This is a genomic window from Niallia sp. 01092, assembly GCF_052318935.1.
Lineage (GTDB): Bacteria > Bacillota > Bacilli > Bacillales > Cytobacillaceae > Niallia.
The window spans coordinates 230,687-288,357 of record NZ_JBQRKO010000003.1; the positions used below are offsets into that span (position 1 = coordinate 230,687).

48 protein-coding genes and 4 pseudogenes (2 of these 52 running past the window's edge) are annotated in these 57,671 nt (G+C 34.7%); 17 read left to right on the forward strand and 35 right to left on the reverse strand.

What is annotated here, in order from left to right:
* Both ACTXGU_RS04885 and ACTXGU_RS04890 read right to left on the reverse strand, forming a co-directional pair.
* Nucleotides 1-44: the beginning of an MGDG synthase family glycosyltransferase gene (locus tag ACTXGU_RS04885; RefSeq protein WP_443480379.1), read on the reverse strand. Its footprint begins 1,114 nt before the window's first position; 44 of the gene's 1,158 nt are visible here — the first part of the coding sequence; the start codon lies at nt 42-44; its stop codon lies beyond the left edge, outside the window.
* A gap of 708 nt (nt 45-752) precedes the next feature.
* Nucleotides 753-1,493: an IclR family transcriptional regulator gene (locus tag ACTXGU_RS04890; protein WP_443480380.1), complete on the reverse strand. Its 741-nt coding sequence runs from the start codon at nt 1,491-1,493 to the stop codon at nt 753-755.
* A 320-nt stretch (nt 1,494-1,813) separates the two neighbouring features.
* Between ACTXGU_RS04890 and ACTXGU_RS04895 the strand changes: the two genes are divergently transcribed.
* The 3 genes from ACTXGU_RS04895 to ACTXGU_RS04905 all read left to right on the forward strand — a co-directional run bounded on the left by ACTXGU_RS04895 (nt 1,814) and on the right by ACTXGU_RS04905 (nt 5,558).
* The gene (locus tag ACTXGU_RS04895) at nt 1,814-3,022 is read left to right on the forward strand and encodes an ornithine--oxo-acid transaminase (protein WP_443480381.1); all 1,209 of its coding nucleotides are present in this window, start codon (nt 1,814-1,816) and stop codon (nt 3,020-3,022) included.
* A gap of 192 nt (nt 3,023-3,214) precedes the next feature.
* Entirely contained in the window at nt 3,215-4,636 is a 1,422-nt protein-coding gene (locus ACTXGU_RS04900) for an amino acid permease (RefSeq protein WP_443480382.1), read from the forward strand.
* A 70-nt stretch (nt 4,637-4,706) separates the two neighbouring features.
* Complete coding sequence (locus ACTXGU_RS04905; protein WP_443480383.1) at nt 4,707-5,558, forward strand: dimethylarginine dimethylaminohydrolase family protein; 852 nt, start codon at nt 4,707-4,709, stop codon at nt 5,556-5,558.
* A gap of 199 nt (nt 5,559-5,757) precedes the next feature.
* Here the strand turns inward: ACTXGU_RS04905 and ACTXGU_RS04910 are convergent, their stop codons facing one another.
* On the reverse strand, nt 5,758-6,291 hold the full coding sequence (locus ACTXGU_RS04910) for a methylated-DNA--[protein]-cysteine S-methyltransferase (protein WP_443480438.1): 534 nt from the start codon (nt 6,289-6,291) through the stop codon (nt 5,758-5,760).
* Nucleotides 6,292-6,312: 21 nt separating this feature from the next.
* Nucleotides 6,313-6,918 (reverse strand): annotated as a pseudogene (locus ACTXGU_RS04915) (bifunctional transcriptional activator/DNA repair enzyme AdaA); the annotation flags it as partial.
* Between the two features lie 352 nt (nt 6,919-7,270).
* On the opposite strand from ACTXGU_RS04915, the gene ACTXGU_RS04920 reads away from it, so the two are divergent.
* Complete coding sequence (locus tag ACTXGU_RS04920) at nt 7,271-8,128, forward strand: dimethylarginine dimethylaminohydrolase family protein (RefSeq protein WP_443480384.1); 858 nt, start codon at nt 7,271-7,273, stop codon at nt 8,126-8,128.
* Between the two features lie 189 nt (nt 8,129-8,317).
* Here ACTXGU_RS04920 and ACTXGU_RS04925 read toward each other — a convergent pair whose 3' ends face one another.
* Complete coding sequence (locus ACTXGU_RS04925) at nt 8,318-9,742, reverse strand: alanine/glycine:cation symporter family protein (protein ID WP_443480385.1); 1,425 nt, start codon at nt 9,740-9,742, stop codon at nt 8,318-8,320.
* Nucleotides 9,743-10,020: 278 nt separating this feature from the next.
* Here ACTXGU_RS04925 and ACTXGU_RS04930 point away from each other — a divergent pair, with 278 nt between their 5' ends.
* A complete protein-coding gene (locus ACTXGU_RS04930; protein ID WP_443480386.1) occupies nt 10,021-10,329 on the forward strand; it encodes an AbrB/MazE/SpoVT family DNA-binding domain-containing protein in 309 nt (102 codons plus the stop codon).
* Nucleotides 10,330-10,507: 178 nt separating this feature from the next.
* Here the strand turns inward: ACTXGU_RS04930 and ACTXGU_RS04935 are convergent, their stop codons facing one another.
* Nucleotides 10,508-11,725: a murein hydrolase activator EnvC family protein gene (locus ACTXGU_RS04935; RefSeq protein ID WP_443480387.1), complete on the reverse strand. Its 1,218-nt coding sequence runs from the start codon at nt 11,723-11,725 to the stop codon at nt 10,508-10,510.
* Between the two features lie 311 nt (nt 11,726-12,036).
* Between ACTXGU_RS04935 and ACTXGU_RS04940 the strand changes: the two genes are divergently transcribed.
* From ACTXGU_RS04940 to ACTXGU_RS04960, 5 genes are all read left to right on the forward strand, one after another.
* Nucleotides 12,037-12,606 (forward strand): DUF1541 domain-containing protein, encoded by a 570-nt coding sequence (locus ACTXGU_RS04940; RefSeq protein ID WP_443480388.1) that lies wholly within the window; start codon nt 12,037-12,039, stop codon nt 12,604-12,606.
* Nucleotides 12,607-13,440: 834 nt separating this feature from the next.
* Nucleotides 13,441-14,820, forward strand: a complete 1,380-nt coding sequence (locus ACTXGU_RS04945) for a HAMP domain-containing sensor histidine kinase (protein ID WP_443480389.1) — start codon at nt 13,441-13,443, stop codon at nt 14,818-14,820.
* Complete coding sequence (locus tag ACTXGU_RS04950; RefSeq protein WP_443480390.1) at nt 14,820-15,503, forward strand: response regulator transcription factor; 684 nt, start codon at nt 14,820-14,822, stop codon at nt 15,501-15,503. The genes ACTXGU_RS04945 and ACTXGU_RS04950 overlap by 1 nt, the downstream gene beginning before the upstream one ends.
* A complete protein-coding gene (locus ACTXGU_RS04955; protein ID WP_443480391.1) occupies nt 15,500-16,057 on the forward strand; it encodes a TVP38/TMEM64 family protein in 558 nt (185 codons plus the stop codon). Before ACTXGU_RS04950 ends, ACTXGU_RS04955 begins: the two co-directional genes overlap by 4 nt.
* A 190-nt stretch (nt 16,058-16,247) precedes the next feature.
* Nucleotides 16,248-16,535 carry a hypothetical protein gene (locus ACTXGU_RS04960; protein ID WP_443480392.1) on the forward strand — a complete coding sequence of 96 codons (288 nt, stop codon included), beginning with the start codon at nt 16,248-16,250 and terminating at the stop codon, nt 16,533-16,535.
* 271 nt (nt 16,536-16,806) lie between these two features.
* Here the strand turns inward: ACTXGU_RS04960 and mdh are convergent, their stop codons facing one another.
* The 9 genes and pseudogenes from mdh to ACTXGU_RS05005 form a co-directional block, all read right to left on the reverse strand.
* Nucleotides 16,807-17,754: a malate dehydrogenase gene (gene mdh / locus ACTXGU_RS04965; RefSeq protein ID WP_443480393.1), complete on the reverse strand. Its 948-nt coding sequence runs from the start codon at nt 17,752-17,754 to the stop codon at nt 16,807-16,809.
* A 4-nt stretch (nt 17,755-17,758) separates the two neighbouring features.
* On the reverse strand, nt 17,759-18,748 hold the full coding sequence (locus ACTXGU_RS04970) for a F510_1955 family glycosylhydrolase (protein WP_443480394.1): 990 nt from the start codon (nt 18,746-18,748) through the stop codon (nt 17,759-17,761).
* Between the two features lie 17 nt (nt 18,749-18,765).
* Nucleotides 18,766-19,464, reverse strand: coding sequence for a 4Fe-4S binding protein (locus tag ACTXGU_RS04975; RefSeq protein ID WP_443480395.1), 699 nt, complete (start codon nt 19,462-19,464; stop codon nt 18,766-18,768).
* A gap of 3 nt (nt 19,465-19,467) precedes the next feature.
* Nucleotides 19,468-20,130, reverse strand: coding sequence for a 4Fe-4S binding protein (locus ACTXGU_RS04980; RefSeq protein ID WP_443480396.1), 663 nt, complete (start codon nt 20,128-20,130; stop codon nt 19,468-19,470).
* Entirely contained in the window at nt 20,105-20,464 is a 360-nt protein-coding gene (locus ACTXGU_RS04985; RefSeq protein ID WP_443480397.1) for a hypothetical protein, read from the reverse strand. Before ACTXGU_RS04985 ends, ACTXGU_RS04980 begins: the two co-directional genes overlap by 26 nt.
* Nucleotides 20,465-20,569: 105 nt before the next feature.
* Nucleotides 20,570-21,448 carry a CoB--CoM heterodisulfide reductase iron-sulfur subunit B family protein gene (locus ACTXGU_RS04990; RefSeq protein WP_443480398.1) on the reverse strand — a complete coding sequence of 293 codons (879 nt, stop codon included), beginning with the start codon at nt 21,446-21,448 and terminating at the stop codon, nt 20,570-20,572.
* A complete protein-coding gene (locus ACTXGU_RS04995) occupies nt 21,445-22,404 on the reverse strand; it encodes a succinate dehydrogenase/fumarate reductase iron-sulfur subunit (protein WP_443480399.1) in 960 nt (319 codons plus the stop codon). Before ACTXGU_RS04995 ends, ACTXGU_RS04990 begins: the two co-directional genes overlap by 4 nt.
* Complete coding sequence (locus ACTXGU_RS05000) at nt 22,404-24,113, reverse strand: FAD-binding protein (protein WP_443480400.1); 1,710 nt, start codon at nt 24,111-24,113, stop codon at nt 22,404-22,406. The genes ACTXGU_RS04995 and ACTXGU_RS05000 overlap by 1 nt, the downstream gene beginning before the upstream one ends.
* Before the next feature lie 196 nt (nt 24,114-24,309).
* Nucleotides 24,310-24,675: pseudogene (locus tag ACTXGU_RS05005) on the reverse strand (anion permease); the annotation flags it as partial.
* A 389-nt stretch (nt 24,676-25,064) separates the two neighbouring features.
* Here ACTXGU_RS05005 and ACTXGU_RS05010 point away from each other — a divergent pair.
* The 3 genes from ACTXGU_RS05010 to ACTXGU_RS05020 all read left to right on the forward strand — a co-directional run bounded on the left by ACTXGU_RS05010 (nt 25,065) and on the right by ACTXGU_RS05020 (nt 27,710).
* Complete coding sequence (locus ACTXGU_RS05010; protein WP_443480401.1) at nt 25,065-25,649, forward strand: NAD(P)H-dependent oxidoreductase; 585 nt, start codon at nt 25,065-25,067, stop codon at nt 25,647-25,649.
* A gap of 376 nt (nt 25,650-26,025) precedes the next feature.
* Entirely contained in the window at nt 26,026-26,700 is a 675-nt protein-coding gene (locus ACTXGU_RS05015) for a response regulator transcription factor (protein WP_443480402.1), read from the forward strand.
* Nucleotides 26,697-27,710 carry a sensor histidine kinase gene (locus ACTXGU_RS05020; protein ID WP_443480403.1) on the forward strand — a complete coding sequence of 338 codons (1,014 nt, stop codon included), beginning with the start codon at nt 26,697-26,699 and terminating at the stop codon, nt 27,708-27,710. The genes ACTXGU_RS05015 and ACTXGU_RS05020 overlap by 4 nt, the downstream gene beginning before the upstream one ends.
* Nucleotides 27,711-27,744: 34 nt before the next feature.
* On the opposite strand, the gene ACTXGU_RS05025 is transcribed toward ACTXGU_RS05020, so the two are convergent.
* Both ACTXGU_RS05025 and ACTXGU_RS05030 read right to left on the reverse strand, forming a co-directional pair.
* Nucleotides 27,745-29,670, reverse strand: coding sequence for an ABC transporter permease (locus tag ACTXGU_RS05025; RefSeq protein ID WP_443480404.1), 1,926 nt, complete (start codon nt 29,668-29,670; stop codon nt 27,745-27,747).
* Nucleotides 29,657-30,431: pseudogene (locus ACTXGU_RS05030) on the reverse strand (ABC transporter ATP-binding protein). The gene ACTXGU_RS05025 and the pseudogene ACTXGU_RS05030 overlap by 14 nt, the downstream one beginning before the upstream one ends.
* Before the next feature lie 253 nt (nt 30,432-30,684).
* On the opposite strand from ACTXGU_RS05030, the gene ACTXGU_RS05035 reads away from it, so the two are divergent.
* Nucleotides 30,685-31,845 carry a phytase gene (locus tag ACTXGU_RS05035; RefSeq protein ID WP_443480405.1) on the forward strand — a complete coding sequence of 387 codons (1,161 nt, stop codon included), beginning with the start codon at nt 30,685-30,687 and terminating at the stop codon, nt 31,843-31,845.
* Between the two features lie 329 nt (nt 31,846-32,174).
* Here the strand turns inward: ACTXGU_RS05035 and ACTXGU_RS05040 are convergent, their stop codons facing one another.
* The 6 genes and pseudogenes from ACTXGU_RS05040 to ACTXGU_RS05065 all read right to left on the reverse strand — a co-directional run bounded on the left by ACTXGU_RS05040 (nt 32,175) and on the right by ACTXGU_RS05065 (nt 41,834).
* A complete protein-coding gene (locus ACTXGU_RS05040) occupies nt 32,175-33,137 on the reverse strand; it encodes a LacI family DNA-binding transcriptional regulator (RefSeq protein WP_443480406.1) in 963 nt (320 codons plus the stop codon).
* 146 nt (nt 33,138-33,283) lie between these two features.
* A pseudogene (gene ptsG / locus ACTXGU_RS05045) lies at nt 33,284-35,339 on the reverse strand (glucose-specific PTS transporter subunit IIBC).
* Nucleotides 35,340-36,646: 1,307 nt separating this feature from the next.
* Nucleotides 36,647-37,927, reverse strand: a complete 1,281-nt coding sequence (locus ACTXGU_RS05050) for a Glu/Leu/Phe/Val family dehydrogenase (protein WP_443480407.1) — start codon at nt 37,925-37,927, stop codon at nt 36,647-36,649.
* A 162-nt stretch (nt 37,928-38,089) separates the two neighbouring features.
* Nucleotides 38,090-39,340, reverse strand: coding sequence for a dicarboxylate/amino acid:cation symporter (locus ACTXGU_RS05055; RefSeq protein ID WP_443480408.1), 1,251 nt, complete (start codon nt 39,338-39,340; stop codon nt 38,090-38,092).
* A 208-nt stretch (nt 39,341-39,548) separates the two neighbouring features.
* Nucleotides 39,549-40,730, reverse strand: a complete 1,182-nt coding sequence (locus ACTXGU_RS05060) for a pyridoxal phosphate-dependent aminotransferase (protein WP_443480409.1) — start codon at nt 40,728-40,730, stop codon at nt 39,549-39,551.
* A 123-nt stretch (nt 40,731-40,853) separates the two neighbouring features.
* The gene (locus tag ACTXGU_RS05065; RefSeq protein WP_443480410.1) at nt 40,854-41,834 is read right to left on the reverse strand and encodes a bile acid:sodium symporter family protein; all 981 of its coding nucleotides are present in this window, start codon (nt 41,832-41,834) and stop codon (nt 40,854-40,856) included.
* 807 nt (nt 41,835-42,641) lie between these two features.
* On the opposite strand from ACTXGU_RS05065, the gene ACTXGU_RS05070 reads away from it, so the two are divergent.
* Nucleotides 42,642-43,358: a GntR family transcriptional regulator gene (locus tag ACTXGU_RS05070; protein WP_443480411.1), complete on the forward strand. Its 717-nt coding sequence runs from the start codon at nt 42,642-42,644 to the stop codon at nt 43,356-43,358.
* A 235-nt stretch (nt 43,359-43,593) separates the two neighbouring features.
* Here the strand turns inward: ACTXGU_RS05070 and ACTXGU_RS05075 are convergent, their stop codons facing one another.
* The 4 genes from ACTXGU_RS05075 to ACTXGU_RS05090 form a co-directional block, all read right to left on the reverse strand.
* Entirely contained in the window at nt 43,594-43,785 is a 192-nt protein-coding gene (locus ACTXGU_RS05075; RefSeq protein ID WP_443480412.1) for a hypothetical protein, read from the reverse strand.
* 52 nt (nt 43,786-43,837) lie between these two features.
* Nucleotides 43,838-44,494, reverse strand: coding sequence for an RraA family protein (locus tag ACTXGU_RS05080; protein ID WP_443480413.1), 657 nt, complete (start codon nt 44,492-44,494; stop codon nt 43,838-43,840).
* Nucleotides 44,495-44,869: 375 nt separating this feature from the next.
* The gene (locus ACTXGU_RS05085; RefSeq protein WP_443480414.1) at nt 44,870-46,027 is read right to left on the reverse strand and encodes an MFS transporter; all 1,158 of its coding nucleotides are present in this window, start codon (nt 46,025-46,027) and stop codon (nt 44,870-44,872) included.
* Between the two features lie 331 nt (nt 46,028-46,358).
* The gene (locus tag ACTXGU_RS05090; RefSeq protein WP_443480415.1) at nt 46,359-47,705 is read right to left on the reverse strand and encodes an MFS transporter; all 1,347 of its coding nucleotides are present in this window, start codon (nt 47,703-47,705) and stop codon (nt 46,359-46,361) included.
* Nucleotides 47,706-47,936: 231 nt separating this feature from the next.
* Here ACTXGU_RS05090 and ACTXGU_RS05095 point away from each other — a divergent pair, with 231 nt between their 5' ends.
* Nucleotides 47,937-48,800: a LysR family transcriptional regulator gene (locus tag ACTXGU_RS05095; RefSeq protein ID WP_443480416.1), complete on the forward strand. Its 864-nt coding sequence runs from the start codon at nt 47,937-47,939 to the stop codon at nt 48,798-48,800.
* Nucleotides 48,801-48,913: 113 nt separating this feature from the next.
* Here ACTXGU_RS05095 and ACTXGU_RS05100 read toward each other — a convergent pair whose 3' ends face one another.
* Nucleotides 48,914-50,185, reverse strand: a complete 1,272-nt coding sequence (locus ACTXGU_RS05100) for a cation:dicarboxylate symporter family transporter (RefSeq protein WP_443480417.1) — start codon at nt 50,183-50,185, stop codon at nt 48,914-48,916.
* A 911-nt stretch (nt 50,186-51,096) separates the two neighbouring features.
* Nucleotides 51,097-51,738 carry an NAD(P)-dependent oxidoreductase gene (locus ACTXGU_RS05105; RefSeq protein WP_443480418.1) on the reverse strand — a complete coding sequence of 214 codons (642 nt, stop codon included), beginning with the start codon at nt 51,736-51,738 and terminating at the stop codon, nt 51,097-51,099.
* A gap of 205 nt (nt 51,739-51,943) precedes the next feature.
* Between ACTXGU_RS05105 and ACTXGU_RS05110 the strand changes: the two genes are divergently transcribed.
* Complete coding sequence (locus tag ACTXGU_RS05110) at nt 51,944-52,372, forward strand: Rrf2 family transcriptional regulator (RefSeq protein WP_443480419.1); 429 nt, start codon at nt 51,944-51,946, stop codon at nt 52,370-52,372.
* 222 nt (nt 52,373-52,594) lie between these two features.
* On the opposite strand, the gene ACTXGU_RS05115 is transcribed toward ACTXGU_RS05110, so the two are convergent.
* From ACTXGU_RS05115 to ACTXGU_RS05140, 6 genes are all read right to left on the reverse strand, one after another.
* Nucleotides 52,595-54,283, reverse strand: coding sequence for a glycoside hydrolase family 13 protein (locus tag ACTXGU_RS05115; RefSeq protein ID WP_443480420.1), 1,689 nt, complete (start codon nt 54,281-54,283; stop codon nt 52,595-52,597).
* A gap of 508 nt (nt 54,284-54,791) precedes the next feature.
* On the reverse strand, nt 54,792-54,920 hold the full coding sequence (locus ACTXGU_RS05120) for a hypothetical protein (RefSeq protein ID WP_443480421.1): 129 nt from the start codon (nt 54,918-54,920) through the stop codon (nt 54,792-54,794).
* Between the two features lie 129 nt (nt 54,921-55,049).
* Entirely contained in the window at nt 55,050-56,252 is a 1,203-nt protein-coding gene (locus ACTXGU_RS05125; protein ID WP_443480422.1) for an MFS transporter, read from the reverse strand.
* Nucleotides 56,253-56,395: 143 nt separating this feature from the next.
* A complete protein-coding gene (locus ACTXGU_RS05130) occupies nt 56,396-57,121 on the reverse strand; it encodes a dihydrofolate reductase family protein (RefSeq protein WP_443480423.1) in 726 nt (241 codons plus the stop codon).
* A 94-nt stretch (nt 57,122-57,215) separates the two neighbouring features.
* Complete coding sequence (locus ACTXGU_RS05135; RefSeq protein ID WP_443480424.1) at nt 57,216-57,626, reverse strand: cupin domain-containing protein; 411 nt, start codon at nt 57,624-57,626, stop codon at nt 57,216-57,218.
* A 34-nt stretch (nt 57,627-57,660) separates the two neighbouring features.
* Nucleotides 57,661-57,671, reverse strand: partial view of an SDR family oxidoreductase gene (locus ACTXGU_RS05140; RefSeq protein ID WP_443480425.1) — the final stretch only. Its footprint extends 736 nt past the window's final position; 11 of the gene's 747 nt are visible here — the last part of the coding sequence; its start codon lies off the right edge, out of view; the stop codon is at nt 57,661-57,663.

Below are 57,671 nucleotides of genomic sequence, written 5' to 3' on the forward strand. Positions count from 1 at the left end.
GTTGCTGATAGTATAAGAATTTTATCCTTGCTTTTATCATACATACTTTATTGGCTCCTCATATGTGAATTTAATCTTTACAATTAATTTTTAAGTAATGTAGAGGAATCACGTACTGATTACAGGACCACAAAAAACCTAATTAATATCGATAACTTTTCAAAAAAAAGAAGATATAAATTTAAAACATATTTATGAAACAAATTTTTTTATATTACTTCATTTTTGAGGATTTTGATGAACATACTATTATTTTCATCTTGAATTATAAACACACAAGTTGAATCTCATCTTAATATTTCGTTAAAAAAAAATTAAGATTATCTTCTATTAATCAGCATTCCATTTACAAAATAAAAAACACCCTTCTTTTTTTGAGAAGGATGTGAAAATTTCTTTATTCAGGTACAGTTACCTACTTCTAACCCTATATTTCTAGGAATTTAAACGAGGGTTTTGTTCATTGTTCTTTCGTTTTCTACTACACCATATTGCGATCTCTTTTTTCTGTATGATAAAACATTTTCTATTTTTAACAAAAGGCTCTGTTAAACTTGCCTGTTGATTTCCGTTTCAGGCGTTCGCTTTCCGCGGGCGGTCCGGGAGCCTCCTCGGCGCTGTGCGCCTGTGGGGTCTCCCTCTGACTCGCTTTTCCCGCAGGAGTCTCACACCTTCCACTCCAATCAACATAGTGCCAAAATCAACAATGAGCTTTAACATAGCCTAACAAAAAAATAGCAGAATACCGCTTTTCAGGATGTTCTGCCAATAGCAATAGAGATTTCATTAGCTGCTTCTTTAACACGATCTATTAGAAAGGATAATCGTTCTTCTTTTACACGGTAATTTAGAACACCTATACTTAGTGCTCCTACAACTTTATGATTAAAGTCCAAGATTGGTGCGGCAACAGATAAGGTTCCCTCTGTTCTCTCACTATAGCTTACAGCATACCCTTGTCTTTTTATTTGGGATAATTGCTCTAATAAGATGTTATAATTCTCCGAGGTTGGAATAAGTTTTTTTGCAATAAATCCCATCTCTTCCGAATTCATATTAGCTAATATCGTTTTGTTAGCTGCACCAATATGAAGTGGAATTCGTAAACCTAATTTATCAATAATACGTACATTGAGTGGACTGTCCACTCTTTCGATAATAATAGCATCTGTTCCATCTGGAATATTTAAATAAATACTCTCCTCTACTTGAAGTGATAAACGTTTCATCACTTCCCGAGCTACAGACCTAAAATCTAACTTTTCAAGTTGACGCAACCCAATCTCGATCCACAAATATCCTAGTTTATATAGTTTTGTTTCAGGATTTTGAAAGATAAGACCATGGCGAATAAGAGAATTTAGTAGTCTATGTGCTGTACTTGCAGGAAGATGTAATCTTTCTGATATTTCTGAAATAGACCACCATTCTCTATCATTCTTAGAAGCTAATAGTTCAATAATACTTACTGCTCGATCAATCGATTGTACCATAATTATCTTCAACTCATCTTATTATTTAGAATATTTTGTACACAACAAATTTAGCAGAACATGTAATATAAAGCAACATGAAATTAAAAAAGTGCAATACATTTAAATTTCATGTGAGAAAAAATAACAAAAACTATTGACATATATTGATAATTATTTAAAAATAAGACTTGTGATTCCATATTATAGATTAGTTTTCCGCATTACGGAAACGCACAAAATAATGTTCTAATTTTTACATACGAGTATTACTTATATTTAGGTTAATCCTTTCTATGCAAGCGAAAACCATTTTTAAAACATTTTAAGGAGGAATCACAATGACAACTGAAGTCAAAAAAACGGAAAAAATTATGAAACAAACGGAGAAATTTGGCGCCAATAACTATCATCCTCTTCCAATTGTCATTGAAAAAGCGCAAGGTGTATGGGTAGAAGATCCGGAGAATAATAAATATATGGATATGCTAAGTGCATATTCAGCAGTAAATCAAGGTCATCGCCACCCTAAAATTATTGCAGCTTTGAAACGTCAAGCGGATAAAGTAACATTAACGTCTCGAGCTTTCCATAATGATCAGCTTGGTCCATGGTATGAGAAAATTTGTTCCTTAACAAATAAAACAATGGCACTACCTATGAATACGGGAGCTGAAGCGGTAGAAACAGCCTTTAAAGCAGCACGCCGCTGGGCTTATGATGTAAAAGGAATTGCCGAAAATCAAGCAGAGATCATCGCTTGTACAGGGAACTTTCATGGTCGAACGATGACAGCTGTTTCTTTATCATCAGAGGCTGAATATCAACGCGGATTCGGTCCTATGCTGCCTGGAATAAAACTAGTTCCTTACGGAGATTTGGAAAGCTTAAAAGCAGCAATCACACCTAACACAGCCGCTTTTCTAATCGAGCCAATTCAAGGAGAAGCAGGCATTATACTGCCACCAGAAGGGTTCATAAAAGCAGCATTCGAACTTTGTAAAAAACATAACGTCCTATTCATTGCAGATGAAATCCAAGTTGGGTTGGCAAGGACAGGAAAAATGTTTGCTTACGAGTGGGAAGCTATTGAGCCTGATGTATTAATTCTAGGCAAAGCACTTGGCGGTGGTGTATTCCCTATTTCATGCGTCGTTGCGAATGAAGATATACTAGGAGTGTTTAATCCTGGTTCTCACGGGTCTACTTTTGGTGGAAATCCGCTCGCATGTGCGGTATCTTTAGCTTCTTTAGAAGTTATTGAAGAAGAAAAATTAGCAGAGCGTTCATTAGAATTAGGAAATTATTTTAAAGAAAAGTTACAAGCAATCAATACCCCCGTTATTAAAGAAGTAAGAGGCCGAGGTTTATTTATTGGAGTAGAATTACATGAAGAAGCAAGATCTTATTGTGAAAAGTTAAAAGCAGAAGGTTTGCTATGTAAAGAAACTCATCATACTGTTATTCGTTTTGCTCCACCACTTACTATATCTAAGAAAGAATTAGACTGGGCCATTGAAAGAATTTATAAAGTCTTTGAAGAGAAATAAGTAAAAAATTAACTTTTCTTATAAGTTGTTTTTAAAAGAAACGCCTACAGAAACAACAACTACTATCTGTAGGTGCATATTTATAACTTTTAAATTCTGAAAATTCAGAGAATAAAAATACGTTAAAGTTTATAAATATGCATTCATGCATTTTAACAAAAAGTATCTTTAAAATACGTATGGAGGAAAATAATGAGCAGCTTTAAGCAATATGAATTACAACGGACAATGAAAAGCAGGCATCTTTTTATGATTGCATTAGGCGGAGTCATTGGGACCGGATTATTTTTAGGATCAGGTTTTACGATTAGTCAAGCTGGACCTCTTGGTTCTATGCTTGCGTATATACTTGGTGGATTTTTAATGTATTTAGTCATGTTATGCCTTGGAGAATTGGCAGTTATTATGCCAGAACCTGGATCATTTCAATCTTATACCACTAAATATTTAGGTCCTTCTACAGGATTTATGATTGGCTGGCTATATTGGTTTGGTTGGGCAAATACGGTGGGACTAGAATTTACTTCCGCCGGTATATTAATGCAAAGATGGTTTCCTGATATCCCCATTTGGGTTTGGTGTTTAATTTTTGGCAGTATCACCTTATTAGTCAATGTAATATCTGCACGAAGCTTTGCTGAAACAGAGTTTTGGTTTTCAAGTATTAAAATAGCAGCAGTCGTCTTATTTATCATTATCGGTCTTGCTGCCACGTTTGGATTTATTCATTTTCAAGGAAATGAAGCAGCTCCTTTTTTATCAAATTTTACAACTGATCATGGCTTATTTCCTAATGGCATGACAGCTGTCCTTCTCACATTAGTGATGGTCAGTTTTTCATTCCAGGGTACAGAGCTTGTTGGAATTGCAGCAGGAGAAAGTGAAAATCCAGAAAAAACAATTCCTAATTCGATACGTAATATTGTTTGGAGAACATTGTTTTTCTTTGTGTTAGCAATGTTTGTACTAGCAGCTATTATTCCTTATAAGACAGCAGGCGTTACTGAAAGTCCTTTTGTGGCTGTACTTGATAAAATCGGGATTCCTTATGCTGCAGATATAATGAACTTTGTTATTTTAACAGCAGTATTATCGGTTGCAAATTCTGGGTTGTATGCAGGCGCTAGAATGTTATGGTCACTTTCAAGAAGTGAAATGGGACCCTCTCGTTTATCAAAATTATCAAAAAAAGGTGTACCTATAAATGCTTTGCTTATTACCTTTGCAGTTGCTTCATTTTCTTTAATAACAAGTTTCTTTTCAACTGACACAGTATACTTGTGGTTAATCTCCATCGCCGGAGTCGGCACAATTGTGTCCTGGATGTGCATTTGTGCTTCTCATTTCTTCTTTCGCAGACGTTTTATTAATGAAGGCGGCGATATTAAAGATTTAAAATTTAAAGCACCTTTGTTCCCTATTGTTCCAATCCTCGGATTTGTATTGAATGGGCTAGTCTTAATTAGTCTGTTCTTTATTCCAGATCAAAAGGCGGGTTTATATGGGGGCGGAATTTTTATTGCACTCTGCTATTTGTATTATCATTTTAACATCAAGAAAAAAAGGAAAATCCAAGAAAATAAGAGCACTATCAGAAAAACTAATGTCCGTTAAGGATTAAATGATCACTAATCTTTTCGTATTGAAATAACTAATTCAAAGTATTAGAGAGGAACAAACAACAATGATAAAAAGCGAAAATCTATTTAAGATAAAATGCCATAACGAATACAATCAACTAAAGCATGTAGTTGTGTGTCCACCAAAATATATGGAGATCAAAGAAGCTATTAATGAGACGCAAAAGCAATATCTTTTAGAGAATATCAATCAAGAGATTGCTATGAAACAGCATGAACAATTTGTAAAGGTTCTTCAGGAAAATGGAGCAGTAGTTCATATGCTTCCACCTGATGCTCGTTATAATGAGCAGGTTTTTACTCGGGATATTGGCTTTTGTTTAGGTAATACTTTATTTATCGGAAGTATGGAAAGTGATATTCGTAAAGGAGAAGAATCAGTTCTCAAAAACTGGTTGGATCATCATGGATTTACATATAGCGAAATTACATCAGGTTCAATTGAAGGCGGAGATGTTATTATCTCTGAAAATAAAGTATGGGTTGGTTTGAGTGAAAGGACATCTCAAGAAGCAATAGATGAATTAAACATATTGTTGCCATCTTATGAAGTAATACCTCTCCCATTAAAAAAAGAAATATTGCACCTAGATTGTGTATTTAATGTGATTTCACCAAATACGGCGATTATTTATCCGAATGCTTTCTCCGAAGATGCACTTACGTTAATAAGAAAGCACTATAACTTAATTGAGGTTGACGAAGCGGAGCAATTTTCAATGGGACCAAATATACTGTCACTTGAACCAGGGAAAATGCTCAGTCTTCCTCAAAATGTACGAATGAATGAACAATTACGCAAAGCTGGATTTCATGTGATTGAAGTTGATTTTTCCGAAATTATTAAATCTGGTGGTTCTTTTCGCTGCTGTTCTTTGCCTATCTTGCGGATGTAATAAGTATTTGCCATCAAGAAAAAGTAACTTAAACAAAATCTGTACACAATAATCGCATTGCATACTCTTTTTTGTGAGAGCTTTTATGTACAGTGAGCACTTACAGAATGAAACGTTTTCTTTCTGTAGGTGCTTTCATGATATGTCTAGTTGTCTGCAATTTAAGAATGTCATTCTCTTCTATTCCTTGCGCTAATTATTAATCATTGCTGGGTAAACCTTGTCTTTCCAGATTTAAAAGCTGTGTCTTCATTTCTAAACCACCACGATAACCGGTTAACGCCCCATTCTTCCCTACTACACGATGACATGGCACAGTGATTAAAACTGGATTAGCTCCAATGGCCGCCCCTACGGCACGAACAGCAGATGGTTTATTTATATCGTTTGCAATGTCGGAATATGACTTCGTCTGTCCGTACGGAATCTCACAAAGCGCGTTCCAGACTGTAAGCTGGAATGCTGTTCCATTATAATCAAATGGTACAGTAAAAGTTTTCCGATTTCCTTCTAGATACTCAATGATTTCAACCGTATAGGGTTCAAGTTTTTCTCTTTCCTCAGCAAGAGGACTCCCTGGAAAGCTTTTTATAGCCCATGCAGCCAATTCCTCGTACGGTTTGTTCTGTGAACCAACATAGCATAGCCCCTTAGATGTGGAAGCAATATAAAAGTTCCAATCCTTATACTTCAACAAAGACCAATAAATAATTGGTGTTTCTTTTGAATTCATTTTAGATCCCCTCCCTTTTTTACGACGCAGCTGACGATATTGTTCTGGCGTATAGCCGATTTTCTTTTTAAACAAAGTTGTAAAATAGGAAGTATTGGATATACCTACACAACTAGCAATATCCGCAATAGCTTTATTCGTTTGCATTAAATACTCTTTAGCCGCATTTAATCTAACCTGTTGTATATACTCAACTGGTGTAATTCCTTTCATCTTTTTAAACGTTCGATGTAAATGATAAGGACTCCCATGAGCAATATTCGCCAACGTTTCTAACGTTAATTTTTTGATAAAATTTTTATCAATGTATTCAGTGATAAAAGCAACCCATTCACTATCAGGCAACTTCTCATTAGTTGGCTTGCAGCGTTTACAAGGGCGAAAATTTGCATGAAGTGCTTGTTCTGCGTTTTGAAAAATAAGCACGTTTTCTTTTTTCGGAAGGCGGGATTTGCATGACGGTTTACAGAAAATCCCCGTGGTCTTTACAGCATAGCAAAATTGTTTATTGTACGAAGCATCATTATCTATAATTGCTTGCCACATTTCATTTGTCATCATTTCGAGGCCTTTCAAATGTTCATGATCATGACTCATTTGAAATCCATTATTGGCGCTGTCCTTCATTATACCTCACCTCTTCTTTAACTTGCTTCATACCTAACACTATAACCTTTTAAATTTGAAAAAATAAGGCTTTAAAAATGAAATAGCAAGATAACAAAATGAGACTAGGTTATTAACCTTTTACTAACTTCTGCATATTATATAAAAAAATAGTTTATGCTGGAATACATATTATATTTTCCTTTATGCTTTTGATGGATTAAACCATAACATATCTGTTAAAATGACATAAATAGATTTGAACATGAGTCGAAATTTTGTTCTGAGTGCTTGAAAATATCCTATTTAAGCATCACTTTAGTAAGCTATTAACTTCAGTATTTTTAATATTCAAATTTATTGAGGGGAGCAAATGACAATGATAGAAAGTGGAAGCCTCTGTAATGTAAACTGCAGAACGGAATATAACCATCTGAAGCATGTAGTCGTGTGTTCTCCGAAATATATGAGTATCAAACAAGCAATAAATGAGACTCAGAAACTCTATCTTTTGGATAATATTGATCAAGCGAAAGCTATGAAACAACATGAGGAATTTGTTACAGTATTACAGGAAAATGGGGTAGAAGTTCATATGCTTCCCCCCGACGAACGTTATAACGAACAGGTTTTCACTAGAGATATTGGCTTTTGTTTGGGGAATACCTTATATATTGGAAATATGAAAAGCGATATACGTAAAGGAGAAGAAGCGGCACTTAAAAACTGGCTGGATTATCATCATTTTACATATGTTGAAATTACATCAGGTCCTATTGAAGGTGGGGATGTTATTATCACCGAAAATAAAGTATGGGTTGGCCTAAGTGGCAGGACCTCTCAAGAAGCAGTTAATGAATTAAAAACTAAACTTACTACTCATGAAGTAATCCCTCTGCTATTAAAAAAAGAGATACTGCACCTAGATTGTGTATTTAATGTTGTTTCATCTAATACAGCAATTATTTATTCAAATGCTTTCTCCGAAGATGCACTCACGTTAATAAGAAAGCATTATAAGTTAATTGAAGTTGACGAAGCGGAACAATTTTCAATGGGGCCAAATGTACTGTCACTGGAACCAGGGAAAATGCTAAGCCTTCCTCAAAATGTACGAATAAATGAGCAACTACGGAATGCAGGATTTCATGTTATTGAAGTTGATTTTTCCGAAATTATTAAATCAGGTGGTTCCTTTCGCTGCTGCTCTTTGCCTATCTTTCGGGAATAAATACGTGAGTGGTACTCCTTTTTCCCACAGGAGTATAGCGACGAGAAGGCTTGGCACTCGTCCACGGAAAGCGAAGTGTATTTTAGGCTGCGGGGTAAATAACAACAAACTATACGAAAAGAGTGTAAACAACAAACAGCCACAATTCATCTGCTTGAAAAAATTGTGGCTGTTTTTTACACTTTAAAATTAAATCACATTGCTTTTTTTATTTTTAGAAGAAGATGGCCAACCCTCAATGCCCTCTAGATTCTCGATGCTGTCTTTATAAAACTGAGGGTCCTTCCCAGCTTTTTTCTGTTTAATGTAATCATTCATTGCCGCAAAGGCAATTTTAGATAAAAACAAAATCGCAATTAAGTTGACAATTACCATTAAGCCCATAAATAAATCTGCTAAATCCCACACTAGCTGCACTTTTGCTACAGATCCAAAGAGAACCATAACAAGTACACCTATACGGTATACCATAAGCGCTGTCTTATTCGTATTTAAAAACTCAATATTTGTTTCGCCATAATAATAGTTTCCGATTAATGTACTGAATGCAAACAGCAATACCATAAGGGCAAGGAAACCTGGAGCCCATGAACCAATATGGGTAGCTAGTGAAGCTTGCGTTAACTCAATCCCGCTTAATTCTGTTTGTTTATAAACCGGTGAAAGCAGGACAATAAACGCAGAACTAGTACAAATAATTCCCGTATCAATAAGCACGCCCAAAGCTTGAATTAATCCTTGTTTAACAGGATGGCTTGTGACAGCAGCTGCTGCTGCGTTTGGTGCACTTCCCATACCTGCTTCATTGGAGAATAGTCCCCTTTTAATCCCATTCATGATGATGGCAGCAAATGATCCGCCAAGCGCTTGCTCCAAGCCAAATGCACTTTTAAAAATCAGCATGAGAACGCCAGACACTTCTGTAATATTCATGACGGTAATAAATAAAGCAATGCCGATATAAAGAACCGCTAATACAATGACAATGTATTCAGATGCTTTCGCAATGCGTTTAATACCGCCAAAAATAATAGTAGCAAAAACAACGGTCATAATAATGCCAAGTGTAAGGCGGTCTGTTCCGAAAGAGTTTTCAAATGCTACTGTAATAGTATTCGACTGTACCGCATTAAAAACGAAGCCGAAAGAAAGAGTAATTAAGACAGCGAATACAGCACCCATCCATCGTTTTTTTAACCCTTTTTCCATATAATAAGCAGGACCGCCGCGGAAACCTTCTTTGTCTTTCACTTTATAAATTTGTGCAAGTGTACTTTCAACGAAACTAGAAGTAGCACCAATTAGCGCAATAACCCACATCCAAAAAATGGCGCCAGGACCGCCAAGTGCAATAGCAATGGCAATACCAGTTATATTTCCAGTACCTACACGAGCCGCCATGCTGATGCAAAATGCCTGAAACGGAGAGAGTCCAGACTTAGAACCTGTTTTCCCTTCTTTTAATACAAAGAACATTTCTTTCAACATACGAACTTGCAAGAATCGTGATTTAACCGTGAAGTATAGACCGGTTCCAATCAACATAATTATTAACAACTTAGACCATAAAAAATCGTTCAATTCCCCAATGACATTTATTAAAGCTTGTTCCAATTATTTTCCTCCTCATAAAAAGCTGAGATCCTTTTATCTAACACCCTTCGATATCATACTTTACATCATATAAAAAGAGACAAAATCCGATAAAAATTTACTAAACTTTAAGTATAAGTAAAATTTTAGCAAAATACTTTTTATACATCTTGTTAACTTTTATTACTAAGAATATGAATAAGAAATCTGCATAATTTCTTCACAAATACTTAATATAATAAAAAAACTACGTCAAAATTTATTGAATTTAATCTATTCTTTTAGAAAGATTGTAGAAGGTGTTGGTAATTCTGATCAAAAGGAAAATATATAAAAACGGGCAAATTTCTATCCCTAAACATCTACAGGAAGAGCTAAAAATAACCGATGGGGATCTTCTCTTTGTATATATTGTAAATAAAACGATTTTTATAGAAGCTGCACATGATAATGAAACCTTAAATCAATGTTATATTAGGGATGGACGCATCTCTATTCCAACAGAAATTCGACGTATATTAACTATTACAAATAGAACAACTCTGATAATGGGAATTTCTGAGGATAAACAAAAAATTTATGTAAAAATTAATGAAGTACAAAATTAATATGGACTATTCAAATAAACGCTTTGAATCTTTCAATTATGCATTTTTTAGAAAGATTAAAATAAGCCATTGCATACAAAGCAATGGCTTTTTAAATTAAGATTCTTTTTTTACAATACCTAAAACGATTTACATTTTTTACAAAATGTTTTATTTTCCTCTTCTAAATAGCCTGATATTATATAGACATATAATCTAATGGATTAATAGCATTTGATTTTGCTTGGTTCCATTCACCCTTATGCATTTCAAAATGCAAGTGCTGTCCAAATGAATGACCAGTATTTCCCATAATGCCAATTTGCTGTCCTTTAGAAACAGTTTCTCCTGCTTGAACACTTCTATTATCCATATGTGCATAGACAGTAGTATAGATTTGTCCATCGATTGAATGAGAAATAAAGACAACATTCCCATAACTAGAGGAATAATAAGATCTACTAACAACGCCGTCGGAAGCAGCAACTATAGGAACATCAGCACTATTTGCAATGTCTATTCCAGCATGAAATTTATTCCATCTCTCTCCTAGAGTTGATGTTAATCGACCTTCAGCTGGTTTAATCCATACTCCAAAACTATTATTTTCAGTAGAAGCTTGTCCTGCCGTGTCTTTTTTTCGTGTGTTTTCTAAATCAATTGCTTTTCCGATTGCTTCATTTTGTGCTGTAAGCAACGATTGTTCCTCTTCTAAATTTAATTTCTCGTTCTCTAAAGATTCTTCTTTAGTTTTCAATGAAGCCATGATATCATCTTTTTCCTTTTTTTGAACATCTAAGTTTTTCTTCATTATTTCCATATCATTTACATATTGTTGCAAGCTTTCCAACTTTTCATTTATTTCTATTTGTTTTTTTTCTAAAAGTTCCTTATCATCAAGATGCTGACGAATCAAGTCTCCATCTGCATTAACTATAGTTGCAACAGCACCTACTCTATCGATAAAATCACTAAAACTTTGAGATCCCATAATTACATCTAAATAACTGATACTCCCAGTTTGTTGGTATAACCGAACACGTTCTTTTAACAACTCTTCCCGCTTTTTTATCCGGTCTTGCAATTCAGAAATCTCTTTTTTTAATTCCTCTATTTTTATTTTTGTATTCGTAATTTCCTCATTCTTATCCCGTATTTTTTGATTTATATCACTAATTAACATATCAAGGCGTTGTATTTCTGAATTAATTTTATCTTGTTCATTGTGTAATTGATTTAACTCTTGGTTCACTTTATTTATCCCAGACTCTACTTCAGAACGATTTTCTTGAACATCTTTTTTACTATGTAAGTCTTGAACCGAAGATGCAAATGCACTAGAATCAATAAAAAATAAAGTAAAAGAAGCTGCAATTCCAATTTTTATAGCTGAGGTCTTAAGTGTTAGTTTTTTCATTTCTGATTTTTTCTCCTGACTGGCGTTTATGCTTTTACTTCTATAACATTTTTAAAATATTGATTTATCCCCTAGGTAAACTTAAACACTAATATCTATTTCAATAAGCAAAATTATAACATCACTTTTTGTCGAAATAGCAGTTAAAAAATTTTACAGTTATGTTTCGTTGTAATATTTTTAAAATGTTTTAGAAATCTCAAAATACGGGTAGAAACAGACTAGAGTACTTTTTTCTTTAATGGAGTCACTCCATATTTTCTGCACATTTTCTTGGTATATTGTTAAACATCAAAGGAGGAGTTATTTACATGTTGAAAAAATCAGTATTATTATTAATTGCAGCCCTTTTCTTAGTATTAGGAGCCTGCTCCAACTCTAATGATAAAAATAAGGAAAGCTCAGAAAATAAAGAGAGTAAGGAAAGCATGGATCATAGTAATATGAACCATTCTGACTCAGGTGAAGTTCCAGAAGGGATGAAACCTGCAGAAAATCCAACCTATAAAGTTGGAAGTAAAGCGATTATTAATGCTGACCACTTGAAAGGCATGAAGGGTGCTGAAGCAACGATTGTTGGTGCCTATGACACGACTATTTATGCTGTATCTTATACTCCAACAACTGGTGGAGAAAAAGTTGAAAATCATAAATGGGTCATTCAAGAAGATCTTAAAGATGCAGGTGATAAATCTTTCGAACCTGGAGCGGAAGTTGTTTTAGATGTAGATCATATGGAAGGCATGAAGGGAGCAACAGCTACAATTGATTCAGCCGAAAAAAGCACGATTTACATGGTGGATTACAAACCAACAACCGGCGGCGAAACCGTGAAAAACCATCAATGGGTAACAGAAAGTGAATTATCTCCAATTAAATAATGTGTATACAAAATGAATGTATGTTAACTTATCTAAAAGCTTATTCCTTGAGTGGATAAGCTTTTTTACTTGGTGTAACATACTAAATAGCTATAAGTTTTTTTTCTGCATAAATTCTTTAAACAATTGAAGTATGATAACTCAAACTTCGCAGTTATTAATTCCTCTTCATGTATTTCCATAACTTAGTTTAGAGCATTTAGATAAGGGTGATTGAATAGTCTTTTTGAGTGTTTTTTTTGCAAACATTATTCCTTACAAATAGGGGCTTGCTTTCCGTTTCAGGATACGTGGGGCGTGCGATGAGCCTCCTCGGCGCTTGCGCCTGCGGGGTCTCATCTAACCCGCTAATCCCACAGGAGTCTCGCACCTTCTACTTCAATCAAGCCGTTTTATCAATTAGTTGCTGTCGCTGAACTGGTAAAAAACACCCACCTTATAGAAATAGACTCAAGCGGCACATTTTGGTAGAACAACGTTGAATAAAAACATGAAAAAAATCAACGCTACTATTGTTTAGCAATAATACCTTGTAATGAAATTCGAAAACAAGAACTTATTTTAAAACAAGTTGCTTGTAACGGAGGGTGCGAAGACTCCTGCGGGAAATGTGGGAAGGCTGAGACCCCGCAAGGCAACGCCGAGGAGGCTCAGCTCCCCCCCCCCCGCGGAAAGCGAAGCAACCCGTAGTGGAAAGCAACCTCAACAATAAAAAAACAAGCCTTCCTTTTTATTGTTCTAAACCAAGTCCTATCAAGATTTGCAAACGAATTTGAAGGTGCGAAGTTTGAGTGATAACTTATATTCATTTAATTCGAATGAAGGTGATAAAGATTGAACAAACTCTCTATAAAATTAGGTATCGTATTCTTTTTCATTATTTTCGGACTGGAAACGTTTATGTTCTTCTTTCTACATAACGCTCTAGTCAACTCTCGTGTAGAGGAAGAATTATCTTCCTTACAGGCAAGAGGGAATGCTCACCGTGATATTCTTGAAGATCATTTTGATAAAGATACCATTAGCCATGTTGCATTAATGGAATCTGAAGCTATTACCGATGTAGTTATAACTGATTTTTCTGGTCATATATTAGGCTCCTCTTTTAAAAACAATCAAATAGAACAATATTTAAAAAAGCCGCAATCAAAGATTGCTGCAAAAGGTCAAATAGTCGAAGCTGACTGGGAAAATAAACCTTATATTATCACGATAAGTCCTATTGCAATGGACAAAAAAACAATAGGGTTTGTTTATATGTTTCAAGAGACTACATCTATCCAATCATTAATAGAAAGATTAAATCAACATTTTTTACTAACTGGTTTTATTGTGCTGTCTCTTACATTTATCGTCATCATTATTTTAACAAAAGCCCTTACAAAGCCACTCATGAAAATGAAAGAAGCTACCTATCAAATCAGTAAAGGCAATTTTTCCGTTACCCTTCCTAAAACAGGAAACGACGAATTAGGAGAGTTGGCTGAATCGATAAAATTGCTTGCGCAGGACTTAAATTATTTAAAAAAAGAACGGAATGACTTTTTAGCCAGTATATCCCATGAGCTTAGAACGCCTTTGACTTATATAAAAGGGTATTCAGATATTGTCATGACAAGAGATCTTAACCGCGAAGACCAAGAGAAATATTTGAAGATTATCGTTGATGAAGCAAATCGTCTTTCTTCCTTAATTGAAGATTTATTTGCATTAGCAAAAATTGATAAAAATTCATTCGTTATTCAAAAACAAAAGATTTTACTGAATGATTTGCTGAAAAAAATGGATCTTAAGCTATCCCCTGCATTTAAGGAGAAAAATATGAGCCTTATCATCTGCTGCCCTGAAATGACTTATTTATATGCTGATCCATCAAGACTCGAACAAATTATAATCAATTTATTGGATAACTCTATCAAATATTCATCCGACGACAGTAAAACGATGATAACAGTTATCCCAAAAAAGAAGACAACTGAAATCATCATTAAAGATAATGGGAAAGGCATACCTGATAAAGATCTTCCTTACATTTTCAACCGATTTTATCGAGTGGAAAAGTCTCGGAAAAGGTCATTAGGCGGAACGGGACTTGGATTAGCCATTGTGCAAGAACTAGTTCACGCTCAAGGTGGATCAATAAATGTCCACAGCAAACTAAATAGCGGCACAACTTTAATCTTAACTTTTGATAATAAAGGAGCTGATAAATAATGAAAAACATCCTAATAGTAGATGATGAACCACAAATGCTAGACTTGATTGCCCTTTACTTATCCCCTTTAGAATATCATTGCATCAAGATAAGTTCTGCAATGGATGCCATTATCTATTTAGAATCAAATCCAGTCGATCTTATTTTACTAGATGTAATGATGCCAGAAATGGATGGATGGGATACATGCAAAGAAATAAAAAAATATTGGGACACGCCGATTATTATGCTTACAGCAAGAACAGAAAAACGAGATATTGTAAAAGGCTTAAGACTCGGCGCAGATGATTATATTTCAAAGCCATTTGATGGCGAAGAGCTTGCAGCAAGAATAGAAGCGATGCTAAGAAGAAATAAGAAAAGCACGCATAAATTATTTTTTGAAGGACTTACATTAAATCAGGAATCTTTCGAATTACAATATCAGGGAAAAGACATTACACTGACTCCAAAAGAATTTGCTTTGATGAACCTTTTTCTACAAAATCATCATAAAGTTTTCACAAGAGATCACTTAATACATTCTATTTGGGGACATAGTGTAACAACAGAAGATCGAACGATAGATTCCCATATCAGAAATTTGCGGGACAAACTCCGAAAAGCTGGATTCCCTGCTGAAGAATACTTGTTGACTGTTTGGGGAGTTGGGTACAAATGGGCCGGAAAGGATAATAATTGACAGATTATCTGCTTAATTATTTGCCTTCAAATCCTATATTGTCAGCTATTATTAGTATTACTTTGAATATATTAATCGCCATTTTCGGATTCCTGCCTAGTGCTTTTCTTACCGGTGCAAATATACACTTTTTTTCTTTTGAAAAAGGGGTGATTATATCCATAATCGGAGAATCCTTAGGAGCTTTAGTTAGTTTTATTATCTATCGAAAAGGCATATACAAAATAAGGTCCTATAGTAAAAACAAGAACAATTTATTAAAAAGATTGGAAAACGCTTCTACATCTGAAGCTATCATTCTTATTATTATCTTAAGAATCCTCCCTTTTATTCCATCAGGAGTAGTTACACTAACAGCAGCATTTAGCAAAATTAAGGTTGGCGCCTTTACTATTGCAAGTACAATAGGCAAGATTCCTTCCTTATTAATAGAGGCTTACTCTATTAATAAAATATTCAATATAAAATCAGCTTTCTTGGAGGAGAATATTATTTATATTACTATTATTCTTTTACTATTATATATTTTTATAAAAATTAGGAAAAAGAAATAATTAATACAACCATGTCCCAAAATATAAGTAACTCCCAAAATAGTAATAGGCAGTTACTTATATTTTTCTTTAGATTTCTCTATTGAAGTAGAACAACCATTTTTCTTTTTAAAACTTCCTTTAAAAGAAAAAATAAATTGATAATCTTTTCTCTATACTCGTTTCACTAACAAATTTTTCTTTAGATTTTGTGTTATTTTTAAATCTAAAATACAAAAAAATCGCTCGGACATATAAATCTATAGCAATTGATATTGTTCTTGCAGGAACAGCTTACGGTTTAGCTCTTGGGATACTCCCTGCACTTGAAGGAACTATGTCAGGGATGATGAGTGGAATGATGGGTGCTATGCTTTGGGAAATGATTGCTCAAAATCAATCTGTCATCATGATAAATATTTTTCTTACCCTTTCTGTCAGTTCATTGCTATTGTTTCAAATTTCACCAAATCCATATGAAAAAAGAAGGATATTATGATAAGAAATGGCTTCTTAAACCTCTCTATACTTTTTCTTTCTCGCAGCTTACTTGTTTTTTGGCAATCAATTAGCTAAGCAGTCGACTTTATCAAAATCAAATCTTTATGGTGAAGATGGGTACAAAAGTCACAACAACCAGGAGTTACAAAGGAATTGACGTAAAAGGTCTGACTGGACAATTATTTTCCTATTAAACATCGCCCAAATGCATCGGGAGACCTTTTCCCCCTTTTTTCATTTCAATACTTCCCCTCTTTATTAGTCTTCAACTATTCAAAATCTACTAGAGCATCAATGACTTGTTTTACAGAAGTTGCTGACTTATCTAAAGCTGTTTTTTCTTCTATACTTAAATCTAATTCAATTACTTTCTCCATCCCGTTGCCGCCAATAATCGTTGGGACGCCTAAATAAATGCCATTATAACCATACTCCCCCTCTAAATAAGCAATAGTAGGAAGAATACGTCTCTGATCCTTTAATATAGATTCGCAAATGTCGACCAATGATGCAGCTGGTGCGTAATAAGCACTTCCATTCCCCATTAAGTTTACAATCTCCCCTCCCCCTTTACGAGTTCGTTCAACGATTGCTTCAAGCCTTTCTTTCGGAATAAGATGTTGAAGAGGTATTCCTCCTGCATAAGAATATCGAAGCAACGGTACCATATCATCGCCGTGTCCACCTAGTACAAAACCTGTTATATCTTTCACAGAAAGATTCAACTCTTGTGCAACAAAAGTTCGAAAGCGAGCGGTGTCAAGAATTCCTGATTGACCTATCACTCTATTTTTAGGAAAACCTGATTCCTTGAATACTGTATAAGCCATAGCATCAACAGGATTTGTTAAAACAATAATAAAGCAATTTGGTGAATATTTTACAATTTCCCTAGCAACAATTATCATAATGCTTTGATTAATTTGAACTAAATCATCTCTATTCATTCCAGGCTTGCGGGCAATTCCTGCAGTAATCACTACAATATCTGAGTCCTTTGTATCTTCATAATTAGAGGTTCCTGTAATTCTAGCATCAAATCCTAGAATTGGACTTGCCTCAAGCATATCCAGTGCTTTCCCCTTTGTTTGATTTTCCATTTGCGGAATATCTACTAATACAACATCCCCTAATTCCTTTTGCGCCAATAAAAAAGAGGATGTTGCTCCAGTATATCCACTACCGATAACCGATATTTTTTTTCGTTTAATTGTCACAATCTTATTTCCCCTTTTTTAATATAAAGAGCATTGAAAGAAAATTTTCCAATGCTCTATACTTACTCTTTACTCCTTTTTCCATTAATGTTTCCCAGTTTCGTCCGCCATCAACACTTAAAAGGAGATTATTTTCAAATGTTACTGCGACTATCTTTTCTGTTTTCTTTGGCTGAATAGCAAAATAGGCAACGGCATCCTTGTTAAGGTCAAGTCCGATTTTTCCCCACGCTGCACCATTATTTTTACTTATCATCATTCCAGCATCCCTCTCTGTTATAGAGTAGCTGATCAGATCATTTGAACCTGGAATTACACTTAATGCAGTAATTAACCGTTTTTCATCTACGATTTTCCATGTTGCTCCACCATCCTCTGACCGATAAACCCCTGTATTTGTCCCTGCAAGCAATCCGTTTTCATTGTTTGGAAAGGACAGCAGTGAATAAACACCATGAAAATCGTTCACGAAACCAGTTCCTTTTACCCTCTCCCAACTTTCTCCTTTATCCTTACTCTTATAAATTCCCGCTTTATAATCTCCGTTGCCCATTTGAATTACACCATACACGATATTTGGGTTCTTTATATTTGAGGTTAGAATGTGAAAATCAACTTTTCCTCCTAACGCTTTCGTTTTCCAATTTCCTCCATCATCTTTACTTTCCAGCACTCCGAGTGGATTAGGCAAATCAGAAGTTGGTCCTGGATGTCCGCTCGTCAGCATTGTTCCATCCGATTGCATATGAAATCCCATCAAATCAAAATCATCTTTTCCAACAAATGACCACTTTTTTTCACGATCCTTTGTCACAATCATTCCTTTGTGGGTAGCCATATAGATGAAATCGTCTTTTGAATAAGCCACACCATGAACATGTTCTACGTTAAATCCTTTATCAAGTTTTTTTGAATACTCTTTTTCACCATCGGAACTACATCCGGAAAGGAGCAATCCTACAGCTGTTAATCCTGCTAAAAGCTTTAATTTCATTTTTTCTCCTTTCTTTTTTACACTCGATGGACCATTGGCAATGAAAATAAATAGAGATTTGCAACAGTTAAGAAAAGCATCAAAGCATAGTATGGAGCTAATTGTTTAAAGGAACCCTTCTTGCCAATACGAAAGACTGTATAAATGGAACCAACAAGCCCAAATATGATAATAGCATATTGAATCCACTGAACAGATGAGACAGATGCCAAGCTCAAATCACCACTCAAACTGGTTCCAAATAACGCTGCTGAGTTAAACCAAATTGCTTTCCCCTCAGTTAAAATATGAAATAGATTATGAGCTAAATGTCCAGCTAAATCCAAAGGAATAATCGCATAGCCAAACCGCACGAAGTTTTCTTTTATCTTTTCTTTATCTCCTTTTAACATACTAGCAAGTTTTGCAGTTCCTAATAATAAGAGAATAGGAAGTATCATAGAAATAACAAAAGCAACAGTGAAGTTTACAGTATAATTTGTTGTCCCTGTCAATGAAGCAATCATTCTAAGAATGTCTTCCCAAATCTTTAACATCGTAATATTTTGTACAAATACTATTCCCATAATGACAGCCGCAAGTGAGGCGTGTTCTATTTTTGGTTTTTTAATGCTCCATATTTCCTTAGTCGGTACACGAGGAGAAATTCTAATCGAGTTATTAGGACAAGCTTTCACACAATTTCCACATAAATTACATTCAGCACTTGAATCCATCGTTCAGACATATTGAAACATTGGACATCCTTCTACTTTTTCGTTTCCTTTAAAACATGATTGTGATTTACATGTACGGCATATTTCTGGTGTCCCTCTTAACTCCAACATTCCCGAGCGTGAGTAGTTTCCCGCCAATCCTCCTAGAAAGCAAAGCGTTTTGCAAAATGTACGCCGTTCATATAAAACAGATGTGGCGACAACCATTGTCACAAGTACAAGCAGCAAATAACCTGAACCTCTTGGTGATTCCACAATTCCCCACACATGGTCGCTCCATGTAATCATGATAAAGAACACATCAATGAACCAAATGCCGTATTTCTTTAAAAACTTTGGCATTCGCTTTTCACTTCCAGAAAATTTTCGAACAAGGTCACTTAGTTTTCCAAACGGACAAACGGCACACCAAAATCTCCCTGCCACAATAAACAGAACGGGAATTATCGGCCACCACAACACCCATGTCATCGATGTGCCAAAATTAGTTTGTGGACTGACTGTACCTACTACTAATTGAAATACGATGATGGAAAAAATAACAAAAGCTGCCCATTGAAAAATACCAGGATACCATCTACTCTTAATAAACGTATCGACTATCGGAATATTCAATAAATTAATCTGCTGATTAGTTTGGTTATGCTTTTTGTCCAGTATTGACATCTATCTTTCCCCTCTTTCTTATTCTCTTATTCCAAAAGCCTATAACTAAGAATACTAGGTTAATGGCGCCAAATACGCTTAACACGTTGTAATTAGGGGGCGTTTCTTTGAGGTTCTGTTCTGAGTGGTTATGCCCTCCCTCTTCATCAGTACTAGATTCATTGTGTGCAGAATTCCCTGTTTTATTATTCATCATATGACCTTCATGGGAACCATTCATAAACATTTCCATATCTTTTGAAGAATCAGTTTTGTCTACGGTCCCTTCATCAGCCAAAACAATGGAGCCTGGAAGTAGTAATAAAAACATGATTAAAATCAATTTAAATTTCAATTTATTCACCACCTACAATGTAATATTTATTCTTTAGAAAATTCGAATCATGCAATTCGAATAATATCTTCCTCCTTATTAGACCTATGAAGCATACTATTATTTTCATAGCAAAGTTTTCTTCAAAGCTGGCATCGCATCTACTACATGCCTTTGAATTGCCAGTTCTTTTGGAGAGAATCCTAAAGCAAGACCAATTAGCTGTGGCAAGTGAAGAATTGGCATTGTAATATCTTCATTAAATCCTTTTTGTGCATCTGGCTGATATGCATCCAGCTGCATTTGGCATAAAGGGCAAGGGGTAACCATACAATCTGCCCCAGCATGTTTAGATGATAAGCAATTCTTCCCAGTCAGGTTCATTACTTCTTTCTCTGCTGGAAATACGGCATGGAAACCGCAGCACGCCAGCCTTTGACCAAAATGAACACTCTCCGCTCCCAAAGCATCTGCCACCATTTCCATTGATTGTGGATTCATATGATTTTCAAATCCCATTACATTTGGCGGCATCAAAATATGACAACCATAAAAATTAGCAACTTTAAGGTTTGTAAGTGGGCGTTTCACTTTTTTCTTCAAGTTTTCTAACCCATAATCTTGAATCAAAGCCCATAATAGATGAGTGACTTCAACCGTTCCTTTATATTGCATACCAGCCTTCCCAAGCCCTTCATTAACTCTCGTACGCAACTTTTCGTTCTTATCCATTTTAAGCTTCGCTGTACGAAGCATTAATGTACACGTATTACATACAGTCAATAATTTATCTACTTTCAAATCCTCAGCAAGTGACATATTCCTAGCATTAATGCAGGTTGCTAAAAAATCATCCACGTCCTGGATATGGCTTGCCCCGCAGCAGGTCCAGCCATCTAGTTCAATTAACTCCATTCCTAGAGCAGCTGCTACTTTTTTTGTAGAAATCATTAGCTCCTTAGCAGCTGACTCAAGTGTACAGCCTGGAAAGAATGCGTATCTCATTTTTTATCAGCCACCTTTGCAAAATGGTAGATTTCCCTTACTCCCTTGATACCTTCCACTGCTTTCGGTATATGAAACGGATTTATCTTCCCTTTTTTTATCATTCTTAAAGCAAATGGAATCTTTTTCATTGCGGTATTGATAAGACCGTCTGTTTTGATAGGCAGCATCACTTCATTTAAACGTCCTTTATTTTTCACATCATTATAAAAGGCAAATGCATGCTTTGCACCTTGATTTTTTACTTCTCCCATCTTAATTGACTCTTGTCTCAGGTAGGCGATTTGACCAGTCAACGGAATTCCTTTCGGACATTTTGTTACACACTGCATACAATGCAGACATTTCCATAACTCATTTTGATAGACTGGCTGAATATGTTCTTCAGAGCACTTATCTCTTGAGTCAACGGCAAACCGGTATGCTCTGTTTAAAATGAATGGATCTAAATATGTACCATCATTTACGTCAAGTTGTTTGCATTCAGAAGCACAAACGCCGCACAAGATGCAATCGGTAGGAGCTGCTATTTTGTGATAATCATCTTCACTCTGAATAAATCCGGTTTCTTTGCTTCCATCCTCAGAAGGAAGCAGCCACGGCTTCACTTGTTCCATTTTTTCCATCTTCGGCTCCCAATCAATAGCCAAGTCTTTTATCACTTCGAAATTATTTAAAGGTTCAACTGTTAAATAGTTTGTTTGAAACGTCTCAAGCAATTCATCCAGTGAAGTTTTACAAGCAAGAAAGGAATGATTATTGACACTAATTGAACAGCTGCCGCAAATGGCATGGCGGCACGCTGAAGTGAATACAAGGGTAGGGTCAAGCTGTTCCCGAATAGACGTTAAAGCCCAAAGAATCGTTTTTCCCTTTTCATATGGAATCTGGTAATCCTGATACCATTTATTTACCCCATCAAATCTCTTCACTTTAAAATTCAGTGTTGTATACATTAATATTTTCTCTCCTCCGGTTGATATTTTGTAATCTTTACCGGGCTATATTCCAAACGGTATTGATCTCCTTCTTGATATATCAATGTATGTTTAAGAAATTTGATATCGTCACGATTTGGGTAATCAGCCCTTGCATGGGATCCCCTGCTTTCTTTCCTATTTAATGCACCCAATGTAATCGCCTTTGCCAACTTTAAAATATTTCCGATTTCAATATAGTTAATAAATGCCAAATTATATTTTACGGAGGAATCCCCAATCATAGCATTCTTATAATCTACCAATAATTGAGACACTTTTTCATAGGCAAACTTCATTTCACTCTCCTTGCGGAAAATACCTACATTATTCCACATTGTTTCGGCAAGTTCATCTCGGATTTTAAACATGTTTATTCCAGTCTTTTTCAAACGGATTGAACGGAACTTCTCTTTCCATTTTTCTGTTTCATCCATCAATTTTTTCGTCGTAGTAAAGGAACGTTTTTTTGCACTTTCCTTCGCTCCTAGTCCTGCATACTTTCCAAAAAGTACTACGTCAGCCACTGAATTGCCGCCAAGACGATTTGCTCCATGAATGGAAACACTGCAGCACTCACCTGCGGCATGGATTCCTTCAATTGGTGTACTGCAAGTTCGGTAATCACTTACATGAATTCCTCCCATTGTATAATGACAGCTCGGACGAATCGGAACGGGTTCTTTTATAAGGTCCACACCTTCAAAATCCATGGCCAGTTCCCTTACTTGTGGCAGTCGCTCCATTATTTTCTGTTCCCCTAAATGGCGAAGATCCATCAATATATAGGAATCCATTGCTTCCCCAAAACCACGGCCTTCCTTAATTTCTATCTCGATTGCCCTTGAAACGAGGTCGCGGGGACCAAGCTCCATTTTATCTGGGGCATACCTGGCCATAAACCGTTCTCCATTTTTATTCATTAAATATCCACCTTCTCCGCGACATGCTTCTGAAAGAAGAATACCGGTAGATGCAAGACCAGTTGGATGGAATTGAATAAATTCCGGGTCTTTTAAAGGAATGCCGACATTAAAGCAAGCAGCTGTACCATCCCCTGTCATATTGATTGCATTAGTCGTTCGGCTCCAATACACCCTCCCAAAACCTCCTGTTGCAATGACAACAGATTTCGTCTGGATTGCATGTATTTCACCGCTTCGTATATCCATAGCGACAATTCCTTCAAAATTGCCATTATCCACTGCAAGCGACAGAAGATGCCAATCATTATGGAACTTTACTCCATTTTTTAGACATTGTTCATAAAGAGTATGTAAAATAACATGTCCAGTCTTATCAGCCGAATAGCAAGTTCTTGGACTTGATGCACCTCCGAACGGACGCTGGGCTATAAGACCATTCTCATCCCTTGAAAATGGGACCCCGTAATAATCTAATTCGGAAATCACCTTTGGCATATGCGTTGTGAAAAATTCAACTGCGTCCTGATCAGCCAGGAAATCACTTCCTTTTACTGTATCCATGAAATGACTCTCAGGTGAATCATTTGCATCTCTATAGCCCATTGCTGCATTGATGCCGCCCTGGGCAGCCCCAGTATGAGAACGTGTCGGAAAGATCTTTGAAATACAGGCGACACGCAAGCTTTTATCTTCACTGGCTGAAAGGGACGCCATCATTCCAGCCCCTCCAGCTCCTACAACTACAACATCATAACTAAGCATTTTTTCACCTCAATATAGTGATTAAGATTCTACCCTGGATTCTCTCGTACAAATCGTTTCCTTCACTACCAATAAGAGGATCATTAATTTGTATCAAAGTTCAAATAAATATCGAGTATCCAAACTTTTAAAATGGATCTTTATTCTTAAATTAGGATCACCAAAGCCCTAATAGTTTCCACCATGCCCCTCCAAAGTAGAAATAAACTACTGATAAGATAGCTAATGTCCAAATCCCAGACATGCTACTTACTGCACCTTGCATCGTTTCGCTAAACCATGGAATCCTACCTAGTTCATTCAGAAAGTTAGCCATCATGACCAAGACAGCAAACCAGATCAATGTATCCCAGGCACCTTCTTCTTTTTTAATATCTGACCAAGTCAATACCTGTGTTACAAGCAAAGAACCAAGACCAATAAAAGCAGTTGTAGTTGCGTTTATATTTATATTTGATCCGAAAATCCATAGAACCAAAATCAGAAGAAATACGCCAATCATAAAAATTTCATTTTTTTTCAATGGTCCCATATCTTTTAATTTCTGTTCAGCTATTTCAGAATGTTTTTTTTCAAATTTTTCAACAAATTTAAAATCAGATATATCCCAAGAAAAAATAAAGTGAACTTTCATTACTTATATATAGATTATAATTGTGCAGTTATTTTGAATTTTTTTAGTAAATAATTTGTACAGAGTTATATAATGTGTGATAAATTTATCAACCACACTACAAAGTGTTTTAAACTTTGTATAGGAAGAAGCATAAGTAACCCGTGCGTATAATCGACAAGAAAAAGCCAATCTTTCAAGAATGCTACTTTTTTACCTTCTTGAAAGATTGGCTTCCTACGTTTTTGTTAGAACGGAAATCATATTAACACAAAACATTATACATAATTACAAAATAAAGGTTATAATTAGTTCATCTTTTCCAAAGGAGGATATTTATGAAGGTACTAGTTAATGTTTTTCATCCAAACTTAAATGAGTCAAAAGTTAACAAAAAATGGGTAGAACGACTTCAAAGTGAAAATGTTACAATCAATAATCTTTATGAAAAATACCCTAATTGGAAATTTGATCTTGACCGTGAACAAAAATTATTATTGGAACATGACAGAATCGTATTTCAATTCCCATTTTACTGGTACAGTACTCCGCCACTCTTAAAAAAATGGCTAGATGATATTTTAACTTTTGGATGGGCTTATGGTACTGGTGGAGATAAGTTGAAAGGAAAAGAATTTGTTCTAGCCATTTCAGTTGGAGGAGCACAAAAATCATATCAAGCTGGTGGCTATAACAACTATACAATCAGCGAATTAACACGTCCACTTCAACAAACAGCGAACTTAATTGGGATGGAGTTCCTTTCATCATTTGTCTTATACAAAGCTGTTGTTGCTTCTGAACAGGAAATAGAAAAAAGTGCTGAGGATTTAGTGAAACATATCCTTAACCCTGAGTTAAATCCTGCTGCAGCACTTAAACGCATATTAAGCGAAATGGCTGATAAAGACGTAACGCTTTAAATGAAATAATTCGAAATAAAATTTTACTACTCGAAACTCGTACCTTCCCCTGCATTTTTGAGCAAGGTACAAGTTTCATATACATATGGATATTTCACTATCTCTTTTCACCTTATATCAAGAAATCCAAAAGACTGATAATATATAATTTGATAGAAGCTCTTGCATTCTTTTATTTGTAATATAATCAACCTCCCCTACTAAAGAGGAAGTTTTTAGCCAATGAAACACGGTGATGTAAACTTATTATTTAGCAAAAAACCCCTTTGTCACAAACTAATTCTGAACCACATTAATGTGCAAATTTAAAAGTAATTAATTGCTTTTCCCTGTTAAATTCTAATTTCCCTTTGATATACTTAAATAGGTGATGAACATGTACAAGGTTTTAATTGTTGAAGATGATCATAAAATAAGGAATTTAATGGGGCAGTACTTAGCAAAATGGAATTTTCAATCCGTGATTGTTGAAGAATTTGAACATATTGAACAGCAAATGATAAAGGAAAATCCCCATATTATCCTTCTAGATATTAATTTGCCTGGATATGACGGATTCTATTGGTGCAGCAAACTTCGCCAGCTTTCAGACATACCTATCATTTTTATTTCTTCACGCTCGCAAAGTATGGATATTGTGATGGCCATGAACATGGGTGGGGATGACTATATTCAAAAACCATTTTCACTCGAGGTATTGGTGGCAAAAATGAATGCTGTCCTCAGACGAACTAGCTCTATTCAAAACAAGGAAAAAGACTTACTTACGGTGGGTGGGCTTACTCTTAATCTACAAAATTCCTTTGTATTATATCAGGGAAAAGAGGCTTCTCTTACGAAAAATGAATTTCAAATCTTATACCTCCTTATGAAAAAAGCAGGACAAATTATTTCTCGGGATGAGATCATACGGGCATTGTGGGAAGATGAGCAGTTTATTGATGATAATACTCTCACTGTCAATGTAACCCGACTGCGAAAAAAGCTTGAAGAAATTGGAGTAGAAGATGCCATTATGACCAAAAAAAGACAAGGATACCTTTTACGATGAAATGGAGACATTATCTCTTTGATTACCGATTACTATTAATTATTTTTTTCCTTGTCTTGGCTATTACATCCATAATTATATCACTTGATCCCAACTTACATATTCATATAAGCAACCTTCTCTATTTATTGCTTATATTGACCTTACTTTTTGTGCTTTATTTACTGTTTGACTACCGCAAGAAAAAGGTATTCTATAGTGAATTAAAAAAGATTACAAAAGCTGGCTATATTTTGGAAGCCTCACACACTCACAAAAATGAAGAGAAATTAACCATTCAGCTCTTAAAAATTCAAAAGGAGCAATATGAACAAAGAATGGAGAAATTAAAAAATGAACAAAAAGAATGGCATGAATATATGACATCCTGGGTTCATGAAATAAAAACACCTATTTCCGTCAGCAAAATGATTTTCGAAACGGAACAGAGTTCAGAAAGTTTGGAAGAGGAAATGGAGAAAATTGAGCATTTAGTTGACCAGGCTCTTTATTATACTAGAGCGAGTGATTTTAGTAAGGACTATTTTATTCAGGAAATTAATGTTGAACAAATCATAAAGGAAGCGGTAAAGGGCAATAGTAAGTTATTTTTATCAAAAAAAATAACGCTCAAATTGGACCTAACTGCATTGGAGGTCTTAACTGATAAAAAAGGAATCCTTTTTATCTTACACCAGTTTCTTTCAAATTCATTAAAATACACACCTACTGGCGGTGAGATTTTCATTCAAATCCAAGAAAATGAAAGAAGAATCATCATTCGTGATTATGGAATTGGAATTCCTGCAGAGGATTTGCCGGGAGTTTTTCAGAAAGGCTTTACAGGCAAAAATGGAAGGCAAGTTGCCTCCTCGACTGGGATGGGATTATATCTCGCTCAAAAAACAGCGGCGAAATTAGGGCATCAGCTATCCCTTCATTCTAAAGAAGGGAGCTATACCGAAGCCTCCATCTATTTTTCAAAAACAGTTGATCTGCTAAGAAAGGAATACACAACTTTTCCTCTATAAATAAGGACGTGATGCTTCCATCACGCCCTTTCTTTCAATTATTTACAATCGTGTTATATTTCCTCAGCGTAATCAAATAGTAAACTAAATAGGTAGCCATATAAATAACGATGGTGCTAAGAAACGGCTGCAGCATATTCATATGAGAAAACCTTGCCAGTGCCGTGATTAAGAATGAACTATTGGGTATGGCAATCACTAAGGGAAGTAAGAAGATAGGCAATAATTGCTTGGCAATGGTTACTTGAATTTGCTTTCGGCTCATTCCAACCTTTCTTAGTACATGATATCTTCCCTGATCAACCGTTGCTTCTGTTAGCTGTTTGTAATGCAGCATGCTGCCTGTAGCCATTAAAAATACAATCCCTAAAAAAGCACCAATGAAAATAAGCAGCCCATAAGTTTGGACTCCTTTCTGATATTCCAGAAAGAAGGAAGAAAATATAACAGATTGATCATCAAATTCGACATCTTTTAGAACCACATCTTGAATTTCATTTATTAATTTTTCCATTGATTTTTCGTTTTTTAATTTATATATTTGCATTTCTTTTACAACGGCATGCTCTTTGAGCTGCTGATACATGGTATCATTGATAACTATTGGAAAAGCATAATAACTTTGATTTAACACAAGCTTCTTTTCATACTTCTGAATAGTCAGCTTGTTGTGTTCCATAATCGTAATAGTTTTCCCTGTATAGAGGTCCTTATTTTGATTTATATTTCCATCATTAAATACAAGCGCCTTATCCCGCCCAATACTCTCATGATCTTTATTTCCCATTTTTTCAGCCAATCGTTGATATTCCTTTTCCGATAAAAGAATTACCGGAAACAGATCTGACCCCCTGCCTGTTGCAGATAAATCTCCTTCAACCTGTAAATACTCTACTCGATCCGAAAAAACTATTTGATGTTCTCCACTTTCCTTAATTAATTTGGCTACATGTGCATCTTTCTCGTTATTTTGTGATGTATACATGAGACTTAATGGATAATTATCAGCAGCAACTGTCGTTAAGTTATGATGAAAGCTGAAAATAGCACCTAGAGCAAATAGTGTAACCGTACTTAATAAAGCAATAATGGATAAAATGAACATATTTCCTTTCATTCGAAAGCGCAGGTGAGAAACGCTGATTAAATTTGTACCTTTAAAATAAACCCCTTTTACTTTTACCATTCTTTCTAAAAGTAAAGTAAAGACGGAATGCATAAATAGAAAAGTTCCAATTAATATCATCAACAGAGAAAATAGAACAGCAGAGAAACCATATTCCTTAAATATTCCGGAATTATCAGGTTGAAGCAGAATGTAATATCCCATTCCAAGCGCTAATAGTGATCCTAGAGCGGCTGCCTTTGAAACCTTCAGCTGTTTTCCTCCCTGTTTGTCCGCTTTTAGCAGATTCAATAACGTATTACGGTAAATCATCCGATAATTATAGAAGGAAGCAACCCCAATAATTGCAATAAAAACGATTAACGTTTGAATAACTGCTTCAGAAGATATTTCAAAATTTGCTATTATTGAGAATCCCATTAGTTTTATTAACAACATCGCAAATAGTTTAGACAATAGAACACCAATCGCGATTCCAACCCCAAGTGAAACAAATCCTATTATAAGGTTTTCATAGAATAGGAGCCTTGCAACCTGTTTCTTCCGCATCCCGAATAAAGAGTACAAAGCCAGCTCTTTTTTCCGTTTTCTTGTAAAAAAATGATTTGAATACCATATAAAAATAGCTGAAAATAGCATCAACAAAACAGATGCTGCCATAAAGGCAGGCTGTACTTTTCCTAGGGCTGTTGCTGATTGGATAATCTGGTTGTTATACTGGAGCGAAACAAATGTAAAGTAAATAACAATGCTGAACACCATCGGATAAAAATACAGTAAATAATGTTTCGTATTCCTCTTCATATTCTTTTTTGCAATCCTAAATAACGTCATGATGGCCACCTCCTCTAAGGGTAGCGAGGATATCAATAATTTGTTGGAAAAATTGCTTTCGGCTTCGTTCTCCTTTTCTTATTTCAGAAAAAATCGACCTATCCTTAATAAATAAGACGCGGCTGCTAAAGCTTGCTGCATAAGCGTCATGAGTAACCATTAATATCGTAGCTCTTTGCTGCTTATTTAATTCGGCAAGTGTTCTCAGCAGCATAAAGGCAGACTTCGAGTCTAACGCACCTGTTGGTTCATCTGCAAATATTAGGCTTGGATTGGTAATAATCGCTCTTGCTGTTGCTGTTCTTTGCTGCTCTCCTCCCGAAATATTATAAGGATGAATGTAAAATGCCCTCAATTCCAAGTGCCTTAGATACTTTTTTTATCCTATTTTCTATTTCATGATGCGAAACATTTGCTAAGGAAAGCGGGAGGATAATATTTTCCTTAACAGTTAATGTTTCAATTAAATTGTAATCTTGAAAAATGAAACCTAGCTTATCTCTTCTAAAATCCGCTAAATCTTCTTCTTTTAATTTGAGAATGTTTTGCTGATCAATCTTAATGTTACCTGAGGTAGGTACATCAATGGTTGATAACACATTCAATAGTGTAGATTTCCCAGCACCTGATGGACCCATAATTCCAACAAATTCTCCTTTATGCACTTGCAACTCGATTGCATTCAATGCTGTATGAATGTTACCTTTCAATCCAAATACTTTTTTTATGTTTTCAGCTTCTAAAACTATTTGCTTTTCCATTTCATCATCCCTCGTTTTATCTTATATATCTAACTATAAAAGATACATAAGAGCGCAACCATAATTTATCCTTACAATTTATCTTCTATCCTTACAATTTTGTAACCTATTAATAACTTTGGATAAGAAGTTATAGGTCAAAAAAAGCAAAAATACAGAGATTAGATTAGTTTTTACATTAACATTACATTTACTTAATCATTAAATGTTACATTAAACTGGTTCATAAAAATACATATTTTGGAGGAAAAAGATGAATAAGGTAAAATCTATTCTAGCATCTACTCTAACTGTTGGAATTTTATCTGGAACATTATCTGGGGTAGGTCACGCAGAAGCAAACAAAGCAACTATTAAAGCAAAAAATTACGTAGTTACAGCCACTGCCGAAACAAAGCCTGTACAATCGAGCGAGGACGCTGCCGATGATCCTGCTATTTGGGTGCATCCAACTAAAACCGAAAAAAGCAAGCTAATTACGACAAACAAACAATCAGAAATAAATGTTTATAATTTAAAAGGTCAATTATTACATTCTTATCCGTTCGGAGAGTTAAACAATGTTGATTTACGTTACAATTTTAAATTAAATGGGAAAAAAATTGACATTGTTGGTGCAACGAATCGCTCAGATGGAAAAAACAATGTTGAAATTTATGCATTTGATGGGAATACTGGCAAGTTAAAAAGTATTATAGACCCTAAGCATCCAATCCGTTCATCTGTAAGTGAAGTATATGGTTTTGCATTCTACCACAGTCAAAAGACAGGTAAATTTTATGCTATGTTAACAGGAAAAGATGGTGAGTTCGAACAATATGAGCTAGTAGACAATGGGAAAGGAAAAGTAAAAGGAAAAAAAGTACGTTCATTTAAGCTAAATTCTCAAACAGAAGGTTTAGTAGCAGACGATGAATATGGTAATTTGTACATTGGTGAAGAAGATGTCGCTATTTGGAAATTTAGTGCGGAACCAAATGAAGGCAGTAAAGGAACTATTGTGGACAAGGCAGATGGGAAACACTTAAGTGCCGATATCGAAGGATTGACCATGTATTATGCACCAAACGGCAAAGGATACTTAATGGATTCGAGTCAAGGGGATAGTAGATATGCAGTATATAAACGTCAAGGTAATAATGAGTATGTTGGAAATTTCAAAATAGGAAATAGTAAAAAAATTGATGGGACAAGCCACACGGATGGTATCGACGTTTTAGGTTATGGTCTTGGCGAGAAATATCCTTATGGCATTTTTGTTGCACAAGATGATGAAAACATTGAAAGTGGAAAGAAACTTAATCAAAATTTCAAGATTGTTTCTTTAGATAAAATTATCAATCCATTGCATGGGGAACTTAATAAAAAGAAACAAGTAAATCCTCGTCATTTAGTTAACCGCGCTAAGCATTAACATATAAAAAGACATAATCTATTACATCTAAGCGAAACCCTTGATACATAAGGATTTCGCTTTTTTTTTTAGTTAAGTGCTAATGTATAGCCATTCCTTTATTGCAATAAATTTTATAAAATTTTTATTGATTTATAATTATAGTTGGCAATTATGTCAATATTATATTGCCATATTTCTTATTTACCATACAATCTTACTCAACTATCTCTATAAGTTCTTTTAACCACATAACTTTAAATACAATACATTGTTGTCTTCACCTAGAATGTTTTTCGCTCTTCTCACATTTTTTCTTTTGTGAAACTATACTTCCTAAAAAAAGGTTATTATACTGTTTGTCGTTCAATCAAATTCACTGATATTTCCACATGAGAAACTTCTTCACTACTAATTGCTTGTTGAAATAATTTTTCTCCCATTTCCTCTAAGGGAATTTCCATGGTAGTTATGTTCATTAATTTCGCTATAGGTTCATTATCAAAGCCTATAATGGCCAGGTCTTCAGGAATTAAAATATTTTGATTTCGACAACAGGTTACTATACCAGCAGCCACTTGATCGCTTGTGACCAGTAATGCTGAAGGAGGATTGCTCATATTTTTTATCCGTTTTACAACATGTTCACCATCTTCAAAATTTAAACATTGATCAAAGATATAATCTGGATGGAACGGCTCATTATGTTTTCTAATGAAATCTCTAAAGGCTAACTCTCTTTGTTTACTACTAGTTCCTGTGGTCCTGCCTATGCAGTAACCAATTCTTTTATAACCTTTATTATACAAATATTCTAAAGCCATAGTAAAACTTTTATAATGATCAACAAACGTAGATGAAACTTTTTTTCCTTTAGTATTTTCACAGAAAACAATTGGGCCGTATGAAATATTCTGATCTAGAATAAACCAATCAGTTTCTCTTGAACATATAATTAAAGCATCTATTAATTTATGTTTTAGCATATCTAATGCTTCTAATTCTCTATTTTCTTTATAATTTGTTTGAAACAGTAGTAGCTTATAGTTTGTTTTTAATGCTTCATTAGCTATTCCTTTAACTAACATCCCAAAATAAGGATGATTTGAGAATGGGAGAACTACACCAATTAGAAATGTTTTCCCTCTACTTAAGTTGACTGCATTTATATTTCTTTTATAATTACTCATCTGAATGGCACGTAATACAGCATCCCTTTTTTCTTCACTAACATAAGGATGATTATTTAATACACGAGAAACCGTTGTTACAGATACTCCAGCTAACTTTGCTATATCTCTAATATTAGTCATATAATCACCTATTTCAATAAACTCTTATATATTTTGACATCAGTATTTTTATGACCTTTACACACTAGCTTGTCTTCAAATAGTAATAATAGATATGCACTTTTTTAAGCATATGGTGAATTTCCCCTAAAGCTGAATAATTCAATTTATTTTGAAATTTTTATTATATTTTCTTCTTTTAATTCAATTATACCTTTTTTATTAATAGTGATAGATTCACCTTCGAACAAATTCGTAAATACAATAGGAGTTATTATTGAAGTGGCATTTTTCTTTATATAATTTAAATCTGCTTTTAATAAAGGCTGACCTTTTTTAACATGTTCATTTTCTGATATTAGGATTTCAAATCCTTGACCCTTTAAATTAACAGTGTTTATACCAACATGAATAATAAGTTCTCTTCCGAAATCAGATAAAATTCCTATTGCATGTTTTGTAGGGAATATATTTACTATAGTTCCATCTACTGGTGAAACAAGCGTACCTTCAGAAGGAATAATGGCAAAGCCATCTCCCATCATTCTTTCGGAGAATACAGGATCAGGCACTTCTGAAATTGGTATAATTTCTCCAGTTAATGGTGAAATAAATACCTCTTGATCATTAGTTTCCATATTTATACTAGGATTTGTCTCCTCTATAGCTTGTTGTTTATTTTCATTTTGCAAACTATTCTCAGCAGGGCGAGGTCTTTTACCACTGATTATATCCTGCATTTGTCCTTTAATTGTTTCAGATCGTGGACCAAAAATAGCTTGAATGTTATTTCCAACTTCAAGTACCCCTGCAGCACCTAGCTCTTTTAATTCATCTTTATTAACATTTTTAATATCATGAACAGACACGCGAAGCCTAGTAATGCAAGCATCTAAATGAGTAATATTTTTTTGTCCGCCCATAGCTTCAAGAATATTGTAGGCAAGGTCGTTATTGCTTTTGAACCTTTTTGTCCTTCCATTTCTTCTGCTTCTCTTCCTGGTGTCATTAGATTAAACTTTTTAATCATAAAGCGGAATATAAAGTAATAAATAAAAGCAAAAACTATACCTAATAAAATGGCTATCCACCATGGCTCCCTACCCGGTAAAATACCAAAAGAACGAAATCAATAGCTCCACCTGAGAAGGTATAACCAATATTAACATCAAATAATGTCATTAAAACGTAGGATATACCGTCCAATATGGCATGGATTAAGTAAAGTACAGGTGATACAAACATAAATGAGAATTCTAGTGGTTCAGTGATACCTGTTAAAAAGGATGTTAGTGCCGCTGAACCAAGCAAACCCGCTACAAGCTTTTTCTTTTCAGGTCGTGCGGCATGATACATAGCTAATGCTCCTGCTGGTAAACCAAACATCATAATTGGATATTCTCCAGCCATGAAGTGTCCAGCTGTGATGTTTACACCATCTTTTAGCTGAGCAAAGAAAATAGTCATATCTCCGCGAACTAATGAACCAGCCGCTGTTTTGTAAGCCCCAATTTCATACCAAAATGGAGCATGAAAAATATGATGTAAGCCAAATGGAATTAACAGTCTTTTTACAAATCCAAAGAAAAATACTCCGAAATATAATCCTTCATTAACTAACCAAAGAGAAATATAATTCATGCCAGCTTGGATAGGAGGCCAAATAATTAATAATAAAAGTCCCACTACAAAAGAGATCCCTGCTGTAACAATCGGAACAAAACGTTTTCCCGCAAAAAAACCAAGAAATGAGGGCATTTCAATATTGTGGTATCGCTTATAACAAAAAGAAGCAATAAGACCGATAATAATACCTCCAAATACCCCTGTTTGTAAAGTAGGAATTCCTAAAACATTGGCATAACCAGCATTGTCAGCAAGCTTTTCTGCAGTAATTCCTGCCCATGAACTCATTACCTGATTCATAACTAAATAGCCAACAAGGGCTGCAAGGGCTGCTGCTCCGTCACCTGCTAAACCAATAGCAACCCCAATCGCAAAAATAAGCGCTAAGTTACTAAAAAAGATATTCCCTGCATCCTCCATTACATTAGCTATCAGTTGAAACGTATCTGTGCCTAAAAAGGGAAGGTAATTAAGCAGCGTTTCTTGTTGAAAAGCATTTCCAAATCCAAGTAATAAGCCTGCAGCTGGCAATAAAGCCACAGGTAGCATTAATGCTTTACCAATTTGCTGCAATACTCCAAATATTTTTTTAAACATTTTAAAACCTCCAAGAAATAAAATATACACTAGTAAGAGTTTTTCTAAGAAAAAGGCCATGAAGAAAACCATTGATGAAAATTAAAGCTTATCTTTTCTAACCATACTTTTTACATGTATTCTTGTATCGATATAAATATGAAGATAACAGCAAGGAAGTATTCGCAATTTCATTATCAAAATAAGTTTAGTGGTTTTAAGTGTCTATGAGAGTAACACTTACTAGCTCTACTTACCTACTTTCATTTTCCATTTCCTTTACAGCTTTTACTAAGCAAGTGGAAGGGTTAGCATTTTAGTCATGAAATAGGATAAATCTCCCGTTTAATTTTCCTACTTTTTTCTTACTTGTACTATGGAGTTATTGTAATTGGTGAAACGCGTTTCATAACAAGAAGAAATTTCAAATCCATTTCTAAGTCAAAAATAATAAAAATTTCTCCATTCTACGAGATTTTATTAGATGAAATTTCCATCGATATCAAAAAAATAAAACTTCGATTAGTCATTTTGATTCCAACTTTCGATGTAATTTATTATTTTTAGCCACTTTTAAAGTATTTAAAAGTGGCTAGTTGCCAATTAACCTATATAACAAAATCAATTTATTTTACTTCTTCCCAATTAATTGTTCACAATAATAATAAATTTATATCAATGAACACGGTAAGTAGTGCCTCTTTCGATTGTTTGAGAAAATCCACTTTGATATGAGGACTTATTCACTGTTCTTAAAATCAAGTATTCCTTACTAATAATATTGGGATTTAGTTATTCATAACATCGATTTTCTTTCAGTAGTATCAGAAATGCTCTTTATTCAATTTGTTACTTAGAAGTGTTTTTTTAATTTTCATTTCTTAGATTGTATGAAATGATCCTCAATAGACTGAATTGATTCGACTTCCATTGGTTGTCCGGATGCTTTTAAGCAAAAGTAAGCCGCCATATAGATTGCAAAGCAAAGCATAATTAATGAAAACATAAGATTTCTCCTCGCTTTCTGTTATTTGATATGAGTGTAAATTATGAAATGCGTCCCATGTCAAATAAAAATTTTCATGTACTAATAGTGATAATTATTTATAAAGTGGAGGTTTATTTGCATTTCAATTTTAATTAAAAACAGCCGATTTTCTCCTTAACTTCGGTACAATAAAAACGAATCAAAGCCCCCTTGTTCACCAAGGGGGCTTTGATTCGTTCCTTCTATTATGATATTTTTGATATAAGATTCTAATTTAGCTCCTTTAGTATTTTCCCAGACAAGTAATTTTAATTATCTTTAATAAGAATGATAAAATTTACTAAACCCATCCTCTCCACTCAACAGCTTCAGCTACACGTTTTAGTCCTACAATATAGGCAGCTAATCGCATATCTACCTCTTTTTGTACAGATGTATGATAGATATTAGAAAAAGCATCAACTAGTATCGTTTCTAGTTTTTCATTTACTTCTTCTTGTGACCAATAGTAGCCTTGATTGTTTTGTACCCATTCAAAGTAAGAAACTACCACTCCACCAGCACTTGCTAAAACATCCGGTACAATTAATACGCCTTTATCTGATAAAATTTGAGTAGCTTTTAAAGTAGTCGGACCATTTGCTGCTTCTACTATAATTTTAGCCTTAATATCCTTCGCATTTTTTTCCGTAATCTGATTTTCAATCGCTGCTGGAATTAAAATATCACAATTTTTTACTAAAAGTTCTTCATTTGTTATCCTACTCGTGAATAAATGAGTAACACTTCCGAAAGAGTCTCGTTTTTCTAATAAGTGATTAATTTCAAGCCCCCATGGATCATATAAGGCTCCAAAACTATCTGATATACCTATAACTTTGGCTCCAGCATCATGAAGAAACTTTGCTAGGAAGCTTCCAGCATTTCCAAATCCTTGGATGATGACTTTTGCTCCTTTTAACGGAATATTCTTTAACTTCGCAGCTTCTTTTGTGACAATTGTTACGCCCAAAGCAGTGGATGATTCTCTTCCATGAGATCCTCCTAAAGCTATAGGCTTTCCTGTAATAAATCCCGGAGAGTCAAATTCACGTATGCGACTGTATTCATCCATCATCCAAGCCATAGTTTGCGAATTGGTAAACACATCAGGTGCAGGTATATCTTTTGTTGGTCCTACAATCTGGCTAATAGCACGCACATACCCTCTACTTAGACGTTCTAATTCTGAAAAAGACATTGTACGTGGATCACATTGAATTCCACCTTTTCCTCCTCCATAAGGAATTCCCGTAATTCCGCACTTGATGGTCATCCACATAGATAATGCTTTTACCTCTTCTTCTGTTACATTAGGATGAAATCGAATGCCTCCCTTTGTTGGCCCTGCCGCATCATTATGCTGTGCACGATAACCAGTAAATACCTTAACGGAACCATCATCCATCTTTATAGGAATCCGAACGGTCATTAAACGAAGTGGTTCTTTCAATAATTCATAGACACCATCTCTACTCTTCATTTTTTGAAGAGCAGTTTGAATCACTTGCTGCGTTCTCTCCAAAACGTTCATATTTTCATTCTTATCAATTGTCTCAATGTCTTTAGAATTTACTGCCATTTCAAGCACTCTCCATTTATTCATCTAGGCTCTAACAAAAACCGTTTATTAAATTTGTAGGATTAAAAATGCCAGCTACATAGCAGAATAAACTTCATCCTGTTATGTAGCATTTTCACATGATATTTCATTACTTTATTTTGTATAATCTATCAGAAAAAGTTAAGCTCCTGCAGCAGACTCATTATCTGAGCCTATTTCATCCTTCTTTTGAAACATACCTTCCGATTTAGCCATCGCAACTGTTGCTAAGGCATTTCCTATTACATTGGTTGCAGATCTAGCCATATCCATAATGAAATCAACAGCCATTAATAACGCTATACCTTCTAGAGGTATACCAATAATGGTACAAATACTCGCTAAAATAACCATTGCACCGGAAGGAACAGCAGCGACTCCTTTCGTAAGTAACATCATTAGTAGAACTAAGTGAATTTGTTCAGTCAATGAAAGATCAATGCCATAAGCATTAGCTAAAAAGATAACTGCAGGACCCATATATACCATTAATCCATCTAAATTAAATGAGTAACCAAGCGGCAAGATAAACGATACTATTGAATTTTTGACTCCATAACGCTCTAAACGGGCTGTAAGAGGCGCAAATACGGACTCTGAACTTCGAGTAGTAAAAGCGATTAATATTAAATCTTTAATTTCTTTCACTAATTCAAGATAGCGGACCCCATAAATGCGAGCGATTATTGGTAAAATAATAAACAATACAACTGCTAATCCAGCATATGTGAGTAAAACCAACTCAATTAATGTACTTAACTTACTAAAACCGTAAGTAGCCACGCTATAAGCAATCGAACCAAAAACACCAATTGGAGAAAATTTTATAACATATTCTAAAACTTTAAACATTACGTTAGAAAGAGCTTCTAATACATTTTCAATTGGTTTCGCTTTTCCTTTTAATGCGCGAATAGCAAGACCAAAGAACACCCCAAAATAGACAATAGCCAATAAGTTGCCTTCCGAAAAAGCGACAAATATATTGGAAGGGATGATATGAAGGATAAATTCTCTAAAATCAATTTTATTGCCTGCAATACCGCTTAAAGCATCTGCATTGCCCTCTGAAAGATCTGCGGAAGCCCCTATATGTGTTAAATTGGCAAATAGCATTGCCATCACAATAATTATGGTAGTAACTATCTCAAAATAAATAATTGCTTTAAGTGAAAGTCTTCCTAGTGCACCTCCTGATTTCATTTGTGAAATACCTAATACAGTTAACGGGAAAATTAAAGGGACAATGGTCATTTTAATCATATGAATAAATGCATCACCTAAAATTTTCGCCTCGGTACCTAATGTCTTATTTACCGATCCTAAAATTAAACCTAATACTAGAGCAATTACTATTTGAAGCCATAAAGGCATTTTTTTGAGTGTCTTCAATGTTCATTCTTCCTTTCAATGTAAGTGTCCTTTAAAGTAGCATTTTGCATAATTGTAGGATTGTCTGCCCACAATGAATAAAAAATCTCTTGATACTTATTGTACTTAGTACAATAAGTTGGATTTAGATCAAATGTCACACCAAATATTACATGGAATCTTAAACGTACATAAAACTTTGGTCGTTATCGAAGCCCCCCATTAGTTACTAATCGTTGTTACACAATGCCTTTTCTATACGAATGACAGCTTCCTCTAATTCTTGATCCGAGTTTGCACATGATATTCTTACATGATATTTATTTTGAGGACCAAATGCCTCTCCCGGTGTTACTGCAACCCCTGCTTCTTCCAGCAAATAGTCAGCTAGCTGAATGGATGTATAATCTCGAAATTTAATTTCAGGAAACAAATAGAATGCCCCTTCTGAAGAAGGACAATGAACCCCTGGAATTTCGTTTAATCGTGCAGCGACAAAATTCATTCTTCTTTCATAAACTTCCTTCATATATTGAATTTCTTTTTGAGTATCTGGATCTGTTAGTGCGACAATGCCAGCTTTTTGAATAAATCCATTCGTACAAGTGAGAATGTGTCCATATATTTTCTTAGCACCCAAAACTAAATCTTTCGGTAATGCTAAATAGCCCAATCTCCAGCCTGTCATCGCATGTCCCTTAGAGAAACTTTGTACAGTTAGCGTTCTTTCTGCAAGTTCAGGTATGCTTGCGACACATACAAATTTATGATTTCCATAGACAAGTTTTTCATATACTTCATCTGAAACGACAAATAGATTTTTAGATACGGCAATCTCTTTTAATGCACTTATTTCTTCTTCTCTTAATACTCTTCCCGTAGGGTTATTTGGGTTGTTGATAATAATAGCCTTTGTACGGTTACTGCAAGCTTCTAATAAGTGTTCTTTCTTTAACGTAAAATCATCTTCTGAATCTAAATCTACAAATACTGTATGACCACCTAACATTGTAATTAACGGTTCATAACTAACCCATGCCGGATTAATCACGATTACCTCATCACCAGGGTTTAGAATACTTTGCAAAGCAATATAGAGTGCCGCTTTGCCACCGGGAGTGACAATAATTTGAGATGGTTCATAATTTGCTTTATTTTCATGTAAAAGTTTTTGAGATATTGCAGTCTGCAGATCTGGAATACCGGCAAGATTTACATAGTGGGTAAAACCTGATTTCATTGCAGATTCTGCTGCACGAATAATATTTTTTGGTGTATCAAAATCCGGCTCTCCCCCTGCCAATCCAATGATATCTCTACCTTGCTGCTTTAATGTGAGTACCTTATTTAATAACGCTAGTGTTTTAGATTCTTTTAAATTTTGTATCATGTTTGCGTTTTTTAATGTCATTTTTTACTCTCCTCGTATATTTAATTTCTACAGCTTAAAATGTATTTTTTACAGTAATCATTCCTGCTTAAGTTAATTTCTCTCTTACCTTCCCCTGTAAATATTCACAAAGTCTACATTAAGCTAGAGATTTACTTTTACTGACGTTTTTGTCAATTTCCTTACTGATTTCCCTTCTTTACCATAGAGGATTTTTCCAATAATAGCTGCAGATACTTGTTGAAATAGCATTCCAAATATAACTGGGATTGCAACCGGTGCTGAAAAATTGCTCACAGCTAAAACTGTACCGGCAGCAATATTTCTCATCCCTCCACTAAATGTAAGAGATACATTCACACTTTTTTCCATCTTTAATAATCTTCCTATGAACCAGCTAAACAAATAGCCAGAAACAACAACCATGAATACAATAGCAATAGTTAATAATATTTTCCAATCAAAATTTGCAAGGTAAGAAGAAATGATTCCCCCATTAATAAATACAATGATAAAAACTCCTAGTTTTGATATAGGCGACAATTTTGGACCTAATGCATTTTTAATTTTTCCTGAAGTCATCTCATTTAAAATCATTCCTAACAAAGAAGGCAAAACAACCATAAGAAACAAGTCCATCATTAATTCTCCTGTGTTAATATTGATACTTTTGCCAATAAATAATTTCAAAGTGAATGGTACGACAATAGGGGAAAGAAATGTATCAATTAGAATAATAGAAAGGACTAATGGAATATTTCCTTTATAAATCGTCGTCCATACAAAACTTGTTACGCCAGTTGGAATAACAGCCATTAAAATAAAGCCTGTAATGGTTAACTCTTCTCCATAAAAAAAGATATGACTCAGCCCCCAATTCCAAAAAGGAATAATAACATGCAAGATAACAAGTACAGTAATTATGGGTAATGGATGATGAATAACATGCTTAAATTGTTTAAAACTTGACCCTAAACTCCCTGAAAAAGTCATTAGAGCAAATATCCATGGTATCAAATAAGTGAATTGTTCCAACCGGACACCAACTAGGATCCCGCTCACTAAACAAATAGGAGTCATAATAGGAAGTATTTTCACTAAAATACTATCTAATTTTACTAACATTTCTTAAACCTTCTTTCTAGATCTTGCTACTTTAAAACTCTTTTTAATTCGTACTAATTGGTTCCTCTAGTTCTTCTTTAAATATAGTATGAATTCGAATATACCGCGAAGAGTTAAGCTAGGACTACATGTCCACCAAAGTACCAATTTTAATTCAGATAAGTGACTACTCCATTGATTGTTTTATGCATATCTCGTATATTTCCAATTACCTTATTCACCTCCTTAAGAGATTCACCACCTGCTTATTGAACAAAAAAGCAGTCAAACATGTCGCTCGATATTCCTCTTCTTTATAAGTCCTTGGCAATGCTTATAACCTAAACTCAAGTCAGAGTATGTGCTTTAAGAGCAGCATCTTGCATAATAGTACGATTGTTTCCCACTATAATAAAAACTCCTTAACACTTATTATACTTAGTATTATAAGTTGGATTTATTTTTTGATGATCAAATATCGTATCAAGTATTACGTGAAACTTCTTACATTAAAATGAGAATTTCTCCATTAAGTTGTAATACTTATAATACCAAGTACTATAATATAATTTAAAGAATAGTCTAAGATAATTTGGAAAGCAATTAGTTTGTCAGTATTTCTAACAATGTTTTTTGGGATTTAACGAAATCCTTGAATTTTCGGGCAGCCTAATTTGTGTCTACTTCTATTTTACTTTTCATTACAAGAGTTAGTTCAAGCTTCTTTAAAAATGATACTCTTCTATTGAATTTTTCATCTAAACCTTATTTGACGATACTTATCATACACAGTACAATAAGTATTAAGATTATCGGAGGATTATATGAATGATTGCAAAAAAAGCCCTTTATAAAAAAATTTATGATGATATCGTTGATAAAATTGATTCAGGAATCTATCAAGTAAATGAATTATTGCCGTCTGAGTCTGAATTAGAAGAATTATTTACAGCTAGTCGTACCCCTGTACGACAAGCATTAAAACAGCTTGAAAATGATGGTTTTATTTATCGTCTACAAGGGAAAGGTTCATTTGTAGCAAATCGAAAATCATTGAGATCTTGGCAGACTGGATTTAAAGCCACTTATTCTCAAGAATGGAAAAAAATACACACTAAAACTATAAGTATCAAAAAGATAAAATCCCCAATAAAGGCTAAATTATTAGAACTTTCTAATGAAGAAGAAATTACACATATAAAAAGAATAAGAACTCATAATGGAGAACCCGTTATGTACTTAGAGCATTTTTCTTCTCCTATTTTACCTTTTGAAATTTTCACCAAAGACCCAACTTACAGTTCTTTAGAAAACCTGCTAAAGGAAGAATTAGATGTAGAATTTCTTAAAATTGAAGAAGCCATAGAAGCTGTTGAAGCTAGTACACAGATAGCTACTTTGTTAAAAATCGATAAATCAAGTCCCGTTTTAAAAATTACACGTACCTCATATAATAGTAAAGATGATCCTATCGATATATTAATTTGTTATACAAAAACGAACAAATGGAAATATGTAGCGAGTTATGAAACAAGAATAGATTAGAGGGTGTCTAAATTACTAATATAGATATTCTTTTTGCTTAAAACTTAATAACAATATACCTTATCCTGCTAATGATCATGAAAAAATCCTGTATTTCTATACAGGATTTTTTCATCTAGGGTTGTCTTTTATAAGTAATTATTTTCGTTCATTAATCAATCCTATTATCCATACACACAATCAGCGTTTACCAATATAATATTTTATATTAACTCTAGCACAGTATTTGCTTGTACTATTGCATGTTGAATTTTTCAGTTGCCTCACGAATTTTATCCTCTGCAGCTTCAATTTTGACTGCAATAGCAAGAACCCGCTCCTCAAACTCTTTAGGAATAACGATTACTTTATCGGCATCTCCCGCAACACTATTCCTCTTCCGAACACGAACATTGGAAATGGAGACTGATGCAACAATTTTCTCCATCACAATCCCCTTTTTTCATTTTTTGTTCATTTTTGGTCAAGTATTTTACATTCTACTTGAGCATATTTTCATAGTTATATTTTGTATCTACCTCTAACATAGACACACCGTTTCTAATTTCTCTTATCATGTCTTTCTCTTTTTGGAACAATTCCTCTGCTTTTTGTAAAACTTCCTCCATATTCTCCTGAGGGATAATAACCACTCCACTTCTATCAGCTATTACAATGTCTGCCGGACGGACTTGAACCCCGCCAAACTGTACCATGACATTAGTCGCTTCTTCCATTATTCGTCCCCTTGCTGTGGCAACAACCACTCCCCTTGCATATACGCTGAAATCTGCTTCCACATAATCATCTAAATCGCGACAGGCACCATCAATGACAACTCCTTCTATCCCTTTCACTTTCGCACCATTCGTTAAAATGCCCCCCCAGCATGACACATCTAATCTTCCACTGTTGTCAATCAGAATGATATCACCCTCTTTTGCAGTTTCAATGGCCTTCACCCCTAAATGATTAGGGCTCGTAGTAAGACCAGCGGGGACCACCTTTACAGTTACCGCATTACCCACAATTTTTTTGCACCCTTCCCATGTAGGTCTGATTCCATATGTTGATCCTTTTAAGCCCAATCCATCTAATGCATCTGATACGTTTGTCGTAGACAATTTTTTTAGCCTTGTACGGTATTCTTCCTTCATTTTTACATCCTCCATCAATCTTTTATATTTATTTCAACAGACGAAAGATACTTTGTTCATAACTTTCAAAAATTCAAAGTATCTTTGCCTGTAAAAAACATCGATTTAGAAAAAAGACTGCCATCAAAAAGATTGCTACTATTTAGAATTTGAACTGTAAGAAATTAAATTTCTTCCACAATCTTACTGTTTTTTTTCAATAATATTATGCCTGTAAAAACACTATCTATTATAGTTTCATCACTTGTTGCACAGTATATATATCCACAAGCTCATATTGAAGAGTGGAATGGATAATTCAATAACATTATTTACGATTGGTTTTAACGTAATTTAACAACAATCTAAAATAAAACTTTTCTTGATGAATAAACTTCAAACATGCATCTTATGTTGAAAGGAAGCAGAACTCCTTTTCCCACCGAGAAAATAATTGCTGCATAACGCCAAGAAAATAAAACTGACGCTAGAAAAAACGACTCCAGACCAATCAAAATGCCTCCATAAAATACCAGGAAGCCATGCTCCTAAGCTTCCTCCCAAGTAAAAGAAACATTGGTATAAAGAAGTAGCAGCTCCTTTTGAATGACTTACAACATCCGTTATATAAGCTGTAACAGATGATTGAGAGCAAAACTGGCCTAAAACTAATATAGAGGCACCAATAATAAGCGTATAAGGAGATGGGATTAAGGTGATCAAAATTCCCGATGCTCCAACAAGATGCCCAAATGCGATTGTTCCTCTTCTGCCAAATCGATTGGACACCATTCCTGTAATAAGAGAAGACATGATTCCCCAAATATACGTAAGATATAGAAGCGAAGTTTGTGTAACAGAATAGTTAAACGGATCTTGACTAGCATAAAAAGGCAAATAGTTAAAAAATCCTACAAAAGAGAAAAAATGAGAAAAACCAATAAAAAAAGTCGAAAGCAAGGGCAGATTTTTAAAATGATCCATAAAATTCTGCTTGCCAGTTTTTACTTGTTTCTTAGACTCTGATAAACAGAAATAGATTAATAGACTGATTAAAGTCGTCATGATCGTTGTAATGAGAAAGAACGCTTCCCCATTAAAGTGTTCCGTCATAAATCCACATAATACTCTTCCAAGAAGTCCGCCTAGTAATGTTGCACTAACATACGTAGCCAGTACCATACCTTTATTTTTCTTCGGAAATTCTTCAGAAGCATATGTCATTAAAACCGTTGTAACACCAGTAATTAAGGTTCCTTGAAAAAATCTAAACACTAAGAGCCAAAAAAACGAATGGGTAAAGATTAAGGCGGCACTCGGAATGATAAGAATAACATTTGAGATTAATACCACTTTTTTACGATCCCATTTATCTGAAAAGGTGGCTAAAAATAAGGATGAAAATACAATACCAATGATGGTTAACGAAATAGATAAACTAGCTGTTGACATCGATACACCAAATTCCTTCATAAATAATGGAAGAATTGGCTGTGGACCGTAAATAATAATAAAAGCATTTGTAACAGAAAGAAAAATAATGAACAGCCTCATGAAAAAGGACCCCTTCTTAATTTTAAATTAAGGCTGTTTTAGTATAGATTGTTGCTTTTAAACTCACAGCCTGAATACACTTCGTCCGTTTAGCGAGCGTCGAGCCTCCTCGTCGCATACGCTCTGCTTAAGTCTCGTCTTTCTCGCATTCCCACAGGAGTCTACGTGTATGCAGGCTGCTAAGAAACACTTTTTCAAATGTTTTTTTATGAAAAAACAACAAACTTTGAGAAAACAGCCTAAATGAATCAACTATCTTATTCTTAAATATAATTTTCAAATCTCACAATGGGCAAGTTCAGCGTTTTGTTTTTCTAAGTACTCACTATATTTAGGAGTGCCTTGAAATGGATTCGCTGCTAGCTAGCTTATTTTCTTCATTCAACTCAGCGTCTATGTGAGATTTCTTTGAAGTCTCACCCATCCGCCAGTAAGTAATAAAACTTATTGCAACGCAGGCAGCTACGTAGAAAAAGAAAAAATACTCAACATTCATACTCTTAAACCATAAAGCTATAAGCTCTGCTGTCCCTCCAAACACCGCAACAGTAAGTCCGTATGGGAACCCCACACCAAGAGCGCGAATCTCCGTTGGAAAAAGCTCAGCTTTCACAATCGCGTTAATAGAAGTGTAGCCAGTAACGATGATCAGACCTGCCATCATTAGTAAGAACGCAGCGATCGGACTCTTTATTTGCGTCATGATCAAGAAGATTGGCACTGTCAGCAATGTTCCAAAAATTCCGAAATACATTAATAGCGGACTGCGTCCAATTCGGTCAGACAATATACCAGCCAAAGGTTGAAGAATGACAAATAAAAATAAGGCAATAAAATTAATCCAAGTAACAACCTCTTTTGGAAGACCAACCGTATTTATCATGAACTTTTGTAGATACGTTGTGAAGGTATAAAAAGCTACAGTACCTCCCAGCGTTAGTCCGACAACTGTAAACACTGCTTTTGGGTGTTTCATCAGTGCTCGAATGGTTCCAGCGTTCTTCTTGCTTTCCGCATTCATTTTGGAGAACTGCTCCGATTCGTCCATCGTTCGGCGCAGCCACAACACAGCCAACGCCCCTAATGCTCCGATGACAAAAGGAATACGCCAGCCCCAAGATATCATATCTTCCTCACTCAGCAGCTGCTGAAGGATGATTTGTACACCTAATGCAACCATCTGTCCACCAACAAGTGTGACGTACTGGAAGCTGGAGTAGAAGCCACGGCGACCTTTGTTTGCCATCTCGGACAAGTAAGTAGCCGAGGTCCCATACTCCCCTCCTAATGACAACCCTTGTAGCAAACGAGCAAGGACAAGAATAATAGGAGCCATTATACCAATACTGCTATAACTCGGGGTAATGGCAATAATAAGAGACCCTCCAGCCATAACAGTGATAGATAGTGTCAACGCTGCACGGCGTCCATGACGATCAGCGAAACGCCCCATCAAAAGGCTTCCTATGGGCCGCATTAAAAAGCCTATTGCGAAAATTGCTGCCGTGTTAAGCAATTGGCTTGTTTGGTCCCCTTTTGGAAAAAACTCTGTTGAAAAATACACGGCAAAAGCAGAGTAAACATACCAGTCATACCATTCAATTAAATTTCCAATCGATCCTTTAAAAATATTTCCTGCAATGCGATTGGTCTTTTTACTTTCAATCGTTTGAGCCATTGTTTCACCTACTTTTTATTTAGTTTTATACTACTTAAGATAATTACTGACCATTATGAAACAATGCCCTCAATGCCATATTTACTTTCCTCTATATATAATTTCTGACCCAGCATTGACTATCTTTCCAATTTCCATTATCATCGTAGCAAAAATAATTACATATTTAAAATATCTAAAAGCTATTGTATTTATATCTATTTATGTATAAATAAAGAGGTGAAAATTCGAATGGACATTAAGCAGCTCACCTATTTTCTAGGGATTGTAGAAGAGGGAAATATAACGAAGGCAGCACAAAAATTGCACATTGCTCAACCCCATCTTAGCAAGCAGCTAAAGCTTCTTGAAGATGAGGTTGGAGTTAAATTGGTGGAACGCAGTACTCGAAAAGTCCAAACAACAGATGCTGGTAAAATGCTGCAGCATCGAGCAAGGCAAATATTAGAACTAATGGACATAACAATGAAAGAATTAAAGGATTTTAATGAAGGGCTTCAAGGAACATTATCAATTGGCACCATCGCTTCTGCAGCAGGTTCCCTTTTGCCTGAGCAGGTATATAAATACCACCAAAAATATCCTGGAGTTACATTTCATTTAAGAGAATGTCATACAATTGAAATATTAGAATTATTAAATAAGGGGATTATCGAAATTGGCATTATTCGAACACCTTTCAATGCGGATCATTATGAGTCTATACTGTTGCCCTCTGAGCCAATGATAGCAGCAACTAGGAAAAACTTTTTTGAGGAGGAACAACAACATATAAGCTTAAAATCACTCATTGATAAGCCCTTATTAATACACCGAAGGTACGAAAAAATGATAGTGGAGGCATGCAGGCAGTCTGGATTTGAACCTACTATACTCGGTACAATTGATGATACGAAAACAATTTTATTATGGGCAGATAAAGGAATGGGTGTAGCAATTGTACCAAAAGACTGGATCGGGCTGATCTCAAGTACCAATTTAAAATATATAGAAATTAATGAGCCAGCGTTAATTACAGGAACAGCAATCATTTGGAAGAAAAATCAATACCTTTCCTCTGTAACGAAACACTTTTTAGATAATTTAGAAATTTAGATAACATTTGTACTTACTATTTTTACTTAGAATGGAATTTTTCAATAATCTTTTGGTAAGCAGCCTGAAAATCAGGCTGCTTACTGTATAATCAATACAATATTGAAAAAAATTCACGCTGCTTTCGATTTTTTGATAAAATCAATGTACCTTTTTGCTTTTTCTTTATCAAACACACCTTCCCATTTGGACATAACGATGGCAGCCAATGCGTTTCCCAGTACATTCACAGATGTACGAAGCATATCTAAAATTCGGTCAATTCCTGCAATAAATGCCATTCCTTCTATCGGGAGGCCCATGGAGCCGAGTGTTGTTAATACCACAACAAAAGAGGCACCTGCAACTCCAGCCATTCCTTTAGAGGTTAACATTAACACAAGTAAAAGTGTAATTTGCTCTGGAATGGACAAATGAACTCCATACATTTGTGCAATGAAAAGCGCGGCAATCGCCTGATAAATGGCAGACCCATCTAGGTTAAACGTATAACCTGTCGGAATAACAAAAGAAGTAATTGCTTTTGGACAGCCAAACTTCTCCATTTTATCCATAATTCTCGGTAAAACCGCTTCAGAACTTGCAGTTGTAAAGGCTAAAATGACTTCGTCTTTTAAAACTTTTATCAGTACAAAAATACTTGTACCCGACATTTTCGCAATAATTCCTAATACAACAAATACAAAGAATAGGAGCGTTCCATAAATCACCGCCACTAGCTTCACAAGTGGAATTAATGAAGCAATACCAAACTTGGCAACATTCACACCAATTAACGCAAATACGCCAAATGGACTAAATTTCATCACTAAATTTGTCACCCAAAACATAGCGTCTAAAACACCGTCAAAGAATTGTAAAACCGGCTTGCCTTTTTCGCCAATTACAGCAACACCTACACCAAATAAAACAGAAAAAAAGACAACTGCCAGTATATCTCCTTCAGCTAACGATTGAAAAACATTTGATGGCACGATATGAACAAATTTATCTGCAATATTGCCGCTTTCTGCTGTTTTCGCTGTTGCTTCATATGTAGAAATATTACTTTTTTCCAAGTTGCTTTTATCAATACCAGTACCTGGATGAAATATATTTGCAGCCAGCAGACCAATAACCAAAGCAATAGTCGTGACAATTTCAAAATATAAAATGGTCCGACCGCCTAATTTTCCTAATGTTTTGATATCCCCTACACCTGCTATTGATACAATAAGTGCTGACACAACAATAGGAATAACCACCATCTTCACTAAATGAATAAAAATATCACCAATTGGTTGGAGAACAGCCATAGCGGTGTCATTTCCATAAAATAATGCACCTACCGTAATTCCTAGTAAGAGCCCGATAAATATTTGTGTAGCCAATCCAAACTTTTTCATTAATGAAAACCCCTTACCATTTGCAATTTTACAAACTCTCATCGCATTAATATGTTTGACTATTCTAACTACTCACGATGTTCAAGCTCAATCGACAAGTCCATGGACAAGGATACACTAATTTCAAAACTTGGTAAATGCAATTCACATAATTATCATAAAACTTATCAAAAATCAAGAAAAAACTACAACTATATACAAAAAACTAAAAACGGAGTATTCAAAACTTATAATCGACGTAGTTGAGTAAACAGTAAATCTGGATATAAGCGATGAATAGTAATGGATTTTTTCGTTCTCTTGCATCTATCCAGCAATTTGGGCTTTTAAATAATCTCCTTTGGTTTAATTTTGCACGTTCGATCACTCTTTGCAACTAACTACCCGGCAACTGGATGTGAGGCATAATGTGTATCATTTAACTCTATTCTTAAATTTAATGATTAAAAATAGGAATAAAACTAAATACACACATGCAGTCAGAAACCAGGTTAAAAAGAATCCAATACCCAAGCCAATATTGGCATCTTCGTATTGCTTAATTGTATCGTCAATGACGACATATAACATAGGGGCAGCGCAAATCAAGTAGCAAAAGAAGAATATTGCAAACTGCTTTTTACTTTTCCTATTGCTTATTTTATGGAAGGCAATAAAAGGGATAAGAAGTATTAAAAGAGTAATGAGGACTAATGCAATCAGGTATGTATACATAAAACACCTCACTTCAAGATTTATGGTAACAGTTAAGTAATATGTTGTGTTTACTAATTTCATTACTGGAGCATAATACTTCAATTATTTAAAAATAGAATAAAATGAATGACAGATACCACCCAGCAATCATTGTTATAAAATACCATTAGCGTAAAAACTAATGGTATTTTGTATTTTTAATCGTTCTAACATCCTTACTCTACTTCTCCAACGACTGAAAAACGTTTGTTTTTGTGTTGTATATTTTCAATTTCATCTAAAACCGCAATTGCGTAATCCGCATAGCTAATATAGCTTTCACCTTTTGAATTCAAGATTAATTGATCTCCGCCTTTTTGGTAAGAACCAGTACGTTTACCTTCAGAATCAAAAAATCCTGCTGGACTAATATAAGTCCATTGGATCCCGCTTATAGTTTGCAGTTCTTCTAAATTTTTACTCATGTTAGTAGCTGTTGGAAGGTAAGCTTTAGGGAAATCAGGGGTTTCCATTACTCGAACTGTTTTTGCCTCATCTACAAAAAGACTTCCTGCTCCCCCAACGACGATCAATCTTGTATTTAGAGTACCTTTTAATGCTTCGATTAATACTTTACCTGCTTCAACATGCTGATGTTCTTGTCCTGAAGCAGCACTGAATGCATTTACTACTACATCAAACTGTTCAACATCTTGTGATTTTAAATTAAAAATATTTTTTTCTACTACTGCAACCTGTTTGTTTTGTACTTTAGTTGCATCTCTAACAATAGCAGTAACTTCGTGTTCTCTTTCCACAGCTTCTTTTAGAATAAGGCTTCCTGCCTTACCACTTGCACCAATAATTCCAATTTTCATCTTATAATCCTCCTATATTAACCAATTTATATGTAACCAAACAGGTTACATGTAATTATTATAGTTACAGGTTTTATTCCAGTCAACAAATAAAATTTTTTTATTATGTTTATCTTTTAAGGTATAATAAACTTGTAACCAATATAATTACATGATATAAATATTGAATTACTCAGTTTAGAATAAATAAGAAAGGTGATTTAAGGTGTCCATCAGCAGCCGATTTGCGGTAGGAATTCACATATTAGCTCTAATTGAAATAAATAAAAAGGGAACAAACTCTTCAGAATTTTTAGCTTCAAGCGTAAACACGAATCCAGCCTTGATAAGAAAGATTATGGGAATGCTTAAAAAAGCAGGTTTAATTGAGGTACATCCAGGTATTGCAGGAGCTATTGCAACAAGAGAACTATCTGATATTACATTGCTTGACGTTTATAAAGCAGTAAATGTTGTCCAGGATAAAGAGTTATTTAGCGTACATCAGAATCCAAATCCAGAATGTCCCGTAGGCAAGAGTATCCAGCAAACAATAGAACCATTATTTATAGCTGCTCAATCGGCTATGGAGAAGGTGTTAGGGAATGTAACCCTAGAGGATGTGGTGAAGGATATTACGAATAAAAATATATAGTATGCTATAAAAGACATGCTTGATAATGTCTTTTATTGTTGTAAAACTAACCTGCAGCGTCAGTTCATTAAGGAACACTCCGTAAAAAAAATGCTAATATTTTTTAATCTAATAAGATAATTGGAAAAATCCTAAAAACAAAAAAATGTAGAGAAAATATTACTTTCTCTACAATCTGAAAAGCTTCTATGGAAGCAACATAGAAGCCTTTTTTAGCTTGTATTAAATTAATTGATATACCCTTGCTTCAAACGGTTTAAATGTAATCGTATCTCCGTTTTCCTCAAGATCGTCTCGGTAGTTACTTAAAAGTAATTCCTTCGTTTTACCCTTTAAATCATCTGGCAAACGGAAGCTAGTCGTCGTTTGGAATAGGTTAACGAACACAACCACTTTTTCTCCATTTAACGTTCTTGTATATGCATAAATATGATCATGCTCTTCTAAAATAAGATCGTAGCTGCCGTAAATGAGAACATCATGATCCTTTCTTAATTGAATGAGTTTTCTATAATAATGGTAGATGGAATCGGAATTTTCCTTTGATTCCTGCACATTGATTTCTTGATAATTAGGATTCATCTTTAACCATGGAGTGCCTGTTGTAAAGCCCCCATTTGCTTCGGATGACCACTGCATCGGTGTTCTAGAATTATCCCTTCCATTCTTCCAAATAATCTCCATAATTTCTAAATGAGATTTCCCATTTTCTCTTTCAAACTTATACATGTTTTTAATCGCCACATCATTATAATCATCAATGGACGGGAACTGGACATTTGTCATTCCTATTTCCTGACCTTGATAAATAAATGGCGTTCCTTGCATGAGGAAATACATCGTTGCAAGAGCTTTTGCTGACTCATTTCGATAGTCTTCATTCCCCCAAGTAGAAACCGAACGCGGCTGATCATGATTTTCTAAAAATAATGCATTCCAGCCCATACCATCCAATGCTTTTTGCCATTTTGTCAGCGTTTTTTTCAAAGCATGAATATCAATTCCACCATCTACGCTTCTTCCCCAAAGAGAAAGATGCTCAAATTGGAAAATCATATTAAAGGCGCCTTTTTCTTCTCCAACCCAAGTTTCTGCTCCATCAGCACTTACTCCATTTGCTTCGCCAACCGTCATAATGTCATATTTATCAAAGGTTTCACGCTTAAGCTCATCAAGAAATGCATGAATACCTTCACGATTCATATGGCCCTTGAATGATGGTACATACTTTAATTTTTTAGGGTTTGGTAAATCTGGGAACCCTGGAACCTTTTTAATATGAGAAATGGCATCAACACGGAAACCATCGATTCCTTTATCTAACCACCAATTAACCATCCCATATAAATCGCTGCGAACCTTAGGGTTTTCCCAGTTTAAATCCGGCTGCTTGCGCGAGAATATATGCATAAAATATTCCTTTGTATCTGGGTCATATTCCCAAGCTGAACCGCTAAAAATAGATTCCCAGTTATTTGGCTCTTTCCCTTTTTTCTTCTTGGCTTTCCTTCCTTTTCTTCCGTTTTTCCAAATATAATAGTCTCTATATGGACTATCCTTTGAAGAACGTGATTCAATAAACCAAGGATGCTCATCAGAAGTATGATTAATAACAAGATCAAGTATGAGCTTCATTCCTCGGCGATGAACTTCTTCAAGAAGTTCATCAAAATCACTCATCGTTCCAAAATCACTCATAATCCCCTGATAATCACTAATGTCATAACCGTTATCATCATTAGGTGAAGAGAATATCGGACAAATCCAGATTACATCTATACCAAGCTCCTTTATATAGTCCAGCTTGGATATAATCCCTTGTATATCTCCAATACCGTCACCATTCGAATCCATAAAACTTCGTGGATAAATTTGATATGCTACTGCTTCTTTCCACCATATCTTTTTCATAAAGAATCTCCTCAGTCTCTATTATTAAACTAACCTAAACCATCACAACCGCAATCGTTTGCGCGTTTTAATATGTAAAGGTCTAATTAAAAAAGTTAACCTTTATATCGTCTATCTTCATTTATTTCCCTATCTACTATAAGGGGAACATATTAGTTTCTTATCCTCTTATCCATTTATTTGCTACTATTCCATATCTATAAAAATAATGAAAATAAAATATGTAAGGTTCCTAAGAAATAAATCAATTCCCATTGAAAAAATATTCCAATCCTCTACAAACAACATATTACTTATCTGATTACATCTTATAATATTACCCTTAAATTGAACATAAATGATATGATTAAAAACATAGACAATTTTGCTATTTAATTTATCACTCTCACTAGCTCCAGTATTTTTTTATAGTCTCTAGAATCATGCTTACAACTTAAAGTTGGCTTTAAGTCAAACAAAAAGGTGAGGAGAATTTATAGAAAAGTCTCTCTCACCTCAAACGCTTGTATTATGAATTCTCTTCTTCATTTGGATAAAGAACGAATTTGTATGTATTTCCTTTTAACTGATCTCCATGGAATTCAATTTTACGATTTAAAATATCCATGTTTTGCGCAATCTCACTTGATGCCCCCATAATAATGACAACTTTCCCTTCAATATTTGACAGGATTAATTTCTCCTTTATTCCTGTTACAAATCCACTTTACAACTAAAAGTTAACTTCAAGTCAAACGATAGGAGCATAATTTTTTATTTCTTCTACCTAAACACTTTGAGCTTTGTTCATTTTCCTCTTTATAAAAACAACGCCCAAACTAATGATAGAAATCAATAAAAGAAAAATTGAATTTGCAAGAATCAATGACTGAACAGCTTTGATATGCAATAACTGCGAAAACACCGCACCCTCATAAGGAGAAAGTGTGGCTCCTATGTTATAAGAAACCAGTACCACTGTGGTTCCAAGTGTTGCCATTTTGGCAATTTGCTGAGTAAATGTATGAAGTAGATACGGCATGATACACCGAAAAGAAAAGCCAATGACCATCGAACAAAATGTTGTAAGTAAGATACTTTCTGAAATAGTAGTCACATACATAAAAATTCCAATCAGTAGTATGGATACAGGCATTATATAATCCTTCAACAATCGGAAAACCTTTCCAAATGAAAAACCAGCAATAAATGCTCCTAATCCAATAAAAGCAATCATATTGCTGCCATTTGTTGCAGTGCCAATATTTTTTTCTAGAATCAGAGGAGTAATCTGGATATTATAATTGATAAAAATCGTTACAATTACAAATAACAAAATTCCATAGCCAATCATCAAGCGATAGACCCTTCTATCGTTTGAACCGTCTGATATAATTATTTTTTGTTCTACTTTTCTCTTTCCTATTTGCTTCTTGTTGTCCGGAACAAAGAAAAAGAGTGCTAAAAAAATGGGGAGCGATAGAGCATAAACAAAAAACGAAGTATGCCAGCTGATTTTCAACAACTGACCCACCAAAAGCGTCAGACAAATGCCGCCTAATCCTTCAAAGGAACTTTCCATTCCAATTGCTTTTGCTCGTTTATCTAAATCGTTTTTGTACAAATCACTAATCATTTGAATGATTAAGCGATTAAATAAACCGATACCTAAACCAAATATACAACGTGAAAGAAACAATAACGAGAAGATATCATGCTTCAGTGCAGGAAATATCCCTGAAAAGAAGACAAGTCCTAATCCAATCAATATTGTTTTTTTCTTTCCAATCCATGGTTCTAACCGATTCCCAATTAAAATACCAAAAACGACAAGCAGGGAAGGAATGGTTGTTAACAGTCCCACATGCGTTGGATCAATCGTCGGAAATTCCTTCGTGATTGCTGGAATGTTTGCGGCAATAGCTGGACCTGTTGAGATTAACAACGCAGCTGAAAGCAAAGAATATAATTTTACATTCTCAATACGCATAAAAAATATCCCACTCCTTTATTTAGTGATTAATGCTTATTCATTAAATTCAACATTCAGTTTCGACAAATTCTAAAATAATTGGTTTCTAATAGTATAAGTTTACGAACCGAATGTCTTTTATCGGTCAACTTTAATAATGATTATTCATTCTTTGTAAAATACTTCATCCATACCCCACCATTAGCTAGTTTTTCGATTGCCTTTAAGATAAAATTTACAGGTTTCTTCTTTTGTAGTTGAGATCTAGTTTCAAACAGTGTCAAAGAGTTAGATGAACCATCAGCTATTGGGACTAAGACCAAACTTAACTCATCAATTAAACCTTCATTCAGAAACGACCCGTTTAAAACGCCTCCGCCCTCCAACATTAATTTGTCGATTGAAAATAAATTTTTTAACTTTTGAACTACTACCGTAAAATCTAATTGTTCTTTTCCACCGAAAATATATGATATACCTATTTTTTGAAGATGAGCTAGATAAGCATCAGATACTTGCTCTGTAAGCACTACTACTATATGATCTTCCGTCCTATTCTCGCTCCATTCTGAAATGTAGTTTTTTGTCCATCCTAATTTTCCAGAAGGGTCTACAGCTATTGCATACGTTTTAGTATCTGTTGTTGCTACAAAATCAGTTTTAGGGATAGTCGTAATGTTTTCATGTGTCAAATCTAATTTATGTCCAAAAGTAAAGTTTTTCTCCATGGTAATCCTGCCACACATCCATGCTTTGCATCCGTAACGTTCATGCATTTTTTCATACTCGTCAATAAAATATTGGGTTTGTTCCTCTTCCAAATAATCTCCAATGATTTTCCCATCTAATGATGTCAGCATGTGGCAAATTATATATGGTCTTTCCAAAGTTGTTACTCCTTTCTATAAAAGTAGTCGTAGAAACATCATAGTGCCTAGGATTATTGATATAAAAAAAGCCCTGTATAACAGGGCGCAACTACTATTTTAATTTGTTATATTCCTCATCTGTTACTGGTTCCAACCATTCCGGCGTACCTGCAGTGATTGCAATGTGTTCAAACCAGCTGTCTTTTGTAGCGCCATGCCAGTGTTTTACACCATCATGGGTGACAATAACATCACCGACTTTTAAGAATTGAGCAGGTTTTCCTTGTTCTTGGTACCATCCTTCGCCACCAGTTACTAATAAAAGTTGAAATCCATCACGATGAATATGCCAGTTATTTCTGCATCCTGGTTCAAAGGTCACATTCCCAACACCAACACTCACTTTAGGATCAGCAATTAATGTTTTAAGATAACTTTGTCCCACAAAAAATTGTGCATATGCTTCATTTTTTTCGCCCACTGGGAAAATAACGCCATTTTTTACTTCTTCATTTTTTGCCATTTTAATTCCTCCAATAAACTTTATTTTTTTGTTATTAACCAACTT

Excerpts from the sequence above, each read along its gene's own strand:
- ACTXGU_RS04905 (WP_443480383.1), top strand. The coding sequence starts at position 4,707 with ATGATAAAAAGCGAAAATCTATTTAAGATAAAATGCCATAACGAATAC.
- ACTXGU_RS05070 (WP_443480411.1), top strand. The coding sequence starts at position 42,642 with ATGATTGCAAAAAAAGCCCTTTATAAAAAAATTTATGATGATATCGTT.
- ACTXGU_RS05020 (WP_443480403.1), top strand. The coding sequence starts at position 26,697 with ATGAAATGGAGACATTATCTCTTTGATTACCGATTACTATTAATTATT.
- ACTXGU_RS05010 (WP_443480401.1), top strand. The coding sequence starts at position 25,065 with ATGAAGGTACTAGTTAATGTTTTTCATCCAAACTTAAATGAGTCAAAA.
- ACTXGU_RS05025 (WP_443480404.1), bottom strand. The coding sequence starts at position 29,670 with ATGACGTTATTTAGGATTGCAAAAAAGAATATGAAGAGGAATACGAAA.
- ACTXGU_RS04910 (WP_443480438.1), bottom strand. The coding sequence starts at position 6,291 with ATGAATTCAAAAGAAACACCAATTATTTATTGGTCTTTGTTGAAGTAT.
- ACTXGU_RS04970 (WP_443480394.1), bottom strand. The coding sequence starts at position 18,748 with ATGAAATTAAAGCTTTTAGCAGGATTAACAGCTGTAGGATTGCTCCTT.
- ACTXGU_RS05080 (WP_443480413.1), bottom strand. The coding sequence starts at position 44,494 with ATGAAGGAAGAATACCGTACAAGGCTAAAAAAATTGTCTACGACAAAC.
- ACTXGU_RS05135 (WP_443480424.1), bottom strand. The coding sequence starts at position 57,626 with ATGGCAAAAAATGAAGAAGTAAAAAATGGCGTTATTTTCCCAGTGGGC.
- ACTXGU_RS05090 (WP_443480415.1), bottom strand. The coding sequence starts at position 47,705 with ATGGCTCAAACGATTGAAAGTAAAAAGACCAATCGCATTGCAGGAAAT.
- ACTXGU_RS05095 (WP_443480416.1), top strand. The coding sequence starts at position 47,937 with ATGGACATTAAGCAGCTCACCTATTTTCTAGGGATTGTAGAAGAGGGA.
- ACTXGU_RS05065 (WP_443480410.1), bottom strand. The coding sequence starts at position 41,834 with ATGTTAGTAAAATTAGATAGTATTTTAGTGAAAATACTTCCTATTATG.
- ACTXGU_RS04980 (WP_443480396.1), bottom strand. The coding sequence starts at position 20,130 with ATGTCAATACTGGACAAAAAGCATAACCAAACTAATCAGCAGATTAAT.
- ACTXGU_RS05100 (WP_443480417.1), bottom strand. The coding sequence starts at position 50,185 with ATGAAAAAGTTTGGATTGGCTACACAAATATTTATCGGGCTCTTACTA.
- ACTXGU_RS05050 (WP_443480407.1), bottom strand. The coding sequence starts at position 37,927 with ATGGCAGTAAATTCTAAAGACATTGAGACAATTGATAAGAATGAAAAT.
- ACTXGU_RS04920 (WP_443480384.1), top strand. The coding sequence starts at position 7,271 with ATGACAATGATAGAAAGTGGAAGCCTCTGTAATGTAAACTGCAGAACG.
- ACTXGU_RS05125 (WP_443480422.1), bottom strand. The coding sequence starts at position 56,252 with ATGCGTATTGAGAATGTAAAATTATATTCTTTGCTTTCAGCTGCGTTG.
- ACTXGU_RS04950 (WP_443480390.1), top strand. The coding sequence starts at position 14,820 with ATGAAAAACATCCTAATAGTAGATGATGAACCACAAATGCTAGACTTG.
- ACTXGU_RS05105 (WP_443480418.1), bottom strand. The coding sequence starts at position 51,738 with ATGAAAATTGGAATTATTGGTGCAAGTGGTAAGGCAGGAAGCCTTATT.
- ACTXGU_RS04975 (WP_443480395.1), bottom strand. The coding sequence starts at position 19,464 with ATGGATTCAAGTGCTGAATGTAATTTATGTGGAAATTGTGTGAAAGCT.
- ACTXGU_RS05120 (WP_443480421.1), bottom strand. The coding sequence starts at position 54,920 with ATGGGGGCATCAAGTGAGATTGCGCAAAACATGGATATTTTAAATCGT.
- ACTXGU_RS04935 (WP_443480387.1), bottom strand. The coding sequence starts at position 11,725 with ATGAAAAAACTAACACTTAAGACCTCAGCTATAAAAATTGGAATTGCA.
- ACTXGU_RS05085 (WP_443480414.1), bottom strand. The coding sequence starts at position 46,027 with ATGAGGCTGTTCATTATTTTTCTTTCTGTTACAAATGCTTTTATTATT.
- ACTXGU_RS04890 (WP_443480380.1), bottom strand. The coding sequence starts at position 1,493 with ATGGTACAATCGATTGATCGAGCAGTAAGTATTATTGAACTATTAGCT.
- ACTXGU_RS04900 (WP_443480382.1), top strand. The coding sequence starts at position 3,215 with ATGAGCAGCTTTAAGCAATATGAATTACAACGGACAATGAAAAGCAGG.
- ACTXGU_RS04940 (WP_443480388.1), top strand. The coding sequence starts at position 12,037 with ATGTTGAAAAAATCAGTATTATTATTAATTGCAGCCCTTTTCTTAGTA.
- ACTXGU_RS05060 (WP_443480409.1), bottom strand. The coding sequence starts at position 40,730 with ATGACATTAAAAAACGCAAACATGATACAAAATTTAAAAGAATCTAAA.
- ACTXGU_RS04895 (WP_443480381.1), top strand. The coding sequence starts at position 1,814 with ATGACAACTGAAGTCAAAAAAACGGAAAAAATTATGAAACAAACGGAG.
- ACTXGU_RS05040 (WP_443480406.1), bottom strand. The coding sequence starts at position 33,137 with ATGACTAATATTAGAGATATAGCAAAGTTAGCTGGAGTATCTGTAACA.
- ACTXGU_RS05000 (WP_443480400.1), bottom strand. The coding sequence starts at position 24,113 with ATGCTTAGTTATGATGTTGTAGTTGTAGGAGCTGGAGGGGCTGGAATG.
- ACTXGU_RS05075 (WP_443480412.1), bottom strand. The coding sequence starts at position 43,785 with ATGGAGAAAATTGTTGCATCAGTCTCCATTTCCAATGTTCGTGTTCGG.
- ACTXGU_RS05115 (WP_443480420.1), bottom strand. The coding sequence starts at position 54,283 with ATGAAAAAGATATGGTGGAAAGAAGCAGTAGCATATCAAATTTATCCA.
- ACTXGU_RS05015 (WP_443480402.1), top strand. The coding sequence starts at position 26,026 with ATGTACAAGGTTTTAATTGTTGAAGATGATCATAAAATAAGGAATTTA.
- ACTXGU_RS04995 (WP_443480399.1), bottom strand. The coding sequence starts at position 22,404 with ATGTATACAACACTGAATTTTAAAGTGAAGAGATTTGATGGGGTAAAT.
- ACTXGU_RS05035 (WP_443480405.1), top strand. The coding sequence starts at position 30,685 with ATGAATAAGGTAAAATCTATTCTAGCATCTACTCTAACTGTTGGAATT.
- ACTXGU_RS04990 (WP_443480398.1), bottom strand. The coding sequence starts at position 21,448 with ATGAGATACGCATTCTTTCCAGGCTGTACACTTGAGTCAGCTGCTAAG.